Below are 57,671 nucleotides of genomic sequence, written 5' to 3'. Positions count from 1 at the left end.
AGCAGTTCTCAAGTCAGGCAGGAAAATCGTTTCTCGGCTTTGCCGAAACGGTCATTCGGCGCAGGCTTATTGACTATGTCCGAAAAGAAAGCCGTCATCAAGGGACCGTCCCTTACAGCGCGTTCGACCAGGATGACGAGGATGAATTGACGATCAACCCGATTGAAACGAACGAGGCGATGCACCGCTACTCGCTATCTCAGGAAGCGGATGCAAGGCGCCTAGAGATCATCGAATACGACGGCAGATTGCGGACCTTCGGCATTACCTTCGCCGAAATGCCAGAGCTGTCTCCTAAACATAGCGATTCAAGAGAGCTGCTTATTTCCATCAGCCGGCTGCTGGCGGGCGACCCCGCGCTGTATGACAACATGGAAACGAAGCAGAAACTGCCCATCAAGGAGCTGTGCGAGATGGCCGGCGTTTCCCGTAAGACGATCGAGCGAAACCGTAAATACATTATTGCGCTCGCGATTTTACATAATGGTGATTTCCCGTATTTACAGCAGTACATTAAGCCTGTGAACGACGTTCGAGAAGCCATAACCGAAACGAAAGGAGTGAGAGCATGAGTCGAGGAATTGTAATGGAATCGTCGGGCAAGCATGTCATCGTATTAATGTCGGATGGTCAATTCCGTAAAGTTCGTGCTTCCCGCAAGCTTCAGATCGGTGAAGAGTATACGTTCTCGGAGCAAAGGCGCATGCAGCGTCCCCGCAGATTATACAGCTTCAGCGCAGGGGCTGCGGCGCTCGTGCTGATGCTCTTCGTGCCGTTCTTCGTGAATCATTTCTCGAAGCAGTCTTCTGTAGTTGCGTATTTGACGATGGATGTCAATCCAAGCATCGAGCTTGGCATCAACAAGGATGAGCAGGTTGAAGAGCTGCGGCCGATCAATGACGATGGAGCGGACGTGACGGCAGGCTTGTCGTACAAAGGATTGCCGCTTCAGCAGGTGACTGAAGCGATTATGGACCGCATCAGCGCAGGTCCTTACTTAAACAGCGGCGAAGGCGACGTTGTCATTACTAGCGTCGTTGTCGGCAAAACCGAAATTCCGGCATACGAGAGCGATGTAACCTCGCATATGGATGCCGCGGTTCGCAAATCTCTGGCCAAGACGGACAAGGGACGCAAGCTTCAAGTCGAGGTAACGACGCTGTCGGCTCCGAAGGAAGTTAGGGACGAGGCGAAGCAGGAAGGTCTCTCGGCGGGGAAATTAGCCTTCTATTTGATGGCTAAGAAGCATGGATATAAAGTGACGATTCAGGAGTTGAAGAAGGAGTCCATTCATCAGGCTGCCAAATCAATGGGCGGGGTTGCTGCCGTCATGGACGACGATAAGCCGCACAGCTCTGACGATAAGCCGAGTAAAGGCGATGATAAGAGCCTGGGATCGAAACCGCAAACGTCTCTTCAGGCTCAGGCTGAAGAGACCCATAAAACGGATGAGCAAGAAAAGGCGAAGGAAGCGCAGCGGGAGAAGCAGAAATTGCAGCTGAGAGAGCTGCTGAAGAAAGAGCAGGAGAAGCGCGACAAGCATAAGGGCGGAAGGCGGCATAGCGATCTCACGAACATCAGCACCAAGCATGATTCCCCGGGCAATAATTATGATAAAGGGCACGGAGGTAAACGGAACGATGACGGTGTGAAAGAAGTCAATCATTCGCAGCAGCATGCCGGGAATGAAGACAATGGCGGCAAGCATAGCAGCAGCGGCGGTAAACATTATAACCAAGACAGCCCGAACAGCGGCGGCCAGGAAGACGGGGAAAACTCTTCCAACGGCCGCCATAACGGCGTTAACCAGGGGAATCAAGGGAAAGCCCCCTCGGCTGCGAATGCGGGGAAGAATGGGAATGGCCAAGTAAAGCAGGGCGTCAATAAGAACGGCACAGGCAAGCAGCAGGACAAAGAGAAAGACAAAGACAAAAATGACAACAACGACAACAACGATAATAATAAGGATAAAGACAAAAGCAACAACGATGGATAGCCGCTCGGATGATGACGAGAAGCAGAAGCACGGCTAATAATGAAGAGAAAGGCGTCAGCATTCGCTGCGCCTTTTTTTCTGTGACTTCAATCGAGCGGATTCGACAGGATCTCCTGTTGACAGAAATTAGGAGTTCTATCTATGATTAATGTAAGCGATCTCACCTCGGAATCTGCACGAAACAAGGCTATTTTTAGGGTGGAGGCGAGCGAAAAAGTGGAAATGCTTCATATTCGGGATAAAGCCGATGTCATTCTAGCACGACAAAGAGGAAGAGACATCGCCCAGACGATCGGCTTTAGCCTTGTCGATCAAACCGTCATTGCTTACACGATATCGGAATTAGCCCTCAAACTAATCTCCTCTCCAGAGAAGGGACATATGATCATCCGTCCAATCAGTTTATTAAAAGGCGATCCTGCTAACGGCATAGAAGTCAGACTATTCGATCATTTTCGTGGGCCAAGCCGTGTTCACCTGCAGTGGATGGAGAATTTAACTAACGACATGGAAATCACCCACGATCAGCTGCGTGGAACCATGGTTACGTTTCGTAAATGGATTCTCGCTCCACTGCACATCAAATCACCGGTTTGTGCGGCAGGAGAGGAGTAAACCATGCAAGCCATTCGTAAGCGCTACTTTCCTGCCCTGGCTGAGTATATTCGAAGCGGCAGCGAAGCCTCCCTGTATGAAGCGACGGAGATCGGCAAGCTGCTGCACGGTATTCATCCGGAAGACATAATCGCCATACACGAAGAGTCCATGCAAATGCTCGTGGCTAACGTGGATTCGGACGAGGCGCTGCGGCTGTACAGCCGCTCGTTTATTTTTCTTATTGAATTAATGGTAGCTTTTCGGTTTCGGGTTCAGCCGGAGCAGACATCGGAGCAGCGATTCAGCGAAATGAGGGACATGCTGCTCAGTTCGCACCGTTCGTTCCGCATGGTGAAGAATAAGTACGAGAACGTACTGCAGCATATGGACAGCGGCATCGCCATCTTCGATGGGGATGGCATGCTCTCCTTCATTAACGTGCAAATGGCCAAGTTGCTCGATATTCCTCGTAAAACGCTCATCGGCTGCAATCTTATCGATATTTTATCGCATAGCAGGCTGAGCAGAAGCACCAAACGAATCATTCTTCGCTTGTATAAGGAAGTGTTTCTGAGAAGAAGCCGGTATTTGGAATTCTTAGACGCGAACGGGCGCTATCTGCTGGTTACCGTGACCTATGGGGATCAATTGGACGGCGACTATTTATTTAGCGTAAAGGACGTTACCGAGTACAAGCAGATCGAACAATCTGCGTACCAGAACGACAAGCTGGCAATGCTGGGTAAAATCGCAGCCGCGATCGCGCATGAAATCCGCAATCCGCTCACGTCCATCCGCGGCTTTATTCAGCTGCTGAAGCCGCATCTTACGCAGCTGGGTAAAGAAGAATATTCCAGAATCATTTTGACCGAAATCGACCGCGCTAACGATATTATCTATGAGTTCTTGAATTCATCGAAGCCCTCTGCGCCTATGAAGGAGCAGGTGCCGATTAACTCGCTGCTCAAGGAAGTCATTCTCTTGTCGGAAAGCGAAGCCTTGATGAAGGGCTATCAGATCCAATTCGAGACCTATGACGAGGAAATGGCGGTTTCCATTGACGTGAAGCAGGTGAAGCAGGTGATTTTGAACATTCTCCGCAACGCGATGGAGGCGATCGGCGAGCTGGAAGGCGAACGTAGCGGACGAATTGATATCATTACGAGGCGCGATGGCAAGGAAGCCGAAATCACGATTCGGGATAATGGCAAAGGGATGGATCAATTGACGAAGTCGAAGCTGTTCGATCCTTTTTTTACAACGAAGGCATCGGGCACGGGATTGGGCTTGTCCGTCAGCTATCGGATCGTTCGAAATCATGGCGGAAAAATCCGCGTGTCCAGTAATACCGGCGAAGGAACGGAGTTTAATATCTATTTGCCATTGGCGGAATAAACGATTAGAATCGGGGTATAACCCGAGCGGAGCAGATCAAATCGGGGAAACCCGGTTTTTTTTGTGTTGTACGAACAACTGCGGTGAATAGAATAAGAACGTTACATGAATGGGAGATGTTCAGTTCAAATGAGCATTCAATTTACATATAGCAAACATAACGAGGCGAGTGTTGAGGCGGATTTTGACGTCGTGATCGCATTCGTGAACAAGGACGAACTGAAGCAAGCAGCGGCAGGAGCCGGCCAAGGGTATCCGGCGGCTTGGATTCATCCCCAGCTGGATGATTCCATGCGTCAGCATGCGGCGAAGGAGCTGTTCAGGGCCGATGCCAAGGAAACGCTTGTGCTGCCGACGCTCGGTTTATATGGATCGGCGCATGTTATTTATGTCGGCATCGCTTCGCAGGAGAGCTTGACGACTGACGGACTGCGGGACGCTGCCGCAGCGGCGGCGAAGGCGTCCAAGCGGCTAAAAGCAGTAGCAGTGAAGCAGCTGCTTCCGGCCTTTCTATCCCATGGCACGTCAACAATCACGGCTGCACAAGCCGCACAGGCGCTGACGGAAGGCTACGCGTTGGGATTGTTTACGCGCAAGACGGCGAAGAAGATCAATACGCGCAGGCAGTCTCATGTTCAGACCGTTGCCTTTGCTCCGACGGATACGCTGGCAGAGCCGGACAAAGCAGCAGCTGCCGCGCACTGGGAAAGAGGTATTCGCCGCGGCGTGATCTTCGCGGAGGGCGTAATCTATGCACGAAATTTAACCAACCTGCCAGGCGATGTGCTTATTCCTATCAAGCTTGCGGAAGAAGCGGAGCAGCTGGCACAGTCCTTCGGTATGGCATGCGACATTATCGACGAGCAGCAGGCGTCGGCGCAAGGCATGGGCGGTCTCATCGGCGTCGGCAAGGGCAGCATCAACCCGCCGCGGATGATCGTCATTCATTATGAAGGCGACCCCGGTAATGAGGAGAAATGGGGCATCATCGGCAAAGGCATTACCTTCGATACGGGCGGCATTTCGCTCAAGAAGGGTCTTGGCATGGAAGAAATGATCTCGGATATGGGCGGCGCGGCTGCGGTACTGGGCTTGGTCCGCATTCTTGGCGAGCTGAAGCCGAAGCTGAACGCGGTAATTGTCGTGCCGTCCGCGGAGAATATGCCTTCTGACCGGGCCGTGAAGCCTGGCGACGTACTCACGATGATGAACGGTACGACGGTGGAGGTCGTGAATACGGATGCGGAAGGCCGGCTGGTGTTAGCCGACGGCTTGACGACGGCCATTCGCAGCGGCTCGACGAAGCTTATCGATGTGGCAACGCTGACTGGCGCTGTCATGGTATCGCTCGGCGACGTGGCCACAGGTGCCGTAACGAATGATGAAACGCTGCAGCAGCAGGTCATACTCGCATCGAAGCGAGCGGGAGAGCGGATATGGCCGCTCCCTGTCTTCCCCGAATTCCGCCGGCAGCTCGACAGCGAAGCGGCGGATATGAAGAACAGCGGCAGCCGGTTTGGCGGTGCCAGCATCGGCGGTCTGTTCATCGGCGCGTTCGCGGAAGAACGGCCTTGGGTGCATTTGGACATCGGCGGCACGGCGTGGCTTGAACGGGATCGTTCATGGGAAGTGAAGGGCGGCACGGGCGTCATGGTAAGGACGCTCGCCGAGCTGCTTACCGGCGAGCACATGCAATAGATAGAAGGACAACTGGGGAATCATAGCGGAGGAGCTAGGAGCACATGTCATTTTGGAGCCACATCATTTCGGTATTCCGCCGAAAGAAGCTGTCCGATCAGCGAAGAGGTCTGCTTACTTCCATCATGGAAGGCATTCCAGCCAATATTATCGGAAATTTATTGGGTGGACCGATTCTAACGATTTATATCGTTTATCTAGGAGGTACAGCTTCGGATGTAGGGCTCGTCGTAGCGATTCCGGCTCTGGCTAATCTCGTGCAGCTGGTTGCCGCGTTCTACATGCAGCGATTTAACAACAGGCGGCTGCTGCTTACGTTATTTAGCGTCTTGCACCGCGCGCTTTGGGTGGCGACCGGACTCATACCGTTCCTCGTCACGGAATCGCTCCGCGTGGAAGTGTTTATTGGCATGTTTCTGATTTCCTTTGTTTGCGCCTCGACCGGCGGCGTGTTCTGGACCTCTATTATCGCGGATATGGTGCCTCCACAGGTACGTGGGCGATATTTCGGCATCCGGAATACGATCCATTGGGCGGTGGCCAGCATTTCGCTGCTAATCGGCGGACAAATATTAGAGCAGATGAATGAACAATCCGGTTTCATCGTATTGTACGCCATCAGCGCCGTCTGCACGGTTTGGAATGCCGTGGAACTCTGGCGGTATCCCAACCCGCCGTTCGAACGATCGGAAGCATCGAGCTTGGCTGCTTTGTTCGGGAAACCGCTGAAAGACAGAAGTTATATGAAAGCTACAATATTCTTGGCGATATTCGTGTTCCTGCAAAATATTGCCGTTCCCTTATTCTCATTCGTCATGCTGGATACGCTGAATTTAAGCAAGTGGTGGATTACGGTCATCACGACGATTCAAATGATCGTCATGATGTTCAGCTATTATTATTGGGGCAATATGAACGCGAAGTATGCGACGCGCACGCTGCTGCTCTGGGCGCTTCCCATTATCGGACTTTCCTGCGTCTTATGGGCAGGCATTGAAATTTTACCTGTTATCCTCGTTCTTATTATCGTGAATGTTTTCCTTGGTATCGGTCTAGGCGGCTATAATTTGCTTATTTTTAATTTTATTATCGGCGATACCCCAAAGTCTGACCGTCCTATGTATGTTGCGGTATTCTCGGCGCTTACCGGCGCTACCGGCTTTATCGGTCCGCTTCTCGGCGGATGGATTTATAAGCAAATCGAAAGCAGCCCCTACTGGCTGCAGAGCTACGGCATTTCGCTCTTTGCCGGGGTTGCCTTGCTGGCGCTTGCGATTGTGGCAGGGCCGCGTGTACTGAAAACGGAGCAGGAGACATTCAACTGATGATTGGACTTGGTCCTACGAGGGCCATGGTAACATTGTTTTCATTGCCGCAACTTCTACCGAAGTCATGCGGCTTTTTATATGCTCCCAAGTTAATCGAGTTGGAAGAGCCAAATATTCTTGTTCCAAAAATAGACAAAAAATACGAGTGTAATGTGTTATTATTTAATCGTTCTTCTATTATAGGGGCCTTCATTCAGTCCATCTATGCGCGTTTAATTGTATGCGGTTACATGCTTTCAGAAAAGAACGATCCTCACACTTTTTCCGAAGGAATGATGGCCCTTGAATCGTATATGGCTGCGAAAAACGATCTGGTCTTACCTGCCGATTTTCTGCATTATCTTCTCCCTCCTCTTCTTTGTCTTCTTTCAGACCCTTGTCGAACAAAATAACCGCAATACGAGAGATTCCAGCAAAGTATTCGTAAACCAGCTGCTTCAGTCCGTGGATGTCAGCCTTCGATCGCTCGATAACATGTTGATTCGGGACATGGTATCCAGCAAGCTGATGAACGATTTCTTCCTCGAGCAAGGGAAGGACAATGTATTCCTGAATTATCAGGTCGTGAACCGGATGATGCAAATGAAGCTGGAGATGCCGATTATCGACTCGTACTACCTGGTCCGTTATAAGGACGGTAACGTCTTCAGCGGCATCATGACGAAATTGGCTGCGTTCCCGGATATCGCTTTCATTGAAAGCCAGCAGAACGACAAGGGATCGTACGCATCTTCATGGAGCTCGTTCCGATCGTTCCGCGAGTTTCCTAACAAACAACCGAAGCAGGTCGTCAGTCTCGTGCATAAGATTTCGATCAGCAGCGGCATGGACGGGATGATCGTGGTGAATATCAGCCTGTCCTCTATTCGGAACATGATGAACGAGATGTACGATCCGGATCGCGCATTCGTCCAACTGTACGATCGTGGCGGACAACCGCTGTTTACGTCCGATAACGACTCCGGCAGCAGGAAGGTGCTGGCCAGTCAGACGTCGGAGTATACCGGATGGACGGCGGACAGCGGCGTGACGAACGGAATGGCGGTTGCCGTGATCTCGAGCTTGTCGAGCATATGGCTGATGCTGGGTCTTCTTGTTTTTCTTGCGGGAGGGGTCTCGATCATTTACATCACCCGCAAAAACTACAAGCCGATCGCGGATCTCGTTTTTCGCATCCAAGATCAGTTCGGGCCAGGCAGGCCGGCACTCGGAAGGCTGGCGGTGGACGAATTTACTTTCATCGAAACAGCTATCGACAATTTCGCGGAGCAGACGAAGCTGTTTCAGAAGAAAGCCCAGGAAACGGCGGCCCGCAGGCAGAAAGCGATGTTCATGGAACTTCTGCTATCAGAGGGCGGGCAAACGGAAGCTGCCGAGACGTCTGCACTGCCGCCTCACGACAGACTACAGGCGTTCGTTATCGAGATCGACAATCCGGAGCAGGTGTTCAGCCAATACAAGAACCGCGACCAGTCGCTGTTCAAATTCGTCATCAGCAGCGCGGCCCATGAAATGTATACGTCGCGGCACCCGATTCACGTATGGCTGGAATGGACGTCGCCGATGCAGTTGACGGGCATCCTCTTCCTAGGAGGCAAGGAGGCAGAAAGCGCCGAAGATAAGGTTGAATACCCGGCTTCATTTGCCAATGGAATTGTCAGTCCGGACGCCCATATGATCGCGGTCGCGACTGATGATGATGCGGTCGAAGAAACGGCGGAGCGCATCACCTCTTGGGTGCGCGAGCACCTGGCTTTCTCTGTGACGATCGGTCTCGGCGAGACGGCCTACGCGGAGTCGGGAGCGCGGAATTCCAATCGACAGGCAATGGAAGCCTTGACGTTCAAAGCAACGCTCGGCCATAACCGCGTTATCCGCTACCGGGAGACGCGGCAGGTGACGGTCAAAGAAACGAATAAGCATTTGCAGGCGATACAGCGGTTGATCGAGCAGCTTAGACTTCGCGAAGCCGACTGGCGGGATCGCTTCGACGATTTCTTCAGCGGCATGCGCAGCTGCGGCCTGCCGAAGGGCGAGATCGTCGGGCTGTGTCGATATTTCGTCGCCCATATGGATATGCAGCTATCGCAAGCATCCAAGGAGTACTATGACGTATGGATGAACGAGGCATCCGCGACCCTGCTTCCGATCATCGAAGAGTTCGACACGCTAGGCGAGCTGCAGCATTTGTTTGCCGTTACGCTGGAGAAGTACGAGCAGCGGATGGAACAGTTGTCCAATACGCGTCAACATCATCAGCTTCTGCAGGCGATTCGGGAATATATTGGGGAGCATTACGCCAATCCGGAGTTGTCGCTCGAGTATCTGGGAGACAGATTCGGAATCAGCGCCAAGTATATCAGCCAGCTGTTCAAGGAGGAATTCGGGGAGAATTTCCTGGATTATCTGTCCCAGCTGCGAATTAAGGAAGCGAAGAAGCGGCTGCTGGAGCAGCCGGACTCCATTCAGGAGGTCGGCGAACGCGTAGGGTACGTCAATGCGGCTACGTTTCGCAGAGTGTTCCGCAAGATGGAGGGCGTCTCGCCTGTCGATTACCGCAAACGAAATGCGATGTGAGACTTCGAGCGGGACATGATCGGCGATATAGGATCGGGGAGCCAAGGGGCTGTTCGCAAGCAGGAAATCTGCATGCGCGCGGCCCTTATTTCGTGTTCGCCGAAGCGGGAGAGGCCCGCCGGAAAGATGAGCGAATTCGGAAAATTGAGCGCAGTGCGCCGGAACGCCAGCAATGGCGCGTATTCGGAAAAATCGTCCACTTGTGGATTACTGGATGTTGCCCGTCCGTCCCCGCTCCTATATCGTTTGAATCAATCAACCAAGCATTCAGGCACAAGCATTCAAGCATTAAGCATCAGGGACAACTAAATCGTCTGGAGAGGAAGTGATGCAAGATCATGACGGGAACGACCGGAGTTATCGAAAGAAACAAAACGGAGTCCTCCATCGGCAGCAGGGCGCTCGTGATAAAGGATCGCGGGAGACGGGTGAAACGGCATTGGCAGCTCTACCTGCTCGTGCTGCTGCCGATTGCGTATCTGGTTATTTTCAAATATGTCCCCATGTACGGGGCGCAGATCGCCTTTCGGGATTTCAGTCCGGTGAAGGGCATTATGGGCAGCGATTGGGTGGGAATGAAGCACTTCTCGACGTTCTTCAATTCGCCGAACTTCTGGGTGCTGATTAAGAACACGCTGATTATCAGCATCTATTCGCTCATTGTCGGCTTTCCAGCGCCGATCCTGCTGGCCCTCGCGCTCAACGAAGTCCGCAGCATGCGCTTCAAGCGGCTCGTACAAATGGTCACGTTCGCGCCTTATTTCATCTCCACGATCGTCATGGTATCCATGATCATTCTGTTCCTATCGCCGCGGCTTGGTTTCGTCGACCATTTTCTAAGCCTGTTTGGGATGGAGTCCCAAAACTTCATGGGGATTCCGAAATATTTTAGCAGCATCTTCGTTTGGTCGAACGTCTGGCAGGGCATCGGATACGGCGCTGTTATTTACTTGGCGGCCCTCTCGGGAATCAATGTCGATCTTTACGAGGCGGCAAGGGTGGACGGCGCTTCGCGAATCCGCAAAGTGTGGCATATCGATTTGCCGGGCATCATGCCCGCGGCGATCATCCTGCTCATTCTGAACGTTGGGCAAATCATGAACGTTGGCTTCGAGAAAATTTATTTGATGCAAAACCCGCTCAATACGAGCACCTCGGAAGTCATTTCGACCTACGTGTACAAGATCGGACTGCTCGGCGCGAACTTCAGCTTCTCGTCCGCCGTCGATTTGTTCAACTCGGTCATCAATCTCATTCTGCTGCTGAGCGTCAATTACGTAGCGAGACGCATTTCCGAAAGCAGCTTATGGTAAGGGGCGATCACGGATGGCGCGTTCGAACGCGATACGGGAATCTTACGGCGACAAACTGTTTCTGACGGCGGTGTACGTTTTTCTGGCCATTATCCTGGTGGTCGTTCTCTACCCGCTCATTTATATCTTGAGTTCTTCCTTCAGTTCGCCCCAGGCGGTCATTAGCGGCAAAGTATGGCTGCTGCCGGTGGACTTCAGCCTCGCGGGCTACAAGGCGATCTTTTCGAACCCGCAGATCATGACGGGCTACGGCAACTCGCTCTTCTACACGACATTCGGCGTGCTCATCAACGTGAGCCTGACCATCATGCTGGCTTATCCGCTTTCGCGAACGACGTTCTACGGCCGCAATGTCATCATGGGCTTTCTTGTCCTGACGATGATGTTCAGCGGCGGCTTGATCCCGTATTACTTGACGGTGAAGAACCTGCATCTGCTCGATACGCGATGGGCGATGCTGCTGCCCGGCGCGATGGCGGTCTGGCAGGTGATTATCGCCAGAACCTTCTTTCAGTCGAGCATCCCGAAGGAACTGGGCGAAGCGGCCGAACTGGACGGCTGCAGCGACTTCGGCTTCCTGTGGCGCGTCGTGCTGCCGTTGTCCAAGCCGATTCTGGCGGTGCTCGTGCTGATGTATGCGGTCAGCCAGTGGAATGCCTATTTCGAAGCGCTGATTTTCCTGAAGTCCCAGAACCTGTTCCCTTTGCAAATCATCTTGCGCAACATTCTGATTCTCAACTCGATCGACTCGAGCATGATGGTGGACGCGAACAAGATGGCGGCGATGCAGGGCTTGCGGGATCTGCTTAAGTTCTCGCTGATCGTCGTGGCTACTTTGCCGGTGCTAGCGATCTATCCGTTCGTCCAGAAGTATTTCGTGCAGGGCATCATGATCGGCTCTCTGAAAGGATGACGGGCTGGACCCGCCTGGGGGTGATGCCGCCGTTCAACGGCGAATGCGCATGCGCGAGAAGCGCGCGGAGAGAACGAAATACGATGAACTTACCAAGGAGGCGTCTATCTTGAAGATGAAGAGAAGCTCGCAAGTGCTCGGCTTGATTCTGATTATCGCCATGATGATAACGGCCTGCAGCAATGACGGCGGGAACGGCAACGGGAACGGTAGCGGGAACGGCAGCGGGGGAACAAACGGCAGCGTGAATAACGGCGCAGGAGACGCCGGAAACAGCGGGAAGACCGTAACGCTGGACACATTCGTCAGCGTATCGGCACGCATCGAGGATATCAACACGAATGCGGTGACCAAATACATCGAGAACAAGCTCAACATCAAATTCAAGTTCGACGCGACGCCGAGCGCGAATGCCGCGGACAAGAAGAAGCTGATCATGGCAAGCGGCGATTATCCGTCCGTCTTCCTCTCCGGCGACTTCTCGCAGGCCGAGCAAATCAGCTATGGCAAGCAGGGCATCTTGCAGCCGCTGAACGATCTCATCGACAAATACGGGAACGAAATCAAGCGCGCGTTCGCCGAGGATAAAGATTTGCAAGCGGCCATCACAGCGCCGGACGGCAATATCTATGCACTTCCGCATATTAACGACTGTTTCCACTGCTGGTATTCGCAGAAGATGTGGATCGACAAGACATGGCTGGATAAGCTGGGGTTAAAAATGCCGACGACGACGGAGGAATATTACCAAGTATTAAAAGCGTTCAAAACGCAGGATCCGAACGGCAACGGCCAAGCGGACGAAATCCCGCTGTCCGGCGCGTTCAACACGTGGCACGGTATTCCTTCGAATTTCCTGATGAACTCGTTTATTTACGATAATGACGAAGATTTCTTCTTCATGAAAGACGGCAAAGTGCAGTTGGCTGCGAACCAGCCCGAATGGCGCGATGGCTTAACGTACATCAACAAGCTCTTCAGCGAGGGCCTGATCGATAAAGAAGCGTTCACGCAGAATAACGACCAAATGGCGCAGGTCGGCAACAAAGAAGGCGACAACGTCAGCGGCAGCGTGACGGCCGGCCATATTGGCATGTATTTCAGCTTGGCTGAAGGACAGAACCGCCACAAGGAGTACGTGACGGTGGCGCCGCTTACGGGTCCAGGCGGCGTGGCGTATGCGGGGTATTACAAGGCATACGGCAACGGCCAGTTTGCCATTACGAACAAAGCCACGGAAGAACAGGCTATTGCGGCAATCAAAATGGCGGATTACATGTATTCCGAAGAACATGCGATCATGAACGAATACGGCCTCGAAGGCAACTATTGGGAGAAGGCGAAGGATGGCGAGAAGGATGTGCACGGCAATCAAGCCAAGTACAGCTTGAAGCCGAAATATTGGGATATCAGCACGACGTTCAATGACGCTTGGGATCAAATGGGCATCACGAGACGGACCCGCGCGATCCGGGAGTCCTGGACGGCGCCGGCAGATCCGTTCTCTCAACAGGGCTATGAATATCGGCTCTATCTGGAAACGGCTAAAAACTACGAGAATCGCCAGCCGGCAGAGACGTTCCCGCTCACCATCTTCATGGATGAGAACGACGCGAACGAAGCCATCATGCTGCGCACGCAAATCAATGAATATATCCGTTCCAACATGGCGCAGTTCGTCACGGGCTCCAAGAAGCTGACGGATTCGGAGTGGGATAGTTATATGAAGGGCTTCGACGGCTTGAACCTGAAGCATTACTTGGAAATCTATCAGACGGCGTACGATAAGAAGAAACAAGGCTAGTGAGAGTAAGGCTTAATACCGGAATGATCCCCACTTTCATTTGAAGGTGGGGATCGTTTTAATTACACTCCGGCATGCTGACCGCAGCTTGGACAGCCAAACGCTTTGCGCCGAATTCGGAGTGGCTGCATCGAGTTCCGGAGAAAGCTTGATGTCTATGCGCGCCCATACGAAGCAGGTCTTTCACGATTGGGTACTGGTGCTGGAGCGCTGCGGTCCAAACATGCTATAGTAAATAAAAATAACCTGCCTAAGGTGCCGGTTGTGCTTACCTATGGGATGAAAGCGGTGAATGGGCTTGACCTATGAAGAAGTGATGCAGCAGCTCGCGAGCATGGGCTCGGAGCAGACCAAGAAGACGTTCATCAATCATGGTGCACTTGAACCCCTCTACGGTGTGAAGGTCGGCGATTTGAAGAAGCTGGTGAAGCAGGTGAAGAAGGACCAGGCGCTGGCATTATCGCTCTATGATTCGGGCGTCAGCGATGCTATGTATTTGGCGGGGTTGACGGTCAATCCGTCCGGCATTACGAAAGAGCAGCTGCGTGAATGGGCGCGTAGAGCGAATTGGTACATGCTTGCTGAATACACGGTGGCTGGTTTAGCAGCGGAAAGTCCTTTTGGACGAGAGCTGGCGATGGAATGGATCTCTTCTCCGGACGAAATGACGGCGACGTGCGGGTGGAGCACGTATGCCAACCTCGTATCGATCAAACCGGATGATGAGCTGGATTACGGCGAGATCCGAGCCTTGTTGCACGAGGCGAGCACCCGCATCCACGAGGAACGGAACCGGGTTCGATACACGATGAACGGTTTTATTATCTCGGTTGCCGGGTACGTAAAGGTGCTTCATGAGGAGGCCAAAGAAGCTGCACAACGTATCGGTAAAGTGCAGGTGAACATGGGAAATACCGCCTGCAAAGTACCGCTGGCGACGGATTATATCGCCAAGATGGCGGCGATGGACAGAATCGGGAAGAAGCGCAAGACATGCATCTGCTAGAAGCGGGGAAAGAAGGTACAGTCAGAATGGAGAACGAGCAGCAAACCTATATGATCGGCATTGACATCGGAACGACGAGCACCAAATCGGTGCTGTTCCGCGAGAACGGAGAGGTCGTCACTTCGGCGCATGTGGAGTATCCGCTTTTGACGCCGACACCATCAGTGGCCGAGCAGGATCCCGATCAGATTTTGGCGGCGGTAATTGCGACGGTGAAGAACGTGATGGCGGGCATTAAGCCGCAGCAGGTGCTGCTTGCATCGTTCAGCTCCGCCATGCACAGCGTCATTCCGATCGATGCGGATGGACAGCCGCTCATGAATTGTTTGACCTGGGCGGATAACCGAAGCGCTGCCTGGTCGGATCGGCTCAAGCGCGAAATGAACGGACATACGCTCTATTTGCGGACCGGAACACCGATTCACCCGATGTCCCCAATTACGAAGCTGCTGTGGCTGCGTCACGATAGGTCCGATCTCTTTAATCGGACCTGGAAGTTCATTTCCATCAAGGAGTACATCTTCGGCAAGCTGTACGGCGAATACGTCGTCGACCATTCCATCGCTTCGGCAACAGGTATGCTGAATTTGGCGCAGCTGGATTGGGATGCGGAAGCACTCGACATTGCAGGTATCACGTCTGAGCGGCTGTCGAAGCTTGTGCCGACGACGCATGTGATGCGCGGTATGAAGCCGGACTATGCGGCGGCCATGGGGCTGCTGCCTGATACGCCGTTTGTCGTGGGCGCGAGCGACGGCGTGCTCTCGAACCTCGGCGTCGATGCGATCGAGCCCGGCGTCGTTGCCGTGACGATCGGCACGAGCGGCGCGATCCGCACGGTCGTGGATAAGCCGGTCACGGATCCGAAGGGCCGTTACTTCTGCTATGCGCTGACGGCGGACAAATGGGTTATCGGCGGGGCTGTCAACAACGGCGGCGTTATTTTCCGCTGGATGAAGGATCAGCTGGGCGCTTCGGAGATTGAGACGGCTAAGCGTCTTGGCATCGATGCCTATGACATGCTGACGCAAATTATGGAGCGGGTCCGTCCCGGATCGGACGGACTGATCTTCCATCCGTATTTGACAGGCGAGCGGGCGCCGCTCTGGAATGCCGATGCGCGCGGTTCATTCTTCGGCCTGACGCTGCATCACGGCAAGGAACATATGATGCGCGCCGTGCTGGAAGGTATCAACTACAATTTGTATACGGTGCTGAAGGCACTTGAGGAAACAACGGGCCGACCGGCACGAATACATGCAACCGGAGGCTTCGCCCGTTCGGCGCTGTGGCGTCAGATGATGGCGGATATTTTCGATCAGGAGGTCATCATCCCGGCGAGCTTCGAAAGCTCGTGTCTAGGCGCAGTCGTGCTCGGCCTGATTGCAATCGGCCGCGCGGATTCGTTCGCGATTGTATCGCAGATGGTCGGTTCGACGCACAGCCACCGTCCGAACGAAAAAGCAGCAGCCCTGTATCAGGAGCTGCTGCCGATTTACATGCGTCTGGCGGACAAGCTGGAGGAGGAATACGCGAGCATCGCGGCCTTCCAGCGCAGCTTGTTCCGTTAATCTGCGATATCGTGATTGATGGCGATGATTCCGATCACTTGCGGGGAGTCCGCGCTGGCTCCGAACCACAGTTCGCCGTTGCCGACCATGACGCCTTGGTAATTGACGAATAGATGGTCCGCTGTCTGTCCGGCAATGGCTGCTTTAACCTGCTTCGTCATAATGGCGTCGTATTGGTCGACGAAGTCGCCGCGCGTTTGAATAAGCTGATGCCCCGAAGCGCCATTTACCCGAAGCGGGTACAGAATATGGCTGGCAACCTCCGCCTTATTATCCGACGCGACAGCTGTTTTGACGGCCGCGAAGGTATCAAGCATGGCTTGCGGATCTTGAATGCCCGCCGTCTCGAACGGATTCGTGCCGGTTTTGATAGGATCGACAACGAGCGAACCCGCAGGTGTGTTTAAGTCGGCTGCCGATTGATCGGCTGCTTGGTTAGTTGAGGCACTGCTGCAGCCTGCACTAAGAAGCAGCGCGGCCGCTATAAGAACGGCCGAGAACAGCCGTGATGGTTTCGAGAGAGCTAGGTAACGTCCTGTTGTAGTTGTATGCATGTTCATCTCCAAACATCCTTTCCATCTCATATGCTTTCACATTATGGACGAGAGGATACGGCGTAATGTTTCGGGAGCCGGGGATGAAAATAGTGGGAGGATCGATACGTCAGGAACGGTCGATGATGGTCTGGAACGTCGACCGGTCGCAGCTCTCCACGAGCTTGACGAGCAGTTCCTTCGCAGCCGCATAATCGTCGGTATGCAGGACGGAAGCGGAGGTATGGATGTACCTGGCGCAGACGCCGATTACCGCTGACGGAATTCCGCTGCCCTGTGTATGCACGGCGCCGGCATCCGTGCCGCCCGGTGAGACGAAATACTGATATGGAATGCGATGCGTCTGCGCCGTATCCAACACGTATTCCACCATGCCGCGGTGAGTCAGCATGCCTGGATCATAGATGCGCAGCAGCGCGCCCTGCCCGAGCTGACCGAAGGCCGACTTGTCGCCGTTCATATCGTTAGCAGCGCTGGCATCCATGGCGAAGAATAGATCGGGCTTGATCATATGGGATGCCGTCCGTGCGCCGCGAAGCCCAAGCTCTTCTTGGACGGTTGCGCCGGAATAGAGCACATTCGGCAGCTTCTTGCCCTTTAGCTCTTTGAGCAGCTCGAGGGCTAGGCCGACGCCGTAGCGGTTATCCCATGCTTTGGCCATGATCTTCTTAGGATTGGCAAGCGGCGTGAACGGGCAATAAGGAACCGCCTGCTGCCCGATACGGACGCCGACCTCTTCCGCGTGCTGCTTGCTGTCCGCGCCGATGTCAATGTACATGCCCTTGACGTCCAGCGGTTTGCCGCGCTGCGCTTCGTCCAGCAAATGGACGGGCGTCGTCCCGATAATGCCGACGAGCATACCGTTCTCTGTCATGACTTGAATGCGCTGCGCCGGCAGCACTTGGCTGAACCAGCCGCCTAGCGTCTGGAAGCGAAGCATGCCGTTCTCGGTAATGCCTGTGATGAGGAAGCCGACTTCATCCAAGTGGCCTGCAGCCATAATAACCGGTCCTTGCTCATCGCCGCGCATGACGCCGAAAATACTTCCCAGCCGGTCCTGTACGATTTCATCCGTATATTTGGCAAGCTCGCCGCGCACGTAGCTTCTCAGCTCCCGTTCAAAGCCCGATGCGGCTTGAAACTCCGTCAATGTTCGAAACAGCTCCATCGTTTCCTGGTTCATCCTTGTTTCCTCGCGATCTGTATGGTAGTTTGGGCAGGCTTTGCCCGTTCTTACCGTCTTACGGCTTGCATGCAGTATGTGTGTTGCTGCAGCCATGTTTTATTTTACTCTCTTTCCGCATTCCGGTAAATGAAGCCGCGAAGCGGGCAGAGCGAGTACCGCTTCGCGATGGACAACATTATGGTATAATTGGTAAAAATAACGATGAGGTGATCGAAACATGATAGGGAGAAGCGGCAATCCCACGTTGAATGATAAAACTTTCGAGCAGGATGGATCTTATTCCGGTTCGGACAGAATGACCATTGAAGGCACGGTGAACAAAACCTTCATTATACTCGCTGTGCTGCTCGGCGCTGCATTCGCGACGTGGTCCATGTATTTCAAAGGCAGCAATGTCATGCCTTATGCGATCGGCGGCGCGATCGGCGGGATGATCGTTGCGCTCATTATCAGCTTCGTGCCGCGCACGGCGCCGTATCTGGTGCCGATTTACGCTGCGCTCGAAGGCGCCTTTATCGGCGCGCTCAGCGCAAATTACGAACATGCTTACGGCGGCATTACCCTACAGGCGGCTTTGATTACGATGTGCGTATTCTTCGCGCTGCTGGTCGCGTACAAAACGCGCATCATTAAAGCGACCGAGAATTTTAAGTTAGGCGTATTCGCGGCAACGGCCGGTATTGCCCTCGTATATCTGGTCAGCATCGTCCTTCGCATGTTCGGCATAACCGTTCCGTACTTGCATGACAGCAGCTTGATCGGCATCGGCATATCGGTCGTTATCGTCATCGTCGCAGCGCTTAATCTCGTGCTCGATTTCGATTTTATCGAAGAAGGCGCGAATAAGGGAGCGCCGAAGTATATGGAGTGGTACGGTGCGTTCGGGCTCGTCGTGACGCTCGTATGGCTGTATGTTGAAATTCTCCGGCTGCTGTCCAAGCTGCGAAGCCGCTAACTAGAAATCGCTCAAGCATCGTTCCTTTCAATCCGGGACGATGTTTTTTTTTGTGCGTAGCTGAACAAAACGACTGTAAGCCAAGGCTGCCCGCGGGCCCGTCAATGTCGCCCGATGGACGGTTTTTCGCATTTTTGGCGCGTGCAAGGGATCGGTGGGGAATGGTTGCAACGCGCGGCCAGCCGCCTCAATGCCCTGCCGTCCATGATCGATCCTGTTCTTCCCAGCGCTTCGCAAAACAGTCATTGACGTTTGTCCGAAAGTGGATTACGCTCGTAAAAGTTGCTTTTTTCATGTCAGGTTTAAATGCGTAATTTCGGAAAGGTTGCGTACCCTAAAGATGAACGTCAGAACGATCGGCCTAAGCTTATACATCATGTTTATTTATTGGCTGTCGACCCACGTGCCCAGCATGCACATGCTGTTTTATCCGGCGCTTGGCGCATTCGGATTTATCTTCATTTCCCGTTCCCTGTCCTTCAAGCAGATTGGCGGAATTGCCCTCGGCGCCGTTATCTCTTCGAGCATTGGCACGATCGGTTATATGATTTACCCCGGTATGATCTCTTTATTTATTTGCATGCTTATTACGATGTGGATGATCAGAACGACCAAATGGAATGCGCCGCCGATTCTCGGGGTGTCGCTGATCCCGTTCATTACGCACGCGGCTAATCCTTGGACAGTGCCGATGTCGATCTGCATCTCGCTGATTGGTTTGCTGGCTGCGCTCGGCATGGTCTTCATCGTGGAACGGAAGATGAGCGATTTGCCTGCCGCCATGCGGATGAAGAGCGGAGCTGGGATTCGAATGGATGCCGAGCAATAAGTCACGAAGGAGCAGCCACGTATGATTGTGGGACTTGAAATTACGGTGCGGTCCACCGAGATCGATGTGAACGGGCATGTCAACAACGCCAAGTATTTGGAATACCTGGAATGGAGCAGAGAAGAATGGTACGAGCAGTCCGGCCTTCCCTACGGTGCGTTCCTTGGCATGGGCATTCAGACCGTAACGGTCAATATTAACATCAATTATCGTAAGGAATGCAGGCAGGGCGATCTGCTGAACGTAACGACGGAAGCGGAGAGCGCCGGTCGGACCAGCTTCGTGTTGAAGCAGGCCATTGTCAATCAGCATGGCGAGCTGTGCGCGGATGCCCGGGTTACGAGCGTAACGATGGATGCGGGGTCGCGTAAGAGCAGGCTGCTGCCGGATGAGCTTCGTCAGCTTTTTCCGGCGTCGATTTAGGCTCATCCGTATCGCATCCTGCAAAATAGGCAATCATTTAAAGAGGCGGCGCATGATGTTTTATGCATCGCCTCTTTGCTTGATTATATACCTATAAACAGCGGCAGAAATGGAAGGAAGAAAGGGGCTGAAACAAGTGGACTATCGGATCGAGAAGGATTCTATGGGCGAAATTCAAGTGGAGGCGAACCGGCTGTGGGGCGCGCAGACCGAGCGGAGCTTGCACAATTTCAGAATCGGAACGGAGAAAATGCCGCGCGAGCTCATCCAGGCTTTCGCTTATCTGAAGAAAGCGGCCGCGGCGGTCAACGGCGGGCTTGGAAAGCTGGATGAGGACAAATCCCGTGCCATTGCGGCGGCAGCCGATGAAATTATCGCAGGCCAATGGGACGGAGAGTTTCCGCTTGCCGTCTGGCAGACAGGGAGCGGCACGCAGTCGAACATGAACGTCAACGAGGTCATCGCGCGCCGAGCAGGACAGCTGATCGAGGTGCAGGGCGGAGTCGAAGTGAAGGTGCATCCGAACGACGACGTCAACCGTTCGCAAAGCTCGAACGATACGTTTCCGACCGCCATGCACGTCGCGGCGCTTATCGCCGTGGAGGACAACGTGCTTCCGGCCATTGCGCAGCTGAAAGCAACGCTGACGGCCAAGAGCGATGCGTTTGCCGATATCATCAAGATCGGCCGCACGCATCTGCAGGACGCGACACCGCTTACGCTGGGGCAGGAGATCAGCGGCTGGGTGCGTATGCTGGAGAAAGGCGAGCGCAATATCGGCGCAGCCCGAGAAGAGCTGCGAGAGCTCGCAATCGGCGGTACAGCCGTCGGCACGGGGCTCAATGCGCCTGCGGGCTTCAGCGAGAAGGTGGCAGCCGAAATCAGCGGATTGACGGGCAAGTCCTTCGTGAGCGCGCCGAATAAATTTCAGGCGCTGACAAGCCATGACGAGCTGGTATTCGTCCACGGTGCGTTCAAAGCGCTGGCCGCGGATCTCATGAAGATCGCGAACGACGTACGCTGGCTGGCGAGCGGCCCGCGCTGCGGGATCGGCGAGATCCGGATTCCGGAGAATGAGCCCGGCAGCTCCATCATGCCAGGCAAGGTCAATCCCACGCAGTGCGAGGCGATGACAATGGTCGTCTGCCAGGTCATGGGCAACGATGCCGCGATTGGCTTCGCGGCAAGCCAGGGCAACTTCGAACTGAACGTGTTCAAGCCGGTCATTATCCACAATTTCCTGCAGTCGGCAAGGCTGCTCAGCGATGCGATCCGCTCGTTCGATGAGCACTGCGCGGTCGGGATCGAACCGAATCGGGAAGTGATTCAGAAGTATTTGAACGAGTCGCTGATGCTCGTGACGGCGCTTAATCCGCATATCGGTTACGAGAATGCGGCTTCCATCGCGAAGACGGCGCATAAGGAAGGGCTGACGCTGCGCGAGGCGGCGGTACGAAGCGGACTGATCACAGCAGAGAAATTCGATGAAGTCGTGCGCGCGGAAGCGATGATTTGACGATATAACGGGTTGACGCGGATTCGCTTTAAAGCGGCAAATTTTTATTTTGCGTTCATGGCAGATATCAAGTATTATGGGTAGAAAAGACAGTAAGGCTAAAGGAGATTGACGCACATGAATGCAAAGCACGCGAATAGCAAAATTGTCGACTGTACGATCCGCGACGGCGGTCTCGTCAATAACTGGGATTTCAGCGTTGAATTTGTTCAGCATCTGTATTCGACCTTGAACGAAGCCGGCGTTGATTACATGGAAATCGGATACAAGAACTCCCCTAAGCTGCTCAAAGGCGCAGAATCCGCCGGTCCATGGCGCTTTCTGGACGACGATTTCCTTCGCAAGGTCATTCCGCATAAGCTGCATACGAAGCTGTCCGCGCTTGTTGACATCGGCCGCGTAGACGAGAACGATATTTTGCCTCGTGAAGAAAGCGTGCTGGATCTGATCCGCGTTGCCTGCTACATACAAGATGTCGAAAAAGCGCTTGAACTCGTTCAAGTGTTCCACGACAAAGGCTATGAGACGACGCTGAACATCATGGCGCTCTCCAGCGTCATGGAGAATCAGCTGCTGGAAGCATTCGAGCTGATTGAAGCAAGCGTTGTCGATGTTGTGTACGTCGTAGACTCCTACGGCAGCTTGGATCCGAAGGACTTCGACTATCTGGTCGGAAAATTCCAGAAATACCTGCCTAGCAAGCGTCTTGGCGTGCATACGCACAACAACATGCAGCTGGCATTCGCGAACACGCTGATCTCCGCCGAGAAAGGCGTCGAGCTGCTGGACGCTTCCGTATACGGCATGGGCCGCGCCGCCGGCAACTGCCCGACGGAGCTGCTTGTTGCGCATCTAAAGAACACGAAGTACAATGTCCGTCCTGTCCTCGACATGATTGAGAAGTACATGATTCCGCTTCGCGAGAAGGAAGAATGGGGCTATATCATTCCTTACATGATCACGGGCATGCTGGACGAACATCCGCGTTCCGCCATGGCGCTTCGCGAATCCGCAGACAAGGATAAAGCAGTCGATTTCTACGACAAGCTGACGACGCCTGAAGTGCTGCACAGCAAATAATCGAGGTACGAACGAAGCTTCCGGGGCAAAAGCGCTCGGGAGCTTTTTTTGCCGTGTTGTGGAAATTTAGTTGTTGTGCGCATCTGGAATCCGCGATATGCTCAGAGCACTTGCATTCGCTGCATCTTCCGGCGAATGTGATAACCGTAACTAGCACTATACGCAGAATAAGCGGGGAGAGAACCGAATGATCCATAAAGAGCTGGCGTCATCATGCTTCAATAAAGTGTGGGAGCATCTTGATAATCCGAATCGCACGGCAAGCGAGAGTGAGCAGATGGTTCATCTCTGCCACAGCTCGTTCTGGCACTGGACGCAGGTGGAGGGGCATACTCAAACGAATCTTTCGGTCGGCTATTGGCAGCTGGCGCGCGTTTATGCGGTTATTGGCCAAGGCAGGCAGGCGCTCGAATACGCCGATAAGTGCCTCGCCGTGAGTCTGGACGCGGGACTTGAGCCCTTCTATATTGCTTACGCCTACGAGGCGGCTGCACGGGCATATGCGGCGCTTGACGAGCAGGAGAAGAAGAGCAATGCAGCAGCGCAGGCCAACCGGTATGCGGAGCAAATAACAGAGGAAGAGCATAAAGGATGGGTCGTTCGAGATTTGGGTACGATCTGAACCCGAACTGAACCCAATCTGACTGTCTCATGATACGTCTGACTTCGGTTGGCGTTACCTCATATGAAGGAGTGAATGCCGCATGAATCATGCTTTAGCACTGATCGTCAAACAATTGGAATCTCGTCAAACGCTGCAGGCTCTTATGCCGAAACAAGCGTGGGATGCTTCGTTAGAGCAACAAATCGCAGAATTGCCGCTGATTACCGCAGGGACGCCGAGATCCGCTCGTCCGGCGCTCATTGCCTTGAAGGCGGGACTGCATCTGCTGAATGAGAGCTTGGATGCCTCCCATGGACAGTCGCAGGAAATCGAGGATGATGCGACCGGCTGCTACTGGCATGGGATTATGCACCGCATGGAGGGCGACTTCTCAAATGCCAACTATTGGTTCAGCATGGCCGGCCAGCATCCCGCCATGGAGAAGCTGCAGGAACGCGCAGCAGACTGGGTGCAGAACAGCACGGTTCTGAGCGATATTCCGGAAGGCGCAATCCGAGAGGGACTTGCGGCCATTAGACGCCAGGTGCGCTGGATGCCAAGCGAGTTTACGAGTATGGTCGCTTTGGCCTCACGGACGAGCGGCAATAGATCGGATGAAGCGCGCAGCGCCGTCGAATACGTGCAGCACCTCGAATTGATGGAGCTGTTTGCCTATACGCAGCATGCAGCGAAACACGTTTTGAAGTGATCGGCTGCAGTTGAAGTTGACGCCGGTGCAGATTCTGCATGACAATCCCCGGCGATAAAATCAACATAAAAGGAGCTTCCCCCGTCATCGGCAGATGACGCTAGGGGCAGCTCCTTTTGAGTGTATGCGGTTTATTCGGTTTGTTCCTTCAGACGAGAGCTGTTCCCGGTTCCTTTGTCCTGCGCGGCGCCGCTTTTATCTTTGGCCAATTGACGGAATGGCCACCAATTCGCTTCGCCGAACAGGTTAGCAAGTGCCGGGATGACGAGCCCCATGAAAACCGTCGCGTATAAAATTAAGCCGATCACGATGCCTGCCCCGATCTGCAGCAGCGTGTTCACCCCGGACATCATCAGAGCAGCGAATGTGCCGCCCATAATGACGGCGGCGGATATAATGACACCGCCTGTCGTGGACATCGCCCTGGTCATCGCATACGTGATGCCCCTTGGCCGGTACTCCTCCTTGAAACGCGCCATGAGGAAGATGCTGTAGTCAACCCCGAGTGCGACGATAATGAGGAACACGAAGAAGGCCACATTCCATGAGAGCCCTTCCTTGCCAAGCAATTTGACGAAGATGAACTCCACGATCCCCATCGTCACGAGGAAGTTGAAGCCGAGCGACAGCAGCACGTAGAGTGGTGCCAGAATAGAACGAAGCAGAATCATCAGCACGATGAAAATTCCGATCATAACAAATGCGCCCGTTCGCATGAAATCGCTCTGCGAAATATCCTTCAACTCGGTAATTTGAGCCGAAGTACCGGAAATATAGAAATTCGCCTGCGTAATGGCACTGCCTCCCAGGCTGCGATGCAGGGCGTCGCGTATCTGTGCAGCCGTGTCCTGCGCTTCTTCTGAGTACGGATTAACGGCAAGAATGATGTCAAAGTGGGCGGTTTTCCCGTCCTTGGACACATAGTAATCCAGCGCCTGCTGAAGTTCGGGGTTATCGAGCGCGGACTGCGGCAAGTTCCAGCCCGGGATCTGGCTGCTGCCGATGGCTTGCTCGGCATCTTTAACCTTCGTCAGTCCATCCGATACATCGGCGAGACCTTTGACTCCGGCTTGCAGCCCGTTCGTCAGGTCTTTCAATCCGGTGCCCAGCTTGGCTGTGCCTTCTGCGGCTTGGGATTGGCTGACGGCCAATTGCCCCATACCGTCCGCGGCCTTCGAGATGCCCGGATTCAGCTGCGCAAAGCTCGACGACAGCTGGCTTGCGCCGTTCTTCAGTTCATTCAAACCGGATGCGAGACCGCGCTGCTTGCCGACAAGCTGCTGCATGGAAGCATCCTTCAGCAACTCCGGATGCGCCGTCAGCAGCGCCTTCAAATCGGCGCCCATGGAAGCCGATACAGCCGCGCTTTGCTTGAGCCCGCCGGTAAGCTGGTCTGCGCCTTTGGCTGCTTGCTGCATGCCGCCGTGGATTTGTATCAAGCCGCTCTCTGCTTCCTTTGTCTTGCCAGCCATCGTACGCAGCCCGCTTGTAAGCTTCCCGACGTCGCTTTGACCGCCGGAAATCGAAGTCTCCGCATCCTTCAAGCCGCCGGCGACCTTATCGACGCCGTCCTTTAATTGTCCAAGCGCGTCGGAGGTTTTGGTCAATTGATCGGAGACGGTCAGATCGCTGAGCTGCTCGCCTAGCGGCCGCACAGCGCTGCGCACCTCCTTGACGCCGGGGAGCTTCGCCATGCTTGCACTTGCTGTCTCCATAACAGCGAGCGCCGCTGGGCTGCGCATGGAATCCGGAGCCGTCAGCGCGATGGAGAGCGGGAACACCTCGCCGGAGCCGAAGGTGCGCTCGACTTGGCGGAAGCCTTGAACGGATCCGTGCGAAGGATCGATTTCGGCCAAATCGTCGAAGGAGCGTTTGCCTTGGTACAGTAGCGTGAGCGGAGCCAGCAGCAGTACCGTGACGAGAATGATCGCGACAGGTCTGCGCGCAGCAAGTCGGCCCATCGACGCCCATAGCTTGGATTCGCCGTGCCCTTGGCCGCTGACGATTCTCGTCGGCCAGAAGGTCGCTTTACCGAAGATCATCAACAGCGATGGAGTGAGCGTCAAGCCGGCAACCAGCGTGACCGCAACGCCGATGGCAACGCCGACGGCTGATTGGTACAAGCCGAATTGGGCGAAGCCAATGAGGAAGAACGCGACGAACACCGTGCTCGCGGAGAAGGCGACGGTTTTGCCGACTGTCCGCATCGTCCGGATGAGCGCTTGGACTTTATCGCCATCCTGGCTCATTTCCTCCCGGAAACGCTGGATGAGCAGGATGCAATAGTCGGTACCGGCGCCGAACATGACAGCGATGAGGAACGATTCCGTGAAGGAGGACACCGGCATCCCGAACCGGGTTGCATAAGCAACGAGACCGCGCGTTATGATCAGCGAGATCCCGATCGTGATCAGCGGAACGAACGGCGCGATGGGAGAGCGAAACACAACAAGCAGAATAATGAGCACGAGCGCGACAGTGAGAAGCTCAGTCTTCTTCAATCCTTGCTCGGAGCTCTCTTGAAAGTCTTTGCCGATCGGCGCGCTGCCCGTCAGCTCTACTTTGCTGCCGCTTGGAGCGCCGTGAATCCGCTCGGCCAGCGTGTCAACCGCCTGCGAGGTGAGCGGGTCATTGTCGGCGCGCGTGAAGCCGACGATCAGGAGCTCGGTCGTTCCGTCCTTGCTGCGGAATTTGGACGACAGCTCAGGCGTTTCGTAGGCAGACTGCACGGACTTGAACCCGTCCTTGCTGCTCAGCTTCGCTAGCTCGGCGGCTTTGGTTTCAAGCCACGTACGGTCCGCGTCCGTCATGCCGCCTTCTCTGGAATAGACGAGAATAGCACTGGACTTCAAGGTCGTCTCGGGATTGATCCGCTCCAGCATGTTCTTGGCCACGACGGATTCAGAATCGGCTGGAATGAATTTCTGCTCGGTTTGCCGCACGATGGCAGCCAGGTCGGGCAGCGCGAGTACCGAAGCGACGGCGATCGCGAGCCATGCCAGCACAATTGCCCATTTGGCACGGGCAAGTCCGCGGATTATTCGTTCTGTCATACACTAACCTCCTTGTAACATGGGTCATGATCCTAAGAATAGTTATAGCGTATGGAAAATCCTGATGTCAATAATTTTGTACCGGCGGTCATAATTATTTCGCATTCTAAAATTGGTATTGAATCCAATGTTGATTAGTTTGTATTCCTTCATATCCCCTTGCGACGATTAGAATCTTGTACCGTCGGTCACTTCGGGTTTACGCGAGATTGCACCCCGTGTTAGAATAAGGAAATAACAGAACGTAACAATGACGGAGGATCCAGCCATGAAGCGCGAGCTCAAGAAGGAACAGACGCGAACGCGCATTAAGGAAGCGGCGCTGACGCTGTTTTCCGAGCAGGGTTATGAATCAACGACGGTCGAAGGCATCGCTAAGCTTGCCGGCATCGCCAAAGGGACCTTTTTCAACTATTTTTCTTCCAAAGATGAACTTATATGCGATTTGCAGGGGTTATTCGCCATTAACGAGCTGGAGAGACTTAAGGATACGCAGGGCCCGCTTGTGCCCAGGCTGCAGCTGCTCGTGTTCAATATCGTGCGCCAGTTCACGTTGAACAAGCCGCAGACTCGCGCGCTCTTTCAAGCGATGCTGGGGAGCAGTGCGGCATTGGAGAACCATAACAAATTCATGATGGACTTAGCCGAGGTGGTGCTTCCGCTGGTCGCGCAGGCACAGGAGAGCGGCGAACTTCGCAAGGATATGCCGGCGGCTATGATGTTGCAGCAGGCATTTCAAGCCTATTTCGGCACGTTGATGATCTGGTCTATGGAAGCAGGAGACGAACCCCTCGATACCCGAATGGCGATGACCTTCGAGCTGTTCTTCAAAGGAATCGCACCGCAATAGCTGCGGTTGCCGGCACAAAAAAAGCAGCTTCGCGCTTGTCCCTTACGGGATGAGAGCGAAGCTGCTTTTTTTTGTAGGTAGCCGTGGCAGCGGAATTCAGAAACCGCCTAGCTCGCCGTCCCCTCGGATGTTAGCCGCGTGATGCGATACGTTGGGGTGGAAATAACCGGTGCCCTGCAGCGGCTTGCCGCCTGCCGTAATGCCGTTCAAAGTGACGCCGATTTGATCGGTTTCATTGAACATATGCAGCAGGGCGAGCTGCGTCATGCCGTCGATTTCAATGTACCACAGCTTATAGCCGGAATCCGCGACGACGAACAGCTGCGCTGCCGTAAACGACAGCTTGGTCGAAATGCCTTGATGCGTGATGCTGAGCTCTGTGAGCTGATAGGTTTCCATGCGGAACCGCCTCCTTTGAAACCGGGAAAAAAAGTACTCTCCCGATTGTAAAGTCGGCCAAGCCGGAATGCAACAATTTGAATCCGGCATTCGTCGTAAGGTTGATCAGTCATTTACAAATACTGGTCGAACATAGAAAACTTAGGGGGAATGGTTATGCGTATGACGACGGTGAGAGACAAAGAAATGAAGCCGGCGAAGACAACGGCGAAAAGGCTCGTAATCCTCATGCTGGCTGCTTCGATGGTGCTGCTCGGGGCATGTTCGTCGGGCAATTCGCAGAACGACAGCGCGGTCGGCAATTCGGCTGCAAATTCAAATTCGGCCGCAGACCCTAACACATCGAACACGAGTACGGCGGATGAATCGAGCAATCATGCAAGCGATGACTCGGGCGATAAATCAACTGCGGAAGAGCCTGCAGCTGACGACGGCAGCGCTGCACCGGACTCGGATGAGGGCGGGAATTCTCAATATGATGCTTCCAAGCCGGGACAGCTGACGGCAGGGGAGTGGGATGATCTCGCTGCGCATAGCCGCTGGGCGAAGCTGCTTAGCGGCTCGTATGGACAGGACAACACGGCGTATTGGTCGATTTTTCCGCAGCGTCAGCTTGAAGTGATCGTTAAGGCAGACGGCCGGGCTGTATCGGATGCGGTCGTCAGCGTCATGGATGAAGACGGTCAGAGCATCTGGGAAGGACGCACGAACAATAATGGCGTCGCTTTCGTCTACGCGGGCTTGTTCGACGAGCAGGATACTCAGGAACAATACGGGATCGAAGTCACGTCAGGCAATGAGACGAAGCGGTATGAGAATGTGCCGATTCCGCGCGGGCAGGCGCTGAACGTGAATTTGGATGCACCGGTGAAAGCATCGAAAGCGCTCGATCTGATGCTCGTTGTGGATACGACGGGCTCCATGGGCGATGAGCTGAATTATTTGAAAACAGAGCTGAAGGACGTCGTGGAGCGTGTCGGCAAAGATAACGGTCAGCAGCTGGACATCCGGGTAAGCACCAATTTCTACAGGGATCGCGGCGACGAGTACGTGGTCAAGGATTTCCCCTTCACAGCCGACATCGACAAAGCGGTCGGCCAACTGTCGGAGCAGAGCGCGGCAGGCGGGGGCGATTTTCCGGAGGCAGTGGACGAAGCGCTGGACAATGCGATCAACGATCACAAGTGGAGCGATACGGCCCGTGCGCGGCTGATGTTCCTTGTGCTGGATGCCCCTCCGCACCATGAACGCAAAGTGGGCAAACGGCTGCATGAATTGATGGAGACGGCTGCGGCGGAGGGGATACGGATCATTCCGGTCGCATCCAGCGGCGTCGATGTGCACACCGAATATTTGATGCGTTTTCTGGCGTCGTCAACGGGCGGTACGTATTTATTCCTGACGGACCACAGCGGAATCGGAAACAGCCATGAGAAGCCGGCGGTCGGCGAGTATGAAGTCAAAGCTTTGAATGATTTACTGGTGGATGTCATAAACCGTTATTCCTCATAATAGCCGCTTTTATGTCGAAAAATAGTTTTAGGAAAGCTTTAGAAAGAGGCTGGACAAGAGGCTTGGAATGGTACAAACTAGAAGGGATTACGCGGAATCGGAAGGTCCTTCCATATGGAAGGCGGCATGTCGAATTTAGTCCGGAAAAAGGGGATTTTCGTGCAAATGAAACACGGCGATGAATGCCTCATTTCGCCGCTCGGCGATCGTGCGCTCGTCGTTGAATGGACGAAGAAGAGCGGTTCGGCCGACTGGCGTCTTGCGGCGAAGCTGGCTGCGCGCTTGCACCGCGCGCAAGCGCCGTGGCTGAGTGATGCCGTACCGGCCTATGCCTCGGTTACGGTCGTTTATGACCCGCTGCTGCTCCATCGGATGAATGAAAGCAAGCTGCTGCTGTCAGCGGACAAAGAAGGAATGAAACAGCTGCCCTATGACTACGCAGCTTCCGCAGTGCGAAGGATCCTCTCCTGCAGGGCGGAGGATGAAGCTGCTGCGCCGCGAAGGATTGAAATCCCCGTCTGTTACGGCGGTGAATACGGACCGGATCTGGGTCATTGTGCCGATCGTTCCGGCTTGGCTGATGAGGCGTTCATTCGGCAGCATGCAGCGGGTGTATACCAAGTGGCGATGATCGGCTTCATGCCGGGCTTTCCTTACTTGACGGGTCTCTCCGAACGGCTGGCTCAGCCCAGGCGGGAATCGCCTCGCAGCAACGTACCAGCAGGAGCCGTCGGCATCGGAGGGAGTCAGACTGGCATCTATCCTTTGTCTTCGCCAGGCGGCTGGCAGTTGATCGGCCGTACGCCGCTGCAGCTGTTCGACCCTCATCGAGAGGAGCCGATTCTGCTGCGGACAGGAGATGAGCTGCGGTTCGTCCCGATCACGGAGGAACAAATGCGGACATGGGGAGAACAGGTATGAGCATTCGCGTGATAAAGCCTGGACTCCATACGACCGTGCAAGACTTAGGCAGGCCGGGCTGGCGCAAGGACGGCGTCGCGGAGGGCGGTGCGATGGACCGCTTCGCGCTTCGCACGGCGAATTTGCTCGTCGGCAACGCCGAGGGCGAAGCCGGGCTTGAGCTGACGCTTGCAGGGCCTGTGCTGGAGATGGAGCGGGATTTGCTGATCGCCGTCTGCGGCGCGACGATGCCGCCGTCGATTGACGGGGAGGAGCTCCCGCTTTGGCGGCCGGTTTGGGTTCGGGCCGGTGCCGTCATCTCGTTCGGCACGGCTTACAGCGGCTGCCGCGCGTATGTCGCGGCTGCCGGCGGCATCGCCGCCGAGCGGGCGCTCGGCAGCCGCGGCACGGACACGCGCGCCGGCATCGGCGGCGTCGCGGGACGCGCCCTGCAGCGCGGCGACGAGCTGCGCTGCGGCGCCGAGCCGCCCCGTGCGGCCGCATGGCGCGCTGCGCTCGCCGCGCGTGCCGCTGCAGAGCCGCAGGGCCGCCGCCGGAATTGGGCGGCCCCGGGCTGGTTTGCGCCGCCCTTCGCCTACGGCGGCGCAAGCGAGGACGGCATCCGGCTGCGCGTGATGCCGGGCGCCGAGTACGGGCAGTTCCGCGAAGCGGCCCGTACGGCGCTGATGCAGGAGCGCTTTCGCGTTGCTCCTGCATCGGACCGCATGGGGGTCCGCCTCGAAGGCCCCCCATTGGAACGAAGCGGCAGCGCGGAACTGCTGTCGCACGGCGTCGTTGCCGGCACAGTACAGGTGCCGGCCGGCGGAGCACCGATTATTCTCGCCGCGGATTGCCAGACGACAGGCGGCTATCCCAAGCTCGCCCATGTCATCTCTGTTGACTTGCCGCTGCTCGCGCAGAGCAAGCCAGGCGACTGGATCACTTTCTCGCAAGTGACGTTGGCGGAAGCGCAGCAGCTGCATCTCGCCTTTGAACGGGCCATGCGGCTGATGGCTTCCGCTATAGCGGTACATAAGCTTTAATGCGGTTCCGGCAAGCGGAGGAAAGGGGCCTTGGATATGGCTGCGAACACGACTAATCATGCGCTGCCGGAGAAACGATTCATAGACCTGAACTGTGATTTCGGTGAAAGCTACGGCGCTTATTCCTTCGGACAGGACGATGAGCTGCTGCCTTACGTCTCTTCGGTTAACATTGCCTGCGGATTTCACGCCGGCGATCCCCTTACGATGCGCGAAGCAGTGGAACGGGCGGTTCAAGCAGGCGCCGCCATCGGGGCGCATCCCGGACTCCCGGACAGAATGGGCTTCGGGCGCCGGGAGCTCGCAATTACCCCGCAGGAGGCGTACGACTATACGTTGTATCAGCTGGGGGCGCTGGATTCGTTCGTGCGGGCAGCAGGAGGGCGGCTCAGCCATGTGAAGCCGCATGGAGCGCTGTACCATATGGCCGGCCGGAGCGAGGAGCTCGCGGAAGCGTTCGTCCGCGCCGTTCATGCCTATGATGCTTCGCTCTTCATTTATGGGCAGTGGGGAAGCACCCTGCTGGGGGAGGCGGATAAGCTGGGCCTGCCGCGGGCTTCCGAGGTTTTCGCGGACCGCACGTATCGGGCGGACGGGACGTTGACGCCCCGGACTCAGCCGGGGGCCCTGCACCGTGATGCCGATGCTGCGCTCAGCCAAACAATCGATATCATTGTCAAGGGCCGAGTGCGCACCATCGAAGGAACGGAGATTCCCATGCACGGGGATACGGTTTGCTTGCACGGCGACGGACCGCAGGCAGCGGTCTTCGCGGCTCATCTTCATCGAGGTCTTGTCGCAGCAGGTATCGAACTACGACCGCCGCGCGTCTCCAAGCGCGGATAGGGTACGCATTTCAGCATCGGCTTATTTGTCGGAGGAGGACATCATGTCAATAAACCGTGCGGAAAAAATAACGATATGGACGGCATTCGTTGCCATCATCGGCTTCTTGCTCTTGCGAACGCTTCATCGGGAGCTCTACTGGACGATACCTGAACGTATTTATCTGTTTATTCACTCCGGCATGGAATTTTTCGGATTTGCCATAAGCTTTACAATGCTGGTGCTCGGTTGGTTGTTTTTCGTGAAATCGTTGTCCAAGCATCGGTTGTATACAGCAGCCTTATTCGGTGCAGTCGGCTTGTTTGACATGCTGCACGGATTGACGACGGAAGGCATGCCCTTCTATCGATTTGTCGGCGATACGTCGCTGTCCATGCTCTTCGCCATGTCGGCGCAGCTTGCGGGCTCCATCGGGCTGTTTATCATTTTCCGCAAGAACGATGCGCCGGTTCCCGCGAGCAGGCGTCTCCCTGCTTTTATCGTTGGGCTCGGCATGGCCAGCCTGCTGGCGGCGCTCTATTTTTCATTGACAGATCTGACGGCGCTTCCTCTGTTTACCGGCAAATCGATGGCGTTCCTCAGCCTGGGAACACAGGTGATTACAACCTTCATTTACCTGTGCACGATTGGCGTCGTATTGTATTTGAACCGCAATGACAGGCCGCAGGCGCTGCTGACCATTATTCAGTCGCTTGTATTCTTCATGCTGGCTAATCTGCAGTTCATGCTTAGTACGAGCACGCACGACAGCGATATGCTGTTCGGTCACATCTACAAGCTTGCGGGCTATTACTTTCTGATGAAGGGCATTTATTACGTTACGCTCGAGGAGCCCTTCAAGCAGCAGAAGCGTTCGGAATCCCGCATTAATTATATGGCTTATCATGATGAGCTCACGGGCTTATCCAATCGCAGGCTGCTGAAGGAGCAGCTTGGAGCGGAACTGCAGAGGGCGAAGCTGAACGAACGCCGAGTAGCCGTGTTCCTGCTCGATATTGATCGGTTCAAAACGATCAATGACGCGCTGGGTCATTCGTTCGGCGATCAAATGCTGCAGGCTGTATCCGAGCGGCTTCGACTTGCGGCGGAACGGCCTAATCGGGTCTTCCGGATGGGCGGCGACGAATTCGTCGTGCTGGTGCCTGATATCAAACAGGCGGAGATGGATCAAGTCGATCAGCAGGCCAAGGCGCTGATGGGGCTGTTCGATGCGCCGTTCGTTCTGGATGAAGCGGAGTATCATATTACGATCAGCCTCGGCATTTCTTTCTATCCGCAGGATGGGGAGAGTGTCGACTTGCTGCTGAAGAACGCGGACACGGCGATGTACAGTGCCAAAGCGCACCGCAATGAGTATTCCAGCTATGAGCCGGAGATGAACCGCAAAGCGCATGATCGTTTGCGGCTGGAGAGTGACTTGCGCCGGGCGATTGATGAGGAGCAGTTTACGCTGGCGTATCAACCGCTCGTTAATCTGAACACCGGCAAGGTTGTCGGCGTGGAAGCGTTGGTTCGCTGGCATCACCCGCAGCGGGGGCTGCTGCCGCCGGGCGAATTTATACCGCTCACCGAAGAGAATGGTCTCATTCTGCAGATCGGCGAATGGGTGCTCGGCGCCGCATGCAAGCAGAACAAAGCTTGGCAGGATGCCGGACTTCCGCCGATGATGATGTCCGTCAATTTGTCCATGCGGCAGTTCAGGCAGCATCAGCTGGCCGACCGGATCAAATCGATTCTGGAGCAATCCGGCATGCCGCCTCGCTATTTGGAGCTTGAGATTACAGAGAGCATGACCAGCGACGTGGAGTTTGCCGCCGATACGCTTTCAAGCTTGAAGGAACTCGGCGTTCAAATCAGCATTGATGATTTCGGCACGGGGTACAGCTCCTTGATCTCTTTGAAGCGATTCCCGATCGATAAGCTTAAGATCGACCGCGCTTTTGTCAACGATTTGACGCAGGGAGGCAGCGATGCCGCGATCGTGTCGACCATCACGTCGATGGCCAAAAACCTGAAGTTGAAAGTAACGGCCGAAGGCGTAGAGAACGATGAGCAAATTAAATTCCTCCGCGAGCGTAATTGCGAGGAAGCGCAGGGGTTTTATTTCACGAAGCCAATTCCGGCGAATTTGTTTGAGAATTGGTACAGGCACCGAAGCCAGACCGCTTAATTGCAGAGGAGGCGATGGTCGATGTCCGAGCGATTATTTGCCGTATTTATATACGGATCACTGCTGCCGGGCCACAGCAATCATCATGTCGCGGCTGCTTTCATCCAAGGCGCCAAGCCGGGTATCGTTCATGGGCGCCTTGTTGATTGCGGTTCGTACCCGGCGCTGCTGCGTGACGTCGAAGCAAAGGCTTCCAGTGCATGCGTGCGCGGGCTGTGGGTGGTCGTGAATGAACAGGGACTGAAGCAGATGGATGAGCTGGAGCAGTTTCATGGCATCGATGAGGATAACGACTATGATCGGGTGTGGGTAGAGGATGCGCAGTCAGCGGGACTTCAGGGATGGGTTTATGTATGGGATGCGCCGAGAGGCTGCCCATTCATAGCGGAGGACTATTGGCCGGACTTTTTTGCCCGCAAGCGGGAATGTTAAACGTTATTCGTTTGTAAAAGCAGGCGTGATTTGAATACGCATCGTTTCGTTACGCTCAGCCGCGGTGCTGAGCGTTTTTGCGTTGTTCATCGTGTGAATAATGCCGAAAGCTAGCAGCATGCAGGCCATCGTGATAAAGACGACACGTTTGACGGTATGCACAACAGATGTTCCGTCATCGCGGTGAATGCGTCTGCGGCGAATGGACTGACGCCAGATCAGCAGGGCAGGCAATGCCAGCACCAGCAAGCCGACGGTCAGCATTTCCTTGCGATGCGCCATGCCAAGCGGGAAGATGTTGATGGCAGCATAGATCAATGCTTCAATGACCAGCACTTGCACGGGCACGACGAGCGCAACTTCAGAGGCTGCGCGGCGCTTCGTCCGGCTGATGGCAGCTTCCGATTCTCGGGGCTGCAGCTTGGCTAATTGAAGCAGACGGGGCACCGAGTAGACGGCTATGGCAGCAGTCGGCGCCATGATGAGCGCCAGAAAAAGCAGCGCGGAATCAAAAACAAACCAATCCCGATAGGAGTAGGTTGCGATGAGCATCGTTACTTTTCCAATTGAGATGAATGTCATGGCGCCCAGCAGCGTAAGCGTAATGACGGCTGTATGCTGCAACGCGTCGATCGTCCTGCGGAAAGCCAGGCTGCCGGACATGAAGCCTGCGCACAGAGCCAGCAGCAGCAAGATGACGGCAAGCGATGCATTAATGACATAAACTTGCTGAGACATTATTTTAGACCCCCGTTTCTACGAAACTTTACTTCATAAGTGTACACGGCCATCTGTAGAAGCTGATATTGGCCGTGGTCTAGTTTGAAGCTGGACTTTAGTCGTGTCCCGTCGTATGAGGCGGCTGTCGTCTTGAATCCGATCATTGTTCAGTGCTAATCCAACTCTACAGAGGCGTGCATGGTTGGATTGTGAACTTGTATGCCTCATAAGTATTGTACCATGAAGCGGGCGTATCATGAAATTTGACAGCAAAAAATTCAGTCACAGTCTAATCCTTGTCCTTACAAACTCTTAATACGGTGGCGGCTTGTGAAAGAGGGGATCAGCGCGTACGATGGGGGTATGAAGAAAGAAATGAAACGTCCAATGTACGTGGAAATCGCGGAACAAGTCACACAAATCATTCAAGAACAACAAATAAAGCCACATGGGCCTGTTCCGTCGGAAGGGGAACTGGCGAAACATTTCGGGATCAGCCGAATGACGGCTAAGCTTGCGCTGGACCTGCTTGCGGATAGAGGGCTGGTGTATCGTTTGAAGCGAAGAGGGACCTTTCTTTCGGATGGCGAAGCGCGAAAGGGAGCGAGGAGGCAGCAGGGTGGACATTCCCGCAGGAGCATTGCTTTCGTCGTATCGAATTTGGATTATTATACGTCTCGAATCGTTTCTGCTTTGGAATCGGCGGCTCGGGAGCATCAGTTTGAATTGATTATTAAGCTCAGTAAGGATGTGCCTGACGAGGAGGCCAGCTTGATCCAACTGGCTGCAGATGGAGTCACCGGGATTCTTCTGTTTCCGCGCGGCCGTCATCAATGCAGTCCTGCAGCGTTAAAGCTGCGGAAACAGGGATATCCCATCGTGCTTATTGATCGGCTGTTTCAAGACGTACCGATGGATTTTGTCCTTCATGATCATTTTCAAGGCACGTACGAAATGGTGAAGCGGATGATCGACGCCGGCCATCGCGAGATCGGCTTCGTAACCAATCCGCTGCTCGGCGTAAGCAGCATTGAGGAGCGGTATAAAGGGTATATGAAGGCGCTTATTGACCACGACATTCCGGTTCAAAGCCAATATATTCATGTGATCGAGCGCGCTAATAACCTGACGGATTACGCCAAGGGCAATCCGGAGGTTGAAGAGTTCCTGACTTCCAATGTGAAAATGACGGCAGTCATGTGCGGAGATGATTATTTGGCGGCCGTGGTTCTCTATGCTGCCATCCGCATACATAAGTCAGTACCCGAACAATTGTCGCTTGCCGGATTCTCTGATACGCAGCTTGCTACGCTGCTGCCCGTACCGCTTGCGTCGGTGGCTCAGCCGGTGAAAGAGCTCGTTCAGGCAGCAGTCGCAAACCTGCTCGACCGAATGAACGGCAAAGGTATGAGCGCGCCCTCGACAATCAAAATTCAAACTAAAATCGTTGAACGGATGAGCTTGGCGAAGGCGGCTATGTAGGCGCAGCAAGCATAAATAAGAGCGGCCTAGGGGCTTCTTGCCCCTAGGCCGCTCTTTGTCGCATTAAAGCGTCTTATAGATCGCCCCAGTTAAGGTTGGACGATTTACTGTAGTTGGTTACTTTTTGCTCGAAGAAGTCGGTTTTCATGCCGTTCATGTTGCTGAAGCTTTCTACCCATTTCATTGGATGCTCCGTGATTTCCGGGTAAAGAATTTCCAGGTTTAATTTGCGCAGACGCTCATTGGACAGGAACTTGATGTAATTGTCGATGATTTCGTCCGTCAAGCCTGGAATTTGGTTGTTCGTAATGTATTTGCCCCACTCGATTTCGTGCTCGACGGCCGTGCGCATCATTTGGCGAAGCTCCTCGACGAGAACCGGCGTGAAAATATCGGCGTTTTCCTTGCGCACCTCGCGGAAGATCCCTTGGAATAGGGCAAGGTGGGTCAGCTCATCACGCTGAATGTATTTGATCTCGGACACGGTGCCGAGCATTTTTCCTTGACGGCCAAGCGCATAGAAGAAGCTGAAGCCGCTGTAGAAGTAGATGCCTTCCAAGATGTAGTTCGCCATGATCGTTTTGATCAGGTTTTGCGAAGAAGGATTCGCGATGAAGTTCTCGTACAGGTCGGTAATGAACCTGTTGCGCTTCAGCAAATTCTTATCTTCGCGCCATAAGTTATAAATTTGGTCACGCACCTCTGGCGCACAAACGCTGTCCAAAATGTAAGAATAGGATTGGCTATGGACGGCTTCCTGGAATGTTTGTACAGTCAGACAGAGATTAACTTCGGGTGCAGTAATGTACTCGTTGATATTCGGGAGATTCGCGGTTTGCAGCGAATCCAGGAAGATCAGGAAGCTGATGATTTTATCGTAGCTGTTACGCTCAGAGAGCGACAGGTTTCTATAGTCTTTGGCATCCTGCGCGAGAGGAATCTCTTCTGGAATCCAGAAGTTGTTCATCATCGTTCGGTACATTTTGGTAGCCCAGTCGTATTTGACGTTGTTGAGCTCGATGAGGTTGGTCGTGTTGCCGCCAATCATAAGGCGTTTACCCCAGTCGCGGTCGCCATCCTCGTTGAATAGTTTTTTCTTCTGCAGTTCCATTAAATGGCCTGCCTCCTTCTCTTCCTGCTACCTAAAGTGCTGCAGTGTTTTAATCTGTTACGAGCTGCAGCTTACGCAATCCTCTACTTCCAAACTTTTATTGCGGCAATAGTAAACGGTTTTGAGGCCGTTCTCCCAAGCTGCCATGTACAGCTCCATGAATTGCTTCGCCGAATAGTCCGGCGTGATGTACAGGTTGAACGATTGCGCTTGGTCGATATGGCGCTGGCGGCGGCCCGCTGCGCGGATGCTCCAGTGCTGATCGATATGATGCGCTTCTTTGTAGAGCCAGAACGTCTCTTCGTTCAGGTTTGGAGCCGTTTGCGGAATGACCGCGTTTTTCTTCTCTTCAACGAAGAACTTGCTGAAGATCGGGTCGATGCCGGCCGTGGAACCAGCGATGAGCGAAGTCGAAGCCGTAGGCGCAATCGCGAACATCCATGCGTTGCGGACGCCATGCTCGGCTACGTCTTTCTTCAGTTTCTGCCAGTGAGGCGCATCATAACCGCGCTGCTCGAAGAATTCGCCTGTATGCCACTCGCTGCCTTCGAATACGCGGTAAGCGCCTTTTTCTTTGGCGATTTCCATCGAAGCTTTAACGGCGCAATAGTTAATCCATTCATACAGCTCGTCGGCACGATCCAAGTGCTCTTCGGATTCCCATGCGATGCCGTTCAGCGCGAGCCATTGGTGATAACCGCTGGTGCCGAGGCCGACTGCGCGATACTTCTGGTTCGTAATTTCCGCTTGCGGAATCGGATAATGGTTCAAGTCGATAACGTTGTCCATCATGCGCATTTGGCAGCTGACGACTTCCTCGATGTCCTCGCGCGATCTGGTGCGTCCAAGGTTCAGGGAAGAGAGGTTGCACACGACATAGTCGCCGCTTTTCACCTGCGTTGTAATTACGCCGTCTTCATGCGTTGTCGTGATGTATTCCGTCGGGCTCATGTTTTGGCAGATCTCGGTGCACAGGTTGGAGCAGTAGATGATGCCTTTATGTTTGTTCGGGTTCGCGCGGTTAACCGTGTCGCGGTAGAAGACGAACGGTGTGCCCGTTTCGAACGAGCTGGCCAGGATGCGTTTCATAATGTCGATGGCAGGTACTTCGTCACGTGAAAGCGCAGGGTTGTTCACGCACTCTTCGTAGCGGCGTTCCCATTCCTCGCCCCAAGCGTCTTCGAGTGCCCAGCCCATAAAGGTGCGGACTTCATGCGGATCGAACAGGTACCAGGATTCGCGGGCCTGCACTTTGCGCATGAACAGATCGGGAATACATACGCCCGGGAAAATATCGTGGGCTTTCATCCGATCGTCGCCGTTGTTCGTTCTGAGGTTCAGGAAGTCGAAAATATCTTTATGCCATACGTCGAGGTAAACGGCAACAGCGCCGGAACGAACGCCGAGCTGATCAACCGCAACAGCCGTATTATTGTAGTTTTTGATCCAAGGCACTACGCCGCCGGCGACGCCTTTGTATCCGCGGATATTGGAGCCGCGGCTGCGGACTTTGCCGATGTAGATTCCCATGCCGCCGCCGAATTTGGATACTTGGGCGAAGCTGGAGTCTACGTTGTAAATGCCCCAGAGGTTATCTGGAACCGTATCGATGAAGCAGCTCGACAGCTGGTGGAACGGTTTACGCGCGTTAGCCAGCGTAGGCGTGGCAACGGTCATTTGCAGACGGCTCAGAGCGTCGTAGAATTTGCGTGCCCAGCCCAGCTTGTCTTGTTCTTTCATGGCCAGGTGCATCGCTACGCCCATGAACAATTCTTGAGGCAGCTCTAGAACGTCGCCGTTAAAGCTTTTAATAAGATAACGGTCAGCTAATGTTTTGAGACCGATGTAGTTAAACAAGTAATCACGCTCAGGGGCGATGTAGTTGCCCAGCTCGCGGATTTCATCACGGGTGTAGTGTTCCAATATGTAGCTCCCGTATAAGCCCTTATCGGTCAGGTACGTGATGAGGGAGTAGAAATCGCCGTAGCCGAAGTAACCGTATTTGCGGTTAATGGCAGATTCTTTATAAAGATCGTACACGAGAAGTTTGGCTGCAACGTACTGCCAGTTAGGCTGTTCGATGCTTGTTTTTTCAACCGCAACTTGCGTCAATGTACGCTGAATTTCCTTCGTTGTAATATTGTTGCGGAAGTAAGGAAGCAGGGCCGTTTCAAGCTCCAGCGGATCGCAGTCGCTGTATCCGACACAAGAGAAATCAATGACTTTCTTAAGCTTGGAAAAGATGAGTTCTTCTTTCTGACCATTCCTCTTAATGATATCCACGAGTAGAGCCACTCCTTGTCGAAGGTTGTCGTCAAACAACCCGATATACACAATATGTTGTAAGTACTTCATAAAATTACACCAATATATAGTGGCTGTCAAGTTATACTATTCGACATCCAGCTGGTGCGCAACCGGCATTTTACCCTATGAAAAGACGATGAAAACGTATAGCTGCGCCTTTGTAAACGATATCGGCATGCAGCTTCATTCACTGAAGCGAAATAAAAAAAGTGAGTTAGCGGACCATTATTATAGCACTATCGCATCGGTTCGTGTCCTGACAATAATAGGCACCATGAACAAGGGCCGTCAGGAACATCCGCGTTCAAACAATGTTTGGAATTTGGATTGGTGCTGAGCCGTCAGCTTTAGTACACTTAAGCTTAATTAAGTGGATTTCATTCCGGTTAGAAACGAAGGAGAGGACGTGGCTACACAAGATGTTGATGAATCGCGGTTCCAGCAGTCGAGGATTTGCGAGGCTGCTCCTGCAGACGTCGGTAATAGGCTTTTGGATTTGCCTGATGCTCTTCGGCGGGCCGTCGTCTGTATTCGCGCATGCCGAGCTTGAGCGCACCGTGCCCGAGCCGAATACCAAATACGAGCAAAGTCCGGCATCGGTCGAACTGAGCTTTAATGAAGCAATTGATTCTAAGGCAGGCTCGCTGGAGGTGCTTGACGACAAATCTCGGCGCGTTACGGTCGGCGAAGCCAAGACAAGCGCCGACCAGAAAACGATGAGCCTTGCGCTGCCGAAACTAGGCGAAGGTGTCTATACCGTATCCTATGCCATCATCTCGGCAGACGGCCATCCTGTCAGCGGCTCGTATGTCTTCGTAGTAGGCAATCCGCCGCAGGGCGTGGATGCCTCGGCATTCGATCCGCACAAGGAGCTTGGTCATGAAGGGCACAGCACATCATCGACGCAGTTAACGACGAATCAGTTTATTGTATATGCTGTCCGTTCGCTGTATTACGCGTCGCTGCTGTGGGCTGCCGGCTTGATGCTTTGGCCGCTTCTGGCGAAAGGCCGCGGGAGCGTGCTGCCGGGCCTTCAGAAGAAGTGGGAGCCGCTGGCGCTGCAGACGCTGCTGATCGCGGTGATGCTCTATATTTTCGTCCATGCGCGCGAAATTCTGAAAGGGTATCCAGGCAGCGATTACGGCAAGCTGTTTCTGGAAACAACAGTCGGCAAGCAGTGGATTGCGCTGCTTGCGCTGTCGATTATCGGGTTCGCCGTCCTGCGGCTGCATCCCGTTATTAAAACGATCTGGGCAGCCGCGATTCTGGCGGTAGAGAGCTGGAGCGGTCACGCGGCGGTGTTCACCCCGAAGCCGGCTTCCATCCTGTTCGATTTCGTCCATCTCGCGGCGGCGGCGGTATGGGTCGGCGGACTCGTGCTGCTGCTCCTGCTATGGAAGCATGAACGCAAGGAAGCCGGGCGCTTCGCAGTGCTGTTCTCAAGGGCGGCACTGCTGTCTCTGACGCTGCTGGTCTTATCGGGCGTCGGCATGACGCTGCTCTTCCTGCCTTCCCTGAAGTACTTGTTCTATACCGCTTGGGGCACGCTTCTTCTAATAAAGACAGGACTCGTGGTCTTGGTGCTCGGCGTTGGCGGCATGCTGCATCTGCGTGTGCGCAGGGGCGACTTGCCGACCAGTACGCTGCTTCGCGCCGATGCGGCGCTGATGGCGCTTATTCTTATTGCGGCGGCACTCTTTACTTATATAAGTCCTCTGCCTGCCAACGACCCTGTCGCGTATCACAAAATGGGTGATAAGATGCATCTATCCATACGTGTGACGCCGAACAAAGCCGGAGTCAACGAGTTTACGGTCAAAGTCTGGCTGCCCGATGCCGTCGGTGCGGCGAAATCGGTGAAGCTGCGGCTGTACGCGCTGGACCGCAAGGAGCTGGGACCGATTGAGGTGCCGATCAAGCCGTATCAAGACGACGAGCTGACGGATTTCGACGGTTTCGTGAAGAGCACCTACCGGGCAGAAGGTCCGTTTGTGCCTTTTGCCGGCCGCTGGCAGGCCCAGGTACGGGTGCTGGATAAGGATGATAACGAGACGGTGGAGAAGCTTGCGTTCCGAAATTATTAAAGCGGCTGCGAGGAGGTAGGTCGGTGACATGAAGGATAAGCGCATCAAATGGCTCATTTTATGGACGCCGACCTTGACGATTGCGCTGTGGGAGTATTTAAGGCATACGCTGCTGCTTCCTTATTTGTCTATGAGCCTCGGGAACGCGCTGGCGCCTGTCATCGTCATGACAGTGACGGCGACGTTCCTGGTCAAGCTGTTCCGAATGCTGGAGGAAACGCAGGATTCGCTGCAGCAGGCGAAGTCGGCCAAAGCGGCGTTCATGGAGCGCGAGCAGCTGGCCAGGGAGCTGCACGACGGCATATCGCAGTCGTTGTTCTTATTGTCGGTGAAGCTGGATAAGCTGGAGAATGCAGAGACCACCGAGCAGGCGGCAGCTACAGCTCAGCAGCTGCGCCAAACGGTGAAGCATGTTTACGATGATGTCCGCCAATCGATCGCAAGTCTGCGCAGCGAGCCGTCGAAGACGGACGTGCAGTGGATGCAGGCCGTGCGCGATATGGCGGAGGCGTTAAGGCTCGGAGGCTTGGATGTCAGACTGGATTGGCAGCTGGCGGACAATAAGCTGAGCGGTAAGGAGAAGATCGAGCTGCTCGCCATTGTCCGGGAAGCGATGCTGAACGTCCAGAAGCACGCTCAGGCATCACTGCTGATTGTCCGCGCCGTGCAGGAAGACAGCGGGGGGACGGCATTCCGATGCACGATCAGCGATGACGGCATCGGTGCGGAGCCGCAGCAGCTGGCAGAGAAGGGCCGTTATGGCGTTCGGATGATGAAAGGCCGCGCGGATGCGATGGGCTGGGAGTTTCAAGTGAGGCGCAACGTAAATCCGGAAGGGCAGCTGGCTTCCGGGATGATCGTAGAGGTCGTGAAGGAGGCAAAGACATAATGAACGATCATGCACGCATCAAGGTTCTGTTGGCGGATGATCATCCCCACGGGCGGGAAGGCATGCGCGAAATCGTCGGCGCCGACGCCGCGTTTGAAATCGTCGGCGAGGCGGCGGGAGGCGAGCAGGCGGTCATGCTGGCGGCGGAACTTGCGCCCGATCTCGTACTGATGGACATCAACATGCCGGGGATGTCGGGCCTTGAGGCAACGCAGATTATTAAAGCCTTCGACCCCCGCATCAAAATCATCATGGTCACGGTGTCCGACGATATTACGGATTTGTTCGAATCGATCAAGCGCGGCGCCCAGGGCTACCTGCTGAAGAACCTATCGCCTTCTTCTTGGCTGGAATATTTGCGGGCGGTCACGCTGGATGAGGCTCCGCTGTCGAAGGAACTGGCGTTTCGGATGCTGCAGGAATTCAATGGCGCAGGCGGCCAGCCCAAATTGAAGCAGACGCTAGCCGCGGGGCGTCTAGATGCGCAGGGAACGGCGGAGCAATTTCATACCGCGCTGACGCAGCGTGAGCGCGAAGTGCTGGAGCAGGTCGCATCAGGCAGCTCTAACCGGCAGATTGCCGAAACCTTCGGCTTATCGGAGCATACCGTCAAGAATCATCTCAAGAACATCCTGCAGAAGCTGCATTTGGAGAATCGCGTCCAGCTGACACGCTATGCGCTGGAGAAGGGACTTGTGAAGGAATAGGGGCATGCAGGCTCCGGCCGGTCACGTATTCGTAACAAACGAATAGCCCCTTCGAGTCATGCCGCTTGCCATGAACTGGGCTATACTCCTCCCATAAGGGATTAAATTCAAGGCGCGGATGCAAGCATCTGTTTCGCCTTCAGGGGGATGTTAGACGTATGAATCGGTTGAAAAAAATGTCTGTACTCGGGGTTGCTTTACTATCATTGTTCCTATTCGCCAGCATGGCAAGCGCGCATGTCACGGTACAGCCGAAGCAAACGACGCAGGGCGGCTACGAGGTCTTCGCTGTTCGCGTGCCGAGCGAGAAAGAGAACGTAACGACGACGGCCGTGAAAGTAAAAGTGCCGGACGGCGTCAAAGTGAGCCGCGTCGAGCCGAAAGCAGGCTGGAAATACGAGCTGGAGCGCGCAGCGGACACCAAAGCGATCACATCGATTACTTGGACGTCCGAAGGCAGCGGATTAACGCAGACGGAATTTACCGACTTCCGCATTTCCGGTAAAGTTGCGGATGACGCGACGCAGCTGGTGTGGAAGGCCTACCAGACCTACAGCGACAAATCCGTCGTGGAATGGGTCGGCGGCGAAGGCGCGGATTATCCGGCTTCCGTGACGACTGTCACGGCTGGTACCGGCGAGGGCGACAGCCACGGCGGCGGAACAAGCGCTTCGTCCGGCGGAAAAGACACTTCCGTATCGTCCGGCACGCAAGATGCAGCCGGAACAGCAGATACGGCCGCAGGCGCTGCGGAGGTTGCTGCTGCCCCTGCTGCGAATGAAACAAGCAGCAGCAGCTCCGATCCAACGGCCATTTGGCTGTCCGCGGCTGCGGCCGTGCTGGGCGCCTTGGCGCTGATTGTCGCTTTGTCCCGTAAAAAACGCTGATTTTTGCAGAGAAAACTTGCGGACGGCCATTGTTATTCCGTATAATAAGAATCATATACGCTAATGCAATGAGGAAGAAGAGTACGCAGTGCTTTCTTGACAGGGAGAAGACGCCGCAGATTGAGAGCGTCTTTAGGAAATCAGGCTGCCGAAGTTCCCTTCCGAGCAGGCTCTTGAAGGGATGCCGCCGTCAGGCAGCATCGGGTAGAGAGTACCGGTCGTCCGGCCGATATTCGGATTGATGAGGAATTGCCGAAGCAGCTGACTGTCAGCTGGGCAATTTGAATTAGGGTGGTAACACGGTTCTTTCGTCCCTTACGGGGAGAGAGGACCGTTTTTTGTTTATTTGCGCATAGAAGGGACTGGATCGTACATGAAAGAGCGTTTGGAAGCACTGCGCGCCGAGGCGCTGCAAGAGCTGCAGGGAGTTGCCGGTCCGCAGCAGCTGAATGATCTGCGGGTCAAATATTTGGGCAAGAAGGGCGCGCTGACGGAAATTCTTCGGGGCATGGGAAGCTTGAGCGCCGAGGAGCGTCCCGTTATCGGGCAGGTCGGCAATGAGGTTCGCGCCGCGATTGAAGAAGTCATTGAAACGAAGCAGGCCGCATACCAGCAGGCCGAGACCGAGAACCGCCTCCGCGCCGAGACGATCGACGTGACGCTGCCGGGCAAGAAGCTTGCCGCTGGCGCCGTTCACCCGCTGAACAAGGTCGCGCAGGAAATCGAGGACGCGTTCCTCGGGATGGGCTATACGATCGCGGAAGGGCCGGAAGTGGAGACGGATTTCTTCAACTTCGAGGCGCTTAACCTGCCGAAGGATCACCCGGCGCGCGACATGCAGGATTCGTTCTATGTGACGGACGAGATTCTGATGCGCACGCACACCTCCCCAGTTCAAGTACGTACGATGAAGGCGATGAACGGAAAGCCGGTCAAAGTCATCTGTCCGGGCAAAGTATACCGCCGCGACGATGACGACGCGACGCATTCCTTCCAGTTCAATCAAATCGAAGGGCTCGTCATAGGACCCAACATTCGGATGAGCGATCTGAAAGGCACCCTGCTTCAGTTCGTGCAGCTGATGTTCGGCAAGCAAGCCCAAATCCGTCTGCGTCCGAGCTTCTTCCCATTCACGGAGCCAAGCGCGGAGGTTGACGTGACCTGCGTGCAGTGCGGCGGCCATGGCTGCAGGATGTGCAAGCATACCGGATGGCTGGAAATTCTCGGCTGCGGTATGGTTCACCCGCGCGTGCTTGAAATGGGCGGCTACGATCCGAACGAAGTCAGCGGCTTCGCATTCGGCATGGGTGTAGAGCGGATCGCGCTGCTGAAGTACGGCATCGACGACATCCGTCATTTTTATACGAACGATCTGCGCTTCCTGAGCCAGTTTGTCCGAATGTGAGAGGGAGGCAACTACTATGAACGTATCTTATAAATGGTTGAGCCAATATATCGAATTAAACGGCTATAACGGTGAGCAGCTGGCTGAGCTGATGACAAGCGGCGGTATTGAAATCGACGTCGTGGAGTCCCGGAACAAAGGCGTAACGGGCGTAGTCGTTGGGCATGTGCTGACGCGCGAGAAGCATCCTGATGCCGATAAGCTGAGCGTCTGCACGCTCGACGTTGGCGGTCCCGAAGTGCTGCAAATTGTCTGCGGCGCGAAGAATGTCGCTGCAGGCCAGCTCGTTCCCGTCGCCACGGTAGGGGCCGTGCTTCCAGGCGATTTTGCGATCAAGAAGGCGAAGCTGCGCGGCGTGGAATCCCAAGGCATGATCTGCTCCGCGAAGGAGCTCGGGTTGAACGAGAAGCTGCTGCCGAAGGAGCAGCAGGAAGGCATTCTTGTGCTTCCGGAAGGCACGAAGATCGGCGCTTCCATTCTGGATGTACTGGGCATTGATGACGAAGTGCTGGAGCTTGACCTGACGCCGAATCGTTCGGACTGTCTGAGCATGCTGGGCGTTGCCTATGAAGTCGGAGCGTTGACCGGTCGTTCGGTTCAGCTGCCGGATACGACCGTCAGCGATTCGTCAGAGCAGACTTCCGCCCGCGTATCGGTGAGAATCGATGCGAAAGAACAATGCGCGCATTACGCTGCGCGTTATATCCAAGGCGTCGTGATCGGCCCTTCGCCACTGTGGATGCAGAACCGCTTGATGGCTGCTGGCATTCGTCCGATCAGCAATGTCGTGGATATCACGAACTATGTGCTGCTGGAATACGGTCAGCCGCTTCACGCGTTCGACGCCGACCAAATCAAGGACGGCCGCATCGTGGTGCGGCTTGCAAACGAAGGCGAAGTGCTGAAGACGCTTGACGGTCAAGACCGTAAGCTCGAGCCGCATATGCTTGTCATTACGGACGGCAAGGAGCCGCTTGCGCTTGCTGGCGTCATGGGCGGCGCGAACTCCGAGGTAACGGCATCGACCGTGAATATTTTGCTGGAATCCGCCCGTTTCGACGGCGGCACGATCCGTAAGACGTCCCGTCAGGTTGGCCTGCGCTCCGAATCCAGCGTCCGCTTCGAGAAAGGCGTTGATCCGGCCCGCGTTATTCCGGCCCTGGACCGCGCTGCTTCGCTTATGGCGCAGTATGCCGGCGGGCAAGTGCTGGACGGCATCGTTCAAGAAATCGCGGAGCCGATTGGCAACGCGGTCGTATCTGTATCTATCGACAAGATTAACCGTTATCTCGGCACGAGCCTGTCCAAGCTGGAACTAGAAACGATCTTCGGCCGGCTGCAGTTTCCGTTTCAACTGTCGGATGACGGGGTATTCACAGTAGAAGTACCGAGCCGCCGCGGGGATATTACCCGTGACGTTGACCTCATCGAAGAGGCAGCGCGCTTGTTCGGCTACGACAATATTCCGACAACGGCAATCGAAGGCGCGGCAACACCTGGCGCGCTCACGAAGCCGCAGGCCATCCGCCGCGAGCTTCGCAAACGCCTGACGGATGCCGGTCTCCACGAGGTGATCAGCTACTCGTTCACTCATCCCGACCGCACGAAGCTGTTCACTTCGCTGGCAGGTGCGGAAACGCTGCCTGTACGCTTGGCGCTTCCGATGAGCGAGGACCGCAGCGCGCTTCGCACGAGCCTGCTGCCGCAGCTGCTGGAAACCGCCGCTTATAATCGCAACCGCAAAAACGATGATGCCGCGATCTTCGAAATCGGCAGCGTCTTCCATACGGATGAAGCCGTCCTTACACGCTTGCCGCACGAGAAGCATCGGCTCGCCGTGCTGCTGACCGGCAGCCGCGGCCGTGCGGAATGGAACCGCAAAGCCGAAGCATACGACTTCTATGATTTGAAAGGCATTCTCGAAACGCTGACCGAGGTGCTTGGCGTAAACGGGGCGATCACCTACGAAGCAGCTCAGCCGGAGCATATGCATCCAGGCCGTACGGCGGCGGTCGTATTCCAAGGAGAACGCGGGCCTGTGACGATTGGTTATTTGGGCCAGCTGCATCCAGCGGTTCAGATCGAGCATGACCTGGGCGACACGTACGTGCTGGAAATCGAGCTGGCGCCGATCTACGATGCCGCTGACTTCGAGATTGTCTACAAATCGCTGCCGCGTTATCCCGCTATGGAGCGTGACATCGCGGTCGTGCTCGGCCGTGAGGTTGAAGCAGGCAAGCTGCTTACCGCAGTTACGAAGACAGCAGGCGAGCTGCTCGAGTCGGTTCGCATCTTCGATATTTACACCGGCGAGAAGCTGGGAGCGGATAAGAAAAGCGTTGCTTTGTCCCTCGTTTACCGTCATGCGGAGCGTACGCTGACGGACGAAGAAGTGACGGAGCTGCACGGCAAGGTTGTCGCCGAATTGGAACAATCTTTTGCAGCAGAATTGCGTAAATAGGCAGGAGTTGCCTGAAGCCGTATCGAATAAGTTCTTTGTGAACGATATCGATGCGGCTTTGCTCTATTCTGCCGAGCGGATTGGTTGAATGTGGAAGGTGACCGAGGCGAAGGCGTTTGCGACTGGCGAGGATCCGGTGTAAGTAAAATGTATTTATAGCTATTGAGAAACATGCAAGCGCAGACATAATTGACACGAAGTTTTCACCCGGAAACTATAGGAGGATATGCCCTCATGAACGCTGCCGATCGGACACGTGTGACGGTTGATATATACGGTAACCAATTCAAGCTGACAGGCCATAACAACCCTGACTATATTAAACGAATCGCCGCTTTTGTAGATGAAAATATGCACAAGCTTGCTAAAGGCTATCCGCGCCTGGATATGCCGAAGCTCGCGATGCTTGCTTCTGTGCAGATGGCGGAGGACGTATTCCGCTTGCGCCTCGAAAACGAGCGGATGCACGAAACGGAGGAGCGCCGCAAGGCTGCGGTTGCCGAACTGGAACAGGCGAAGCTCATCCTCGACACGTTGCAGGGGCAACTGGACGCGGAGCGGCTGAGCGCGGAAGCGGCGCTTGAAGCCGAACGCGAAGCGGCCCGCGGAGAATTGGAGCGTACGAGCGCAGGACTGCAGGGGCGGCTCGAGGAAGCGGTTCGCGAAGCGGAGACAAAGCTGGCTGCCGCCGAAGCCGCGGCAAGCGCGGAATTGACGAGCTTGCGTGCTGCGCTTGAAGAACAGCTGGAGCTTGCGCAGCAGCTCGCGCGCGAAGAACTAGCAAGCTTGCAGGCGGAGCTGGAACGCACGCAGGCCGAAGCGGTTGAAGCGCTTGAGCAGCTGCAAGCAGAATCGGGCGCTGAGCGCGAGCTGGAGCGCGAAGCAGCGCTGGAAGAGATGGAGCGGCTGAGCGCTATGCTGCAGGGGCGGCTGGAGCAGGCGCTTCAGGATGCTGCTGTGAAAGCCGAACAGGAGCGCGAAGCGGCTGCAGCCGAGCTTGCGCGCGTGCGCGAAGAACTTGAAGCGGAGCTTGTTGAGCAGCGTTTGGAGCTAGCGCAAGAGCAGGAGCGCCATGCGATATCAGCAATGGCGGGACAAGAAGCGGTGGAGCATACGCGCCGCGAAGCGGAGGAGAAGGCGGCAGCCGCACGCGAGGCAGCGGCTGCCGAGCTGGAGCGGCTGCAGGCCATTATGGATGCCGAGCTTCAGCGGCTTAGGGATGAGCTGGAAGGCCGGATGGCCCGTCAGGCTGAAGAGCTGGCGACCGAGCGCGAGCTCCATGGTTTAGCTGCACTTGAAGCAGAAGAGGCGCTGGCGCAGGCACGCCGCGCTGCAGAGCAGCAAGCAGCGGAGGCGCGGGAAGCCGCCGCAGCGGAACTCGCAAGCGTACGCGAAGCGCTGGAAGCAGCGCTTACGCAGCAGCGCTTAGAGCTTGCGCAAGAATGGGAGAGGCAGGATCTTGCCGCGCAAGCCGCGCAGGAGGCGCTCCAAGCGATGGAAGCGAAGGCTGCAGCGGAGCTGGGAGCCGCGAAGGTGGAGCTGGCGCAGGCGCGCGAAGCCGCTGAAGCGGAAGCGGTGATTCAGCGCGAAGCGGCCGCAGCGGAGCTGGCGCGCGTGCGCGAAGCCGCGGAAGCGGAAGCGGCGGCCATGCGCGCAGCAGCAGCCGATGAGCTGGCGCAGGTACGCTCGGAGCTGGAAGCGCAGCTTGAGGCGCAGCGCAGCCAGAGCGAGCAGGAACGCGAGCAGCGCGAGTACGCGGCGCTTGAGGCGCAGGAAGCGGGCGAGCGGGCGCTGCAGGAGGCTGCGAATGAGGCGCATGCAGCCCTCGAAGCGGCCGCAGCGGAGCTGGCGCGCGTGCGCGAAGCCGCGGAAGCGGAAGCGGCGGCCATGCGCGCAGCAGCAGCCGATGAGCTGGCGCAGGTACGCTCGGAGCTGGAAGCGCAGCTTGAGGCGCAGCGCAGCCAGAGCGAGCAGGAACGCGAGCAGCGCGAGTACGCGGCGCTTGAGACGCAGGAAGCGGGCGAGCGGGCGCTGCAGGAGGCTGCGAATGAGGCGCATGCAGCCCGCGAAGCGGCCGCAGCGGAGCTGGTGCGCGTGCGCGAAGCCGCGGAAGCGGAGATGGCCGCACAGCAAGCCGCAGCAGCCGATGAGCTCGCGCAAATGCGCGCGGCGCTAGAAGCGCTGATGGCCGAGCAGCGTCAAGCGTTCTCCGAAGAGCGTGAACGCTATGAATTTGCTGTGTTGGAAGCGCAGGAGGCACAGGAAGAAGCGATACGTGCCGCGGAAGCGAGATCGTCTAGCGACCGCGAAGCGGCTTTGGCAGAGATCGAACGGGTGAGAGAAGCCGCTGCAGCTGAACTGGCCCAAGCACGTGAAGCTTTCGAGGCGCAGTTCAGCAAGCAGCGTGAAGTGTTTGAAACACAGCATGCGCTGATGCGGGAAGCAGCTCTGGCCGAGCTTGAAGCCGAGCGGGAAGCAGCCATGCTCGAGCTGATTGAAACGCAAGATAAGCAGGAAGCCGAGCTAAGACGTGAGCGTTCTCTGCAAGAGGCGACGGCTGCGGCGGCTGCCGATCAATTGGCGGAAGCGCGTGCCGAGCTGCTTGCGCAGCTGGAGCACAACCGCAATGAAGCGGAAGCAGAGCTTGACCGGGTTAAGCAGGCGGCACGTGAGCATGCGGAGTGGGTGCGCGGCGAAGCGGAGCAGAAGCTGCTGCAAGCTGGCGAAGCGGCTGCTCGAGTCGAAGCAGCCCTGCAGGAGCAATTAATGCAGCTGCGACAATCTCTGGAAGCTGCACAAGCAGCTGCCGCTCAAGCGGAGCAGGCACGGGAAATCCTACGTGCCCAACTCGAGCAGGAAATTGCAGTCGGCCAGTCGCTGCTGGAGCAAGCCCAGCAGGAGAGCGAAGCTGCGGCAGCCGCAATCGAGGCGGCATTCAAGCTTCAGCTTGAAACCGCCCGCGTGGAAGCGGGAGCACGCGAGTCGTCGCTGCGCGAGGAGCGGGAACAGCTGTCTTCGCAGCTAAGAGACAGGCATACTGAGCTGGTCGCGGCGCGCAAACAGCTCGTCGATGTACAGGAGAACAGCGAGCTGTTCGCGCTGGAAGCCGCCGAGCAGGAAGAGTCGCTGCGCGCGGCAATTGAACGGCTGCAGCAGGAGCTGCACGAGCGCGAATATGCGGCGGAGCAGATGCAGCAGCATGTGGAGCAGGCGCAGCAGAAGGAGAATCGCCGTGCGGCTGCTATTCAGCAGCTGGAGCAGCAGGTCGCCGAGCTGAATGACCAGCTTCGCGAACAAGGGGCGCAGCAGCGCCGGCTGGCGGACGAGCGGGAAGCTGCCCTGCGCGAGCTGAATGAGCTGAGCAGCCAGAAGGAAGCACTGGCAGACAGGCTGCAGGCTGCGGAAGACCGCGCCGCGGATCTCATGCGGGAAGCGCGCCATCAGATGGCTGAAGCCGAGCGAATTGCCGACGAAGCGGCATCGGAGCTTAAGCAGCGTGAGCAAGCCGCGGACGCGGAGCTTACGCTGGCCAAGGAGCAGGCAGCGGCGCATGCGGAAGCCGAAGCAGGACTGTTGGAACAGTTGATGCTTAGCGAAGAGGAATCTGCGAAGTCGTATCAGCAGGCGCTTCAGATCGGTGAGCGGCTGGCGGAATTGGAGTCGGCTCTGAATGACGCCGTCCAGGATAGGCTGCAGCTGAGCATGACGCACGAGCAGCTTCAGACCGAGCATGGCAAGCTGCTGACGGAGTACAGGAAGCTGCAAACGGAATTCAATGAATGGATCGAACTCATCGAAAACAACTAGTTTTAGTTGGGCCGAACTTGTCTATATGAAATCAAATAAGGGCTGCGGCGATTCGCGGGTTTCTACTTGAAACCCGCGAACCGTCGCAGCCCTTGCTTTGCGCTACTTCATTAATAGCCGACAATAGATCCCGTCGGGCCGTTCTTCGGCAGAGAGGCTAAGCGTATCATCTCCGACGTTACTTGATGCGGATCCTTGCCCGTTGCATGCATTTCCGTCCGCACCGTACCGGGGTTGAACGCATTGACGAGAATGCCGAATTCATACTCTTCATCCGCTGTCGTCCGCGTTAAAGATTCCAAGCCGGCCTTGGACGCACTGTATGCCGCATAGCCGCCGGCGCCGTTGACGGCGAGACCGGACGTGATATTAAGAATACGGCCATAGCGCGCTTTCCGCATCACGGGCAGCACCGCTCTTGTCATCAGGAAGGGTCCCGTTAAATTAATGGCGATCTGACGTGTCCATTCATCGGTTGTCAATTCAACCACGGTCCCGGGTTCAAAAACGGCTGCGTTGTTAACGAGCACATCAATCGTTCCAAACTCGGCAGCAGCGCGTTCGACGGCCGCTTCTACGTCCTTCTCGATCGAGATATCGGCGGGAATGACCACAACGCGCCCGGCAGCTCCGGTTTCTTTGATCATCACACTTGTTTCCTCGAGCTTTGATAGTCGTCGTCCAAGCAGCACCACATGTGCGCCTTCACGTGCGAAATCAATCGCTGCGGCACGGCCCAATCCGGTGCCGGCTCCAGTAATTACGGCGATCCGGCCCTGCAGCTTCCCTTCCGTCATACCATCCATCCTCTCCGTAATCGTTTGTACACATCGTAACAAACAACAAGCTGCTGTTGGAATAGGCAGGGTATAAGGCTTTCTTATGCCGGTACGACGGTTTACGTGATATTGGCTTATGGTCAGGGGCAAAAGGATGCTTCATCAGCGTTTTTTATGGCCTGCATGAATAATCGCTATATTCATAAAGAAACCCAACGATCGGGCAGCATTCTGCCAATCATCGGGTTTCTCGTTAAACTGCTTATTCCACTTCGATTTTGGCGACCATTTGACTGTGGCCGCTGCCGCACATGATATCGCAATGGAATTCATAAGTGCCTGCATTATCGAAAGTAAGAACCTTCGGCTTATCGGCATCCAGCTTCAAGTTCATATCGGGAATTTCCACGCCGTGAACGCCGTCTTCAGAGACGAGCGTGATTTCCGTAGGCTCACCCTTTTTGATTTTGTAGACCGGCTGGTCGAATTCAAAACGCTTGGCTTTAATCGTAATTTTGGCTGATGCGGCAGTGCCTGTATTCTCGACACCTGCGCCGGTAATGCTGTTGTTATCTGCGGATTTGGAGCCGCAGGCTGCAAGAATGAAGATCGCTGCAACTGTCATGACGGCCAGCAAAAGCATTTTTTTCATTAGAAAAGCTCCCCTCGGTATACGGATTATCCATACACCCAGTATACCGTGGCTGGGACAAAATTACTGTGACGATCTATTGAATACTCAGCGGTGCTTTTTGCGTCCTGCCTCATAAGGCGAGCTGACGGGCATGAACAGGTCGATGATGCCGATCACGAGCGCGGCCAGAATCGCACCGAGCCACGTAACCGAAACGCCGCCTACAATGAATTGCGCCACCCAGATAACGGCAGCGCTTGCCAGGAAGCCGACGATTCCGCGGCCGAAAGGCGTTACGCGCTTGCCAAAGATGCCTTCCACGATCCAGCCCAGCGCAGCGATAACAATCGCGAGAAACAAGGCGCTCCAGAACCCGCCGACGCTGAATTGGGGAACGATATAACCGACAATCATCAGTACGATCGCAGCAACGATGAACCTGACGACATGACCCAGAAAATGCATATTCAATGACCTCCTGTTAAATAATTTGCAGTGCCCCGGCCGCGCATGTATGCTTCGTTTAAGTTGAAACGGCCAGTATTCGAAGAAGTGTCTAACTTCCCGTGTACAGGTAGTGTTGCCTTTTTCGCCAGCACCATTCATGGAAACGGGCGGTCATAGCATACGGACTTGGCATCGGCTATAATAGGAAATGAGAGGAGTTGTGCCCGCTTGGACAACAAAATTTTACAAACACTCGATTATGCGAAGATTGTATATAAATTGGCGCAGCATGCCGCGACTGCGCTTGGTAAAGCTGAAGTGGAAGCGATTCATCCAAGTCCCGATCTTGAAGAAGTGAAGTACGCGCTGCAGGTGACGGAGGAAGCGTACCAAGCCGACCGTCTGAAGGGAAGCGCGCCGTTTGGCGGCATCGCTGATATTCGGGCCTCTTTGCTGCGGTCCAAAATCGCCGGAACGCTGAATCCGGCCGAACTGCTTGAAATCGCGGAGACGGTTCGAGGCGGCCGCCGCGTGAAGCGGCATGTGCTGCAGCTGCATGACGATCATTCCGTGCCGACGCTGGCCGCCATGGCCGAACAGCTGACGGAGCACAAGGCGCTTGAGGATGCGATCTTCATGTGCATCGACGAGCAAGCCGAGGTTATGGACAGCGCCAGCGTAGAGCTGGCGAGCATTCGCCGCGAGCTTCGCGCAGGGGAGTCGCGGGTGCGCGAGAAGCTTGAAGGCATGATCCGGTCCTCTTCCGTGCAGAAAATGCTGCAGGATGCCATCATTACCATTCGTAACGACCGGTACGTCATTCCGGTCAAGCAGGAATACCGTTCGAATTTCGGCGGTATTATTCATGACCAATCGGGCTCCGGCGCAACGCTCTTTATCGAGCCGGAAGCAATTGTGGTGATGAACAACAAGCTGAGGGAGCTTCGTCTCTCCGAAGAACGCGAGATCGAGAAAATATTGCAAAAGCTGACCGCGTTGACGGCAGACTATGCCGATGATCTTATTCTTGATCTTGACCTGCTCGGCAAGCTTGATTTTGCTTTTGCAAAGGCGCGGCTCGCGCATATTATGAGCGCGACAATGCCGCGTATGAACGATAGGGGCTACTTGAAGCTGCGCCGAGGCCGGCATCCGCTGATTGCTCGAGAGCATGTCGTGCCGATCGACGTCGAGCTCGGCAATACGTCCACGGCCATTATCGTAACGGGACCGAATACCGGGGGTAAGACGGTGTCCCTGAAGACGATCGGGCTCCTCAGCCTAATGGCGATGTCCGGTTTGTTCGTACCGGCCGAGGATGGCAGCCAGCTGTGCGTCTTCGATGCGCTGTATGCCGATATCGGCGACGAGCAGAGCATCGAGCAGAACCTCAGTACATTCTCGAGCCATTTGACCAATATCATTCGCATTTTGAAAAATATGACGCCGAAAAGTCTCGTTCTGCTGGATGAACTTGGCGCGGGAACTGATCCCGCGGAAGGGTCGGCGCTTGCCATTGCCATCTTGGAGCATATGCACAAGCTGGGCTGCCGGATCGTCGCTACGACACATTACAGCGAGTTGAAAGCTTACGCATACAACCGTAAAGGCGTCATTAATGCCAGCATGGAGTTTGATATCGCTACGCTCAGTCCTACCTATCGCCTGCTTATCGGTGTTCCGGGACGAAGCAATGCGTTCGCCATCGCGGAACGCCTCGGGTTGCAGCGGAGCATTATCGACCATGCGCGCGGCGAGGTGAGCGAAGAGGATGTGCGCGTGGAGACGATGATCGCCTCTTTGGAGGAGAATCGGATTGGCGCCGAAACGGAGCGCAGGACGGCTGAAGCACTGCGCAAAGAATTGGAAACGCAGCGTGCGCGCCACGAGGCAGAACTCCAGCGGTTCGAGGAACAGCGCGAGAAAATGCTGGCCAAGGCACAGGATGAAGCGCGCGAGGTCATGCTGAAGGCGAGGCGGGAAGCCGAAGAGATTATTTCCGACCTGCGCAAGCTTGCGCAGGAAGAAGGCGCCGCGGTGAAGGACCACAAGCTGACGGAAGCGCGCCGCAAGCTGGACGAAGCAACGCCGGAAGCGCGGAAGACAGCGAAGAGCAAGGCGAAATCCGCTAAGCCGCAGCAAATCGAAAGCGGCGACGAGGTCATGGTATACAGTCTTGGTCAGCGCGGCCATGTCGTGGAGCTGAGCGGAAGCGATGCACTGGTTCAGCTCGGCATCCTGAAGATGAAGGTGGCCGTCAGCGACCTTGAGCTGGTGAAACGGGCGGAAACAGGGAAGACGCAGCAGCCGAAGATTGCCGCGAGCCTGAAACGAACTCGGGATGAGAATGTACGCTCGGAGCTTGACTTGCGCGGCGCCAACCTGGAAGAAGCGATGCTCGAGGTGGACCGCTTTCTGGATGAGTCCTTCCTCGCGGGCTTCGGCCAGGTTTACCTTATTCACGGAAATGGCACTGGCGTTCTTCGTACCGGAATCAGCGATTTTCTGCGCAGGCATAAGCATGTGAAGAGCTACCGTCTTGGCAAATACGGAGAAGGCGGTTCCGGCGTTACGGTTGCGGAACTGAAGTAGGATGGAGGCTTACAGATGGAAAGGGAAGTTGACCAAATGCTCAGCAACTCCTTCGCTGCATCGCTGGCGTATGTTTCAGTAGCGGTACTGGCCCTGCTTG

At 55.3% G+C, this 57,671-nt stretch carries 46 protein-coding genes (2 of these 46 only partly in view); 36 read left to right on the top strand and 10 right to left on the bottom strand.

The genetic code is table 11. The features are described 5' to 3' along the window. From sigI to gntK, 12 genes are all read left to right on the top strand, one after another. Positions 1 to 572 carry the 3' portion of an RNA polymerase sigma factor SigI gene (gene sigI / locus KXU80_RS13045; protein WP_219838632.1) on the top strand. Its footprint begins 250 nt before the window's first position, so the window shows 572 of its 822 coding nt (coding positions 251-822); its start codon lies beyond the left edge, outside the window; its stop codon occupies positions 570 to 572. After that, entirely contained in the window at positions 569 to 1,996 is a 1,428-nt protein-coding gene (locus tag KXU80_RS13040) for an anti-sigma factor domain-containing protein (RefSeq protein ID WP_219838630.1), read from the top strand. The genes sigI and KXU80_RS13040 overlap by 4 nt, the downstream gene beginning before the upstream one ends. Before the next feature lie 141 nt (positions 1,997 to 2,137). After that, positions 2,138 to 2,611, top strand: coding sequence for an ATP-binding protein (locus KXU80_RS13035; RefSeq protein ID WP_219838628.1), 474 nt, complete (start codon positions 2,138 to 2,140; stop codon positions 2,609 to 2,611). Between the two features lie 3 nt (positions 2,612 to 2,614). Beyond that, a complete protein-coding gene (locus KXU80_RS13030) occupies positions 2,615 to 3,988 on the top strand; it encodes an ATP-binding protein (protein WP_219838627.1) in 1,374 nt (457 codons plus the stop codon). Positions 3,989 to 4,117: 129 nt separating this feature from the next. Next, on the top strand, positions 4,118 to 5,686 hold the full coding sequence (locus KXU80_RS13025; protein ID WP_219838626.1) for a leucyl aminopeptidase: 1,569 nt from the start codon (positions 4,118 to 4,120) through the stop codon (positions 5,684 to 5,686). Positions 5,687 to 5,730: 44 nt separating this feature from the next. After that, the gene (locus tag KXU80_RS13020) at positions 5,731 to 7,011 is read left to right on the top strand and encodes an MFS transporter (RefSeq protein WP_219838625.1); all 1,281 of its coding nucleotides are present in this window, start codon (positions 5,731 to 5,733) and stop codon (positions 7,009 to 7,011) included. A gap of 285 nt (positions 7,012 to 7,296) precedes the next feature. Continuing rightward, positions 7,297 to 9,591, top strand: coding sequence for a helix-turn-helix domain-containing protein (locus KXU80_RS13015; RefSeq protein ID WP_219838624.1), 2,295 nt, complete (start codon positions 7,297 to 7,299; stop codon positions 9,589 to 9,591). A 338-nt stretch (positions 9,592 to 9,929) separates the two neighbouring features. Continuing rightward, positions 9,930 to 10,904, top strand: a complete 975-nt coding sequence (locus KXU80_RS13010) for an ABC transporter permease (RefSeq protein ID WP_219838623.1) — start codon at positions 9,930 to 9,932, stop codon at positions 10,902 to 10,904. 13 nt (positions 10,905 to 10,917) lie between these two features. After that, entirely contained in the window at positions 10,918 to 11,817 is a 900-nt protein-coding gene (locus KXU80_RS13005) for a carbohydrate ABC transporter permease (RefSeq protein ID WP_219838622.1), read from the top strand. A gap of 115 nt (positions 11,818 to 11,932) precedes the next feature. Beyond that, on the top strand, positions 11,933 to 13,621 hold the full coding sequence (locus KXU80_RS13000; protein WP_258171453.1) for a type 2 periplasmic-binding domain-containing protein: 1,689 nt from the start codon (positions 11,933 to 11,935) through the stop codon (positions 13,619 to 13,621). Positions 13,622 to 13,919: 298 nt separating this feature from the next. Beyond that, positions 13,920 to 14,627, top strand: coding sequence for a DNA alkylation repair protein (locus tag KXU80_RS12995; protein ID WP_219839019.1), 708 nt, complete (start codon positions 13,920 to 13,922; stop codon positions 14,625 to 14,627). Beyond that, the gene (gntK, locus tag KXU80_RS12990; RefSeq protein ID WP_258171378.1) at positions 14,615 to 16,198 is read left to right on the top strand and encodes a gluconokinase; all 1,584 of its coding nucleotides are present in this window, start codon (positions 14,615 to 14,617) and stop codon (positions 16,196 to 16,198) included. The genes KXU80_RS12995 and gntK overlap by 13 nt, the downstream gene beginning before the upstream one ends. On the opposite strand, the gene KXU80_RS12985 is transcribed toward gntK, so the two are convergent. Continuing rightward, positions 16,195 to 16,758, bottom strand: coding sequence for a hypothetical protein (locus KXU80_RS12985; RefSeq protein ID WP_219838619.1), 564 nt, complete (start codon positions 16,756 to 16,758; stop codon positions 16,195 to 16,197). The genes gntK and KXU80_RS12985 overlap by 4 nt on opposite strands. 103 nt (positions 16,759 to 16,861) lie before the next feature. Beyond that, positions 16,862 to 17,935 (bottom strand): M42 family metallopeptidase, encoded by a 1,074-nt coding sequence (locus tag KXU80_RS12980; protein ID WP_219839017.1) that lies wholly within the window; start codon positions 17,933 to 17,935, stop codon positions 16,862 to 16,864. Positions 17,936 to 18,155: 220 nt separating this feature from the next. Between KXU80_RS12980 and KXU80_RS12975 the strand changes: the two genes are divergently transcribed. The 7 genes from KXU80_RS12975 (at position 18,156) to KXU80_RS12945 (ending at position 24,054) form a co-directional block, all read left to right on the top strand. Next, positions 18,156 to 18,893, top strand: a complete 738-nt coding sequence (locus KXU80_RS12975; protein ID WP_219838618.1) for a Bax inhibitor-1/YccA family protein — start codon at positions 18,156 to 18,158, stop codon at positions 18,891 to 18,893. A gap of 340 nt (positions 18,894 to 19,233) precedes the next feature. After that, complete coding sequence (locus KXU80_RS12970; RefSeq protein WP_219838617.1) at positions 19,234 to 19,722, top strand: hypothetical protein; 489 nt, start codon at positions 19,234 to 19,236, stop codon at positions 19,720 to 19,722. A gap of 21 nt (positions 19,723 to 19,743) precedes the next feature. Then, entirely contained in the window at positions 19,744 to 20,145 is a 402-nt protein-coding gene (locus KXU80_RS12965) for an acyl-CoA thioesterase (RefSeq protein WP_219838616.1), read from the top strand. Between the two features lie 136 nt (positions 20,146 to 20,281). Further along, positions 20,282 to 21,661: a class II fumarate hydratase gene (gene fumC, locus KXU80_RS12960; RefSeq protein WP_219838615.1), complete on the top strand. Its 1,380-nt coding sequence runs from the start codon at positions 20,282 to 20,284 to the stop codon at positions 21,659 to 21,661. A 117-nt stretch (positions 21,662 to 21,778) separates the two neighbouring features. Continuing rightward, complete coding sequence (locus KXU80_RS12955) at positions 21,779 to 22,741, top strand: aldolase catalytic domain-containing protein (RefSeq protein ID WP_219838614.1); 963 nt, start codon at positions 21,779 to 21,781, stop codon at positions 22,739 to 22,741. 187 nt (positions 22,742 to 22,928) lie between these two features. Continuing rightward, the gene (locus KXU80_RS12950) at positions 22,929 to 23,363 is read left to right on the top strand and encodes a hypothetical protein (protein WP_219838612.1); all 435 of its coding nucleotides are present in this window, start codon (positions 22,929 to 22,931) and stop codon (positions 23,361 to 23,363) included. Positions 23,364 to 23,445: 82 nt separating this feature from the next. Beyond that, positions 23,446 to 24,054, top strand: a complete 609-nt coding sequence (locus KXU80_RS12945; protein WP_219838611.1) for a hypothetical protein — start codon at positions 23,446 to 23,448, stop codon at positions 24,052 to 24,054. 131 nt (positions 24,055 to 24,185) lie between these two features. Here KXU80_RS12945 and KXU80_RS12940 read toward each other — a convergent pair whose 3' ends face one another. Next, positions 24,186 to 27,107, bottom strand: a complete 2,922-nt coding sequence (locus KXU80_RS12940; RefSeq protein ID WP_219838610.1) for an MMPL family transporter — start codon at positions 27,105 to 27,107, stop codon at positions 24,186 to 24,188. A gap of 268 nt (positions 27,108 to 27,375) precedes the next feature. Here KXU80_RS12940 and KXU80_RS12935 point away from each other — a divergent pair, with 268 nt between their 5' ends. Next, on the top strand, positions 27,376 to 27,957 hold the full coding sequence (locus KXU80_RS12935; RefSeq protein ID WP_219838609.1) for a TetR/AcrR family transcriptional regulator: 582 nt from the start codon (positions 27,376 to 27,378) through the stop codon (positions 27,955 to 27,957). A gap of 96 nt (positions 27,958 to 28,053) precedes the next feature. On the opposite strand, the gene KXU80_RS12930 is transcribed toward KXU80_RS12935, so the two are convergent. After that, positions 28,054 to 28,356, bottom strand: coding sequence for a hypothetical protein (locus KXU80_RS12930; RefSeq protein WP_219838608.1), 303 nt, complete (start codon positions 28,354 to 28,356; stop codon positions 28,054 to 28,056). Between the two features lie 156 nt (positions 28,357 to 28,512). On the opposite strand from KXU80_RS12930, the gene KXU80_RS12925 reads away from it, so the two are divergent. The 6 genes from KXU80_RS12925 (at position 28,513) to KXU80_RS12900 (ending at position 35,259) form a co-directional block, all read left to right on the top strand. Further along, entirely contained in the window at positions 28,513 to 29,868 is a 1,356-nt protein-coding gene (locus KXU80_RS12925) for a VWA domain-containing protein (protein WP_219838606.1), read from the top strand. A 165-nt stretch (positions 29,869 to 30,033) separates the two neighbouring features. Beyond that, on the top strand, positions 30,034 to 30,789 hold the full coding sequence (gene pxpB, locus KXU80_RS12920) for a 5-oxoprolinase subunit PxpB (RefSeq protein ID WP_219838605.1): 756 nt from the start codon (positions 30,034 to 30,036) through the stop codon (positions 30,787 to 30,789). After that, positions 30,771 to 31,811 carry a 5-oxoprolinase subunit C family protein gene (locus KXU80_RS12915; RefSeq protein WP_258171377.1) on the top strand — a complete coding sequence of 347 codons (1,041 nt, stop codon included), beginning with the start codon at positions 30,771 to 30,773 and terminating at the stop codon, positions 31,809 to 31,811. The genes pxpB and KXU80_RS12915 overlap by 19 nt, the downstream gene beginning before the upstream one ends. Before the next feature lie 36 nt (positions 31,812 to 31,847). Further along, positions 31,848 to 32,657 carry a LamB/YcsF family protein gene (locus tag KXU80_RS12910; RefSeq protein WP_219838604.1) on the top strand — a complete coding sequence of 270 codons (810 nt, stop codon included), beginning with the start codon at positions 31,848 to 31,850 and terminating at the stop codon, positions 32,655 to 32,657. 43 nt (positions 32,658 to 32,700) lie between these two features. Next, positions 32,701 to 34,827, top strand: coding sequence for a bifunctional diguanylate cyclase/phosphodiesterase (locus KXU80_RS12905; protein WP_219838603.1), 2,127 nt, complete (start codon positions 32,701 to 32,703; stop codon positions 34,825 to 34,827). Positions 34,828 to 34,848: 21 nt separating this feature from the next. Next, on the top strand, positions 34,849 to 35,259 hold the full coding sequence (locus KXU80_RS12900; RefSeq protein ID WP_219838602.1) for a gamma-glutamylcyclotransferase family protein: 411 nt from the start codon (positions 34,849 to 34,851) through the stop codon (positions 35,257 to 35,259). 3 nt (positions 35,260 to 35,262) lie between these two features. On the opposite strand, the gene KXU80_RS12895 is transcribed toward KXU80_RS12900, so the two are convergent. Beyond that, on the bottom strand, positions 35,263 to 35,997 hold the full coding sequence (locus KXU80_RS12895; protein WP_219838600.1) for a hypothetical protein: 735 nt from the start codon (positions 35,995 to 35,997) through the stop codon (positions 35,263 to 35,265). Positions 35,998 to 36,354: 357 nt separating this feature from the next. On the opposite strand from KXU80_RS12895, the gene KXU80_RS12890 reads away from it, so the two are divergent. Further along, entirely contained in the window at positions 36,355 to 37,461 is a 1,107-nt protein-coding gene (locus KXU80_RS12890; protein WP_219838599.1) for a substrate-binding domain-containing protein, read from the top strand. Between the two features lie 73 nt (positions 37,462 to 37,534). On the opposite strand, the gene KXU80_RS12885 is transcribed toward KXU80_RS12890, so the two are convergent. Together KXU80_RS12885 and KXU80_RS12880 are read right to left on the bottom strand one after the other, a co-directional pair. Further along, positions 37,535 to 38,572, bottom strand: coding sequence for a ribonucleotide-diphosphate reductase subunit beta (locus tag KXU80_RS12885; RefSeq protein ID WP_219838598.1), 1,038 nt, complete (start codon positions 38,570 to 38,572; stop codon positions 37,535 to 37,537). Between the two features lie 57 nt (positions 38,573 to 38,629). Next, a complete protein-coding gene (locus tag KXU80_RS12880; RefSeq protein WP_219838597.1) occupies positions 38,630 to 40,855 on the bottom strand; it encodes a ribonucleoside-diphosphate reductase subunit alpha in 2,226 nt (741 codons plus the stop codon). A gap of 443 nt (positions 40,856 to 41,298) precedes the next feature. Here KXU80_RS12880 and KXU80_RS12875 point away from each other — a divergent pair, with 443 nt between their 5' ends. The 7 genes from KXU80_RS12875 (at position 41,299) to KXU80_RS12845 (ending at position 53,119) form a co-directional block, all read left to right on the top strand. Next, positions 41,299 to 42,963, top strand: a complete 1,665-nt coding sequence (locus KXU80_RS12875) for a copper resistance CopC/CopD family protein (RefSeq protein ID WP_219838596.1) — start codon at positions 41,299 to 41,301, stop codon at positions 42,961 to 42,963. A 28-nt stretch (positions 42,964 to 42,991) separates the two neighbouring features. Beyond that, the gene (locus tag KXU80_RS12870) at positions 42,992 to 43,852 is read left to right on the top strand and encodes a sensor histidine kinase (RefSeq protein WP_219838595.1); all 861 of its coding nucleotides are present in this window, start codon (positions 42,992 to 42,994) and stop codon (positions 43,850 to 43,852) included. Further along, entirely contained in the window at positions 43,852 to 44,559 is a 708-nt protein-coding gene (locus KXU80_RS12865) for a response regulator (protein WP_219838594.1), read from the top strand. Before KXU80_RS12870 ends, KXU80_RS12865 begins: the two co-directional genes overlap by 1 nt. Before the next feature lie 158 nt (positions 44,560 to 44,717). After that, positions 44,718 to 45,446 (top strand): YcnI family copper-binding membrane protein, encoded by a 729-nt coding sequence (locus KXU80_RS12860; protein ID WP_219838593.1) that lies wholly within the window; start codon positions 44,718 to 44,720, stop codon positions 45,444 to 45,446. A 373-nt stretch (positions 45,447 to 45,819) separates the two neighbouring features. Continuing rightward, a complete protein-coding gene (gene pheS, locus KXU80_RS12855; protein WP_219838592.1) occupies positions 45,820 to 46,851 on the top strand; it encodes a phenylalanine--tRNA ligase subunit alpha in 1,032 nt (343 codons plus the stop codon). A gap of 16 nt (positions 46,852 to 46,867) precedes the next feature. Next, entirely contained in the window at positions 46,868 to 49,312 is a 2,445-nt protein-coding gene (gene pheT, locus KXU80_RS12850; RefSeq protein WP_219838591.1) for a phenylalanine--tRNA ligase subunit beta, read from the top strand. Positions 49,313 to 49,546: 234 nt separating this feature from the next. Continuing rightward, complete coding sequence (locus KXU80_RS12845) at positions 49,547 to 53,119, top strand: hypothetical protein (protein WP_219838590.1); 3,573 nt, start codon at positions 49,547 to 49,549, stop codon at positions 53,117 to 53,119. Between the two features lie 110 nt (positions 53,120 to 53,229). Here KXU80_RS12845 and KXU80_RS12840 read toward each other — a convergent pair whose 3' ends face one another. The 3 genes from KXU80_RS12840 to KXU80_RS12830 all read right to left on the bottom strand — a co-directional run bounded on the left by KXU80_RS12840 (position 53,230) and on the right by KXU80_RS12830 (position 54,997). After that, positions 53,230 to 53,916 carry an SDR family NAD(P)-dependent oxidoreductase gene (locus tag KXU80_RS12840; protein ID WP_219838589.1) on the bottom strand — a complete coding sequence of 229 codons (687 nt, stop codon included), beginning with the start codon at positions 53,914 to 53,916 and terminating at the stop codon, positions 53,230 to 53,232. Between the two features lie 244 nt (positions 53,917 to 54,160). Further along, on the bottom strand, positions 54,161 to 54,550 hold the full coding sequence (locus KXU80_RS12835; RefSeq protein ID WP_219838588.1) for a cupredoxin domain-containing protein: 390 nt from the start codon (positions 54,548 to 54,550) through the stop codon (positions 54,161 to 54,163). An 87-nt stretch (positions 54,551 to 54,637) separates the two neighbouring features. Continuing rightward, positions 54,638 to 54,997, bottom strand: coding sequence for a phage holin family protein (locus tag KXU80_RS12830; RefSeq protein ID WP_219838587.1), 360 nt, complete (start codon positions 54,995 to 54,997; stop codon positions 54,638 to 54,640). 210 nt (positions 54,998 to 55,207) lie between these two features. On the opposite strand from KXU80_RS12830, the gene KXU80_RS12825 reads away from it, so the two are divergent. Continuing rightward, entirely contained in the window at positions 55,208 to 57,571 is a 2,364-nt protein-coding gene (locus KXU80_RS12825; protein WP_219838586.1) for an endonuclease MutS2, read from the top strand. Between the two features lie 15 nt (positions 57,572 to 57,586). Further along, positions 57,587 to 57,671, top strand: partial view of a DUF350 domain-containing protein gene (locus KXU80_RS12820; protein ID WP_219838585.1) — the start only. The gene runs 335 nt beyond the window's last position; 85 of the gene's 420 nt are visible here — the first part of the coding sequence; its start codon is at positions 57,587 to 57,589; the stop codon falls past the right edge of the window.

Origin of the sequence: Paenibacillus sp. R14(2021), from assembly GCF_019431355.1 — a bacterium.
In the GTDB taxonomy this organism is placed as follows: domain Bacteria; phylum Bacillota; class Bacilli; order Paenibacillales; family Paenibacillaceae; genus Paenibacillus_Z.
The sequence above is the reverse complement of the archived record's forward strand: the minus strand, read 5'-3'. Positions and strand labels throughout refer to the sequence as shown.

Bases quoted from the DNA above. Each gene is read 5' to 3' on its own strand.
- KXU80_RS12905 (WP_219838603.1), top strand. From the start codon at position 32,701: ATGTCAATAAACCGTGCGGAAAAAATAACGATATGGACGGCATTCGTT.
- KXU80_RS12870 (WP_219838595.1), top strand. From the start codon at position 42,992: ATGAAGGATAAGCGCATCAAATGGCTCATTTTATGGACGCCGACCTTG.
- KXU80_RS12915 (WP_258171377.1), top strand. From the start codon at position 30,771: ATGGGGAGAACAGGTATGAGCATTCGCGTGATAAAGCCTGGACTCCAT.
- pheS (WP_219838592.1), top strand. From the start codon at position 45,820: ATGAAAGAGCGTTTGGAAGCACTGCGCGCCGAGGCGCTGCAAGAGCTG.
- KXU80_RS12935 (WP_219838609.1), top strand. From the start codon at position 27,376: ATGAAGCGCGAGCTCAAGAAGGAACAGACGCGAACGCGCATTAAGGAA.
- KXU80_RS13040 (WP_219838630.1), top strand. From the start codon at position 569: ATGAGTCGAGGAATTGTAATGGAATCGTCGGGCAAGCATGTCATCGTA.
- gntK (WP_258171378.1), top strand. From the start codon at position 14,615: ATGCATCTGCTAGAAGCGGGGAAAGAAGGTACAGTCAGAATGGAGAAC.
- KXU80_RS12835 (WP_219838588.1), bottom strand. From the start codon at position 54,550: ATGAAAAAAATGCTTTTGCTGGCCGTCATGACAGTTGCAGCGATCTTC.
- pheT (WP_219838591.1), top strand. From the start codon at position 46,868: ATGAACGTATCTTATAAATGGTTGAGCCAATATATCGAATTAAACGGC.
- KXU80_RS12900 (WP_219838602.1), top strand. From the start codon at position 34,849: ATGTCCGAGCGATTATTTGCCGTATTTATATACGGATCACTGCTGCCG.
- KXU80_RS13010 (WP_219838623.1), top strand. From the start codon at position 9,930: ATGACGGGAACGACCGGAGTTATCGAAAGAAACAAAACGGAGTCCTCC.
- KXU80_RS12910 (WP_219838604.1), top strand. From the start codon at position 31,848: ATGGCTGCGAACACGACTAATCATGCGCTGCCGGAGAAACGATTCATA.
- KXU80_RS12885 (WP_219838598.1), bottom strand. From the start codon at position 38,572: ATGGAACTGCAGAAGAAAAAACTATTCAACGAGGATGGCGACCGCGAC.
- KXU80_RS12895 (WP_219838600.1), bottom strand. From the start codon at position 35,997: ATGTCTCAGCAAGTTTATGTCATTAATGCATCGCTTGCCGTCATCTTG.
- KXU80_RS13035 (WP_219838628.1), top strand. From the start codon at position 2,138: ATGATTAATGTAAGCGATCTCACCTCGGAATCTGCACGAAACAAGGCT.
- KXU80_RS12930 (WP_219838608.1), bottom strand. From the start codon at position 28,356: ATGGAAACCTATCAGCTCACAGAGCTCAGCATCACGCATCAAGGCATT.
- pxpB (WP_219838605.1), top strand. From the start codon at position 30,034: ATGAAACACGGCGATGAATGCCTCATTTCGCCGCTCGGCGATCGTGCG.
- KXU80_RS12840 (WP_219838589.1), bottom strand. From the start codon at position 53,916: ATGACGGAAGGGAAGCTGCAGGGCCGGATCGCCGTAATTACTGGAGCC.
- KXU80_RS12965 (WP_219838616.1), top strand. From the start codon at position 19,744: ATGATTGTGGGACTTGAAATTACGGTGCGGTCCACCGAGATCGATGTG.
- KXU80_RS12865 (WP_219838594.1), top strand. From the start codon at position 43,852: ATGAACGATCATGCACGCATCAAGGTTCTGTTGGCGGATGATCATCCC.
- KXU80_RS13000 (WP_258171453.1), top strand. From the start codon at position 11,933: ATGAAGAGAAGCTCGCAAGTGCTCGGCTTGATTCTGATTATCGCCATG.
- KXU80_RS12860 (WP_219838593.1), top strand. From the start codon at position 44,718: ATGAATCGGTTGAAAAAAATGTCTGTACTCGGGGTTGCTTTACTATCA.
- KXU80_RS12940 (WP_219838610.1), bottom strand. From the start codon at position 27,107: ATGACAGAACGAATAATCCGCGGACTTGCCCGTGCCAAATGGGCAATT.
- KXU80_RS12980 (WP_219839017.1), bottom strand. From the start codon at position 17,935: ATGAACCAGGAAACGATGGAGCTGTTTCGAACATTGACGGAGTTTCAA.
- KXU80_RS12925 (WP_219838606.1), top strand. From the start codon at position 28,513: ATGCGTATGACGACGGTGAGAGACAAAGAAATGAAGCCGGCGAAGACA.
- KXU80_RS13005 (WP_219838622.1), top strand. From the start codon at position 10,918: ATGGCGCGTTCGAACGCGATACGGGAATCTTACGGCGACAAACTGTTT.
- KXU80_RS12975 (WP_219838618.1), top strand. From the start codon at position 18,156: ATGATAGGGAGAAGCGGCAATCCCACGTTGAATGATAAAACTTTCGAG.
- KXU80_RS12830 (WP_219838587.1), bottom strand. From the start codon at position 54,997: ATGCATTTTCTGGGTCATGTCGTCAGGTTCATCGTTGCTGCGATCGTA.
- KXU80_RS12845 (WP_219838590.1), top strand. From the start codon at position 49,547: ATGAACGCTGCCGATCGGACACGTGTGACGGTTGATATATACGGTAAC.
- KXU80_RS12955 (WP_219838614.1), top strand. From the start codon at position 21,779: ATGAATGCAAAGCACGCGAATAGCAAAATTGTCGACTGTACGATCCGC.
- KXU80_RS12970 (WP_219838617.1), top strand. From the start codon at position 19,234: ATGAACGTCAGAACGATCGGCCTAAGCTTATACATCATGTTTATTTAT.
- KXU80_RS12945 (WP_219838611.1), top strand. From the start codon at position 23,446: ATGAATCATGCTTTAGCACTGATCGTCAAACAATTGGAATCTCGTCAA.
- KXU80_RS12890 (WP_219838599.1), top strand. From the start codon at position 36,355: ATGAAACGTCCAATGTACGTGGAAATCGCGGAACAAGTCACACAAATC.
- KXU80_RS12985 (WP_219838619.1), bottom strand. From the start codon at position 16,758: ATGAACATGCATACAACTACAACAGGACGTTACCTAGCTCTCTCGAAA.
- KXU80_RS13030 (WP_219838627.1), top strand. From the start codon at position 2,615: ATGCAAGCCATTCGTAAGCGCTACTTTCCTGCCCTGGCTGAGTATATT.
- KXU80_RS13020 (WP_219838625.1), top strand. From the start codon at position 5,731: ATGTCATTTTGGAGCCACATCATTTCGGTATTCCGCCGAAAGAAGCTG.
- KXU80_RS13025 (WP_219838626.1), top strand. From the start codon at position 4,118: ATGAGCATTCAATTTACATATAGCAAACATAACGAGGCGAGTGTTGAG.
- KXU80_RS12875 (WP_219838596.1), top strand. From the start codon at position 41,299: ATGTTGATGAATCGCGGTTCCAGCAGTCGAGGATTTGCGAGGCTGCTC.
- KXU80_RS12950 (WP_219838612.1), top strand. From the start codon at position 22,929: ATGATCCATAAAGAGCTGGCGTCATCATGCTTCAATAAAGTGTGGGAG.